The organism is Pedobacter sp. AC464 (assembly GCF_979253075.1).
Genome location: NZ_CEEDBV010000002.1, coordinates 576715 through 633254 on the forward strand (window position 1 = coordinate 576715; position 56540 = coordinate 633254).

The following is a 56540-nucleotide window of genomic DNA, read 5'->3' on the forward strand; positions in this document are numbered from 1 at the left end:
TCATTATGGCGCTTTCACTCCATACATCATTCTACCCAAAATATGGACTGGCTTGCCGGAAGCAGGACGCATTTTATTGATATTTTCTTTACCCGGGCAATGACATTTGTACCGCTGTACATTTTGGGTTTTTCTGCAACCGTTTTTAATGTTTATATCATTTTCATTGCCATTCATGCTGTACTTATCCACGCCAATACCAGGATAAATTTTGGCCCGCTAAAATACATTTTCACAACGCCACAATATCATCATTGGCACCACTGCGAAGACCCAAAGTATTATGGACACAACTTTGCATCGATATTCCCTTTTATTGATATGATGTTTGGCACCTATTATTTGCCTGGCAAGGAATGGCCTGCCGGAACGGGTGTACACGAGGCCGAATACCCTAAAGGTTTTGTTAAACAAACCATTTACCCTTTTACTAAAAGCCCTTTCGACACGGACTTGAAAATGGAGGAACGAAGTGACCGGTAGCGGATTTGCTTGTTTTTAATGGAATTACGGAGTTAGAAGCCTTTGGCAATGGGTGGTTAATCAATTTTTGATATGACTGGAGATCTCCGTTGAATCTTTTCAAATCTTCATTAATATTTCTCCAAAGAAAATTTTCTGAAAAGCAATGAGTTTCGTTACTAAACCCGATGGTAGCGAGCATGAAGCGCAGCGAAATAAAGCGGACAGCGGGGCGGCTGTAACCGATTAATCGATAACTTTCATTTTCAAATTATCAGACTGATTGTTCGCATTAATCATACTACGCTGATTTCCGTCGGTTTTCTGTCATGCTGTCAGTAACATCAGACACTCTTTTTTACATTTTATCAGGCTTTTAGCGATAATATCTGCCAAAACCTAATTGGCACACGCATTGTTTAATAGGATTAGAAATTATAATACTTTAAAAAGAGAAAAAGAAAAATACAATGGGAAAAATTATTGGAATAGACTTAGGAACAACAAACTCTTGCGTGAGCGTAATGGAGGGCAATGAGCCTGTAGTTATTGCGAACAGTGAGGGTAAACGTACTACACCGTCTATTGTTGCTTTTGCAGAAAACGGTGAGCGTAAAGTTGGCGAGCCTGCTAAACGTCAGGCTATAACCAACCCAACAAAAACGATATATTCGATTAAACGCTTTATGGGTAGCAGCTACGACGAAAGTGCGAAAGAAGCTGGACGTGTACCTTATAAAGTTGTTAAAGGCGATAACAACACACCTCGCGTAGAAATCGACGACAGAAAATATACTCCACAAGAGATTTCTGCGATGATTTTACAGAAAATGAAAAAAACTGCCGAAGATTTTCTTGGTCAGGAAGTTACTGAAGCGGTAATTACGGTACCTGCTTACTTTAATGATGCACAACGTCAGGCTACTAAAGAAGCTGGCGAAATTGCAGGTTTACAAGTTAAGCGTATCATCAACGAGCCAACTGCAGCTGCTTTAGCTTATGGTTTGGATAAAGCACACAAAGACATGAAAATTGTTGTTTTTGACTGTGGTGGTGGTACACATGACGTTTCTGTGTTGGAGTTGGGTGATGGCGTTTTCGAAGTAAAATCTACTGATGGTGATACACACTTAGGTGGTGATGACTTTGACCACATTATTATCGATTGGTTAACAAGCGAGTTTAAAGCTGAAAACAGCATGGATTTAGCTAAAGACCCAATGGCTTTACAACGTTTAAAAGAAGCTGCTGAGAAAGCTAAAATTGAGTTATCAAGCACAACTTCTACTGAAATTAACTTGCCTTACATTACTGCTGATGCTAGCGGCCCTAAACACTTGGTGCGTACATTATCTCGTGCTAAATTTGAGCAATTAGCGGATAGCTTAATTAAACGTACTATCGAGCCTTGTAAATCTGCATTAAAAAATGCTGGTTTAAGCACAAGCGATATCGACGAAATTATCTTGGTAGGTGGTTCAACCCGTATTCCTGCAATTCAGGATGCAGTTAAAGCTTTCTTCGGTAAAGAGCCAAGTAAAGGTGTTAACCCTGATGAAGTTGTAGCAATTGGTGCTGCTATTCAAGGTGGTGTTTTAACCGGTGATGTGAAAGATGTATTGTTATTAGACGTTACGCCTTTATCATTAGGTATTGAAACTATGGGTGGTGTAATGACGAAATTAATCGAGTCTAACACGACTATCCCAACTAAAAAATCAGAAACTTTCTCAACTGCAGCTGATAACCAGCCATCAGTAGAGATCCATATTTTACAAGGTGAACGCCCAATGGCTGGTCAAAACCGTACAATTGGTCGTTTCATTTTAGATGGTATTCCACCAGCACCTCGTGGTGTGCCTCAGGTAGAAGTATCTTTCGATATTGATGCTAACGGTATTTTACACGTAAGCGCTAAGGATAAAGCTACTGGTAAAGAGCAAAAAATCCGTATCGAAGCATCTTCAGGCTTAACCGATGCTGAGATTAAAAAAATGAAAGAAGAAGCAGAAGCTAATGCCGCTGATGATGCTAAAGCAAAAGAAGAAGCAGATAAAATTAACGGTGCTGATGCTTTAATTTTCTCTACAGAGAAACAGTTGAAAGAGTTTGGTGATAAATTATCTGCTGATAAGAAAGCACCAATCGAAGCTGGTTTAGAGAAATTGAAAGCAGCACACTTATCTCGCAACTTCGCAGATATCGATGCAGCACAAGCTGAATTGCAAAATGCATGGAATGCAGCATCTGAGGAAATGTACAAAGACGGCGGTCAGCCTCAAGGTGGTGAACAACCACAAGCTGATGGTCAGCCTCAAGGTGGCGGTGATAACGTTACCGATGTTGATTTTGAAGAAGTTAAAGAAGAAAAATAATTTTTAGTCGACAGACCGAAAGTTAAAATAAAAGCGTTTCTGATTAAGTTCAGAGACGCTTTTTTTTGTTTGTTGAATTTCAGCTGAAAAAATTCAATCGGAATGAGCCTTGATGCCACGCCGTGATGTATCAAACAATGAAAAGTTAGCGACAACAATTGAGTTCGGATAAGCTCAGCGTCTAAAATTATCTAAAGGTGATTGTTTGGTTTATCAGCCTGTTTTACTTCAGCCAGGATTTAGAGTAGAAAATTATTTACGATGCCTGGCTTTTACCGGCTTAGCATGATACTCCAAATCATGTACCTTGCCAAAAAACCTGTTTAATAATGTAATTGCAGGCCAAATTAACATCGGCGTAAACCTGCTTAACATATTCAGGCTGTTTTCTGAAGGCAGGATTGAATTGATAAGTATTCCAAGTACAAATATTGCAGGGACAATAAGCGTTCGCCACCTGGCAAGCCTGCGGGCTCTTATATCATCAAATCCGTCGGAAATTCTACCACGATGCTTAATGATGTAAGCAAGCATGATATAGTTTAACGAACCTGTAAAAGCAATATTTAGAGAATAAAACCAAAAAGGCAAATTGTAAAGCGTATTATCGCTGTAATACGCGGAACTAAAGGGCATTAAAATAATGGAAAAAAGAAAAAAGAAATTTAGCCAGATTAGTTTATCGTCGTAGTCTTTAATAAAAGAAAACATTCTGTGATGCGAGCGCCAGTAAATGGCAATTACGAAAAAGCTAATAATGAAACCAATAAACTTAGGGACTAAATTTAAGAGCTGATTAATCATTTCTGCATTTGTCATCCCATGATGGATTTCTGGCGCCTTGATTTCGATGATTAACAGCGTTATCGCAATAGCAAAAACGGCATCTGTAAAAAGAATCATCCGTTCAATCTGAAATTCCTTTTTTAGTTCGCTATGTTCTGGCATATCAAGTTTTAAACTAAATTCTCTTCGATTATATCTTGTAACTCTTTTTCATTCCGCGATAGCTCTTGCAGCAACTCAAACTGATTTTTTGTTCTATCCAAATTTTGAGCGGGATAACTAATTGAATAATAATTGTTTCCGTTTAAGAAATCGGTTAGAAATCTTAATGCCTGCATGTAAACAATATACTTACCCGAGAATAAAATCAGTTCTTTTTCGGTTTCGGTAAGAATAGTTTTCATTTCTGATAAATAGCCTTTAATCATGGCCTCAAAGTATGGCAGTCTGATTTTGATTTTATCTAGATCCGTTTCGTTTTCTGAAAATGCGCAGAGGTAGGTTCTCATCATATCGCCCAAATCAGAAATAAATTTTCCAGGCATAATCGTATCCAAATCAATAACACAAACACCTTCGAAGCTTTGCGCATTTAACAACACGTTGCTAATTTTTGTATCATGATGCATCACCCGATCCGGAAAATCCACTCTGTGCGAATAGGATTTAAAATAGTCCAGTATGTACTTATGCTCCAACGCGTCGTCAATTTGTGGCTTGGCCTGACTTTGCAAACTTTCTGTCGTTGTACTTAAAGCCAGGGTAAATTGTTCAAATCTTAAGGCTAAATCATGAAAACCTGGAATGGTTGGCTTAAGTATAGAGGCGTCAAAATTGTTAAGAAGTCTGCTTAATTTACCGAACTGTTTAGCTGCTTCGTAAGCCTGCTGCGGCTCAGTTAAAACATCTAAAGAGACAGTGTTAGCCACGTAAGGCAGCATTCTCCAATATTCGTTATTAACTATTGCCATTTCTTCACCGTTTTGGGTGGCAATAGGTTTTACAAAAAGATAATCAGGATAGTTTTCCTTGAGATAGTCGGCGATTGCCTTTAAATTATCGGCAATGGCTTCGGGGCTTTTAAATACCGAAGTATTTATATTTTGAAGAATATACTTTTTCTCTTCGGCTGGGGGCGAAAGCAAATAAGTACGGTTTATTAAACCCGTACCTATTTGTGTTATTACAATATTTTCTTTAGTGTATCCGTATGCTTTTAAAACTTCGGAGTCTAAATTTAGCTCCATAGTTTTTCAGGATACGTTCCGTTTTTAACCAGCTGGTTAATGCTATCCTGAACATAAGGTTTGTCTTCTTTATAAGTTACGCCAAACCATTTGTTCGAAGTAGGAACAACTTTAAAAGTAGCTTCACCAGTTTTAACAAGGTTTTCGCCAATTAGTGGTATAAAAAATTCTGCTTTTGGTTTATCTTTATTTGCTTCTGCAAACTCTACAAAAAGCTTTTCTGTGATGTTAAAAACTGCAGGTGTGAAACCCCAGAAATTCATCGAAACAGGTGTTGCAAAATCCAAAGGGAATTCTTCACCATCTTCTTCGTAAAAAATTTTACCATCCTTTGGATAAACTTTGGTACGCTCAATAATTTCTTCAAGATTTCCTGAAGCATCTACCTTACAAACCCCGCGTGATACTGCACCAAATTCGGAAAGTGTTTTACCAACCTCATAGCCAATAATTGAAAAATTGCTGTCGGAAGCTTCCTGATCTAAAAAAACAACCATTTTCTTAAATGCATCATAACCATAATAGTCATCAGCATTGATTACACAGAATGGCTCTTTAACAACCTTCCTGGCAGAAAGAATTGCATGCGCAGTTCCCCAAGGTTTTTCCCGGTAAATTTCTTCCTCAATACCAAACTGTTTCAAATCGAAATTTTGAAAAACATAATCCGTTTCGATTCTTCCGTTTAATTTTGGCTCGAAAATCGATTTAAAATTATCTACAAATTCTTCTTTAATAATGAATACAACTTTACCAAAACCGGCTTTAATTGCATCGTAAATTGAATAATCGATGATAGTTTCTCCATTCGGGCCGAATCCATCAATCTGTTTCATGCTTCCATAACGGCTTGCCATCCCGGCGGCCAGTATTAATAGGGTAGGTTTCATAATGCTAAAATAGTAATCCCTAATCATTTTTTCGATTAGGAAAGCGTTTAATTTTCGTTAACGATTTAAATATGTGAATAATTTATAAAGATCATCGTCTTTTTTGAAGTCAATTTTATTTTCTTTGAGAAAATTATCCAGTTGCATGTCATTAATACCATATAAAGCGGTAATAGTTTTTTTATTTGGTAATATTTTAACCAGCATCTCCTCTTTAAGTGCAAAATAGCTGGAAGTTGTATTGATCGACTTATTGGTTACTGCCGAGCCATACTGTTTGCTTTCCGTTATTTCCTTTCTAATTTTTTTGAGAAGGGTAACTTTTCCTTTGGCCAGAATTTGAAAATAAGCTTCTGAACTAAAGCCTTTTGTCGCTGGCAAACCGTTGATAAATCGAGCCGGATTTGAGCCTTTCACTGCTAATTCGAATCTTTTAACTGGTTCAGCAAAATGCATCAAAGCACCGTCTTCACTCTTAAATACCAGGTTATCCTCAATAACATTGTATTTCAAAGAGTCTACCAGATATTTTTTTCCATTTGTAAGTGTTACATTTCCTTTTACACAATAATCAAAAAGATAAGGGCTACCGGTTACGTCTGTATATTTAATTTCAGTTAAAGGCGTTCTCTTCACGTCTCCGAAAGGAAGCACTTCGTATTGAGCGATGGCGTAGAAAGGAAGGAGAGTTAATTGCAGTATAAAGAGTCTTGGTAGGAGCATGCTATTGGTTTATAACATCGAAAAGTTTTTGCAAATCCAAATCGTTTTTGAAGTCGATTTTTTGAACCTTTAAAAAATCTAAAATTTCCTTTTCCTTGCTCGGGAAGGTACTTGCAATGCTCTTCTTCGACAAATTAATTTTCTGCAGAACGCCATCCTTTAAAACATAATAGGTAATTGATGGATTGAATAACCTTTTAGTTGACTGAGCTCCGTATCCTTTGCTCTCAATTATAGCAACATTGTATTTTTTGTAGAGTGAAGACTTTCCAGTAGCAATGATTTGTAGGAAGGTATTCTCTTTTACGTTGTCTGCCTTAGGGAGGCTATTTACGAATTTCAAGGGAACGGCGCTTTTTTCCGAATTCAACTCGAAAGCAACGATTGGCTCGGCAAAGGTCATTGAATCGCCTTGTTTGTTTAGGTATAGAAGTCTTTCGCCTGCTATGTCGTATTTTAAATTCAGATCAGAGAATGTTTTCCCTGAACCTGTTTTAACAGAGCCCTTTTCCCATTTTTCCAATAGATAGGGACTTCCGGACACGTCATCGTAGGTTGTTGACTTAATTATTTTACCCCGGGAATCGGTAAAAAGTGGACTTGTAACTTGAGCGAATGCGCCAGAGGAGACGATTAAAAAAGCGAATAATAGTACTTTCATATTTAGATTATTTTGAGGTTAATTATTAAAATCCAAAAAAACCGCCACGGCTTTTTGAACGTGTTTTCTTTCCGGTTAGCATCCCAAACAGCCCGCGAACAATTTCTTTACCAATTTGACGGGTAATTGTTGCACCCATAACCCGTTCTACTAAACTCTTTTCGCCAGGTTTTGGCTTATTCTCTAATTCGACCTGTTTTTGGGCTTCAATTTCCTGCTTTTGTTGGTCGGCCGCCGCGGTCTGCTCATTAATTCGCTTAGTTAAAATGTCGTAAGCACTTTCGGGATCTATCGGGTCTTTGTATTTCGTATACACCTGGCTTCCGGTAACTAACCTTTCAAAGTCTGCTGCAGATAAGGGCCCCATAATTGCTCTCGGTGGTGTTAGCATGGTTGCAGAAACTTCGGTAGGAATACCTTTTTCGTTCAGCACCGTTACCAATGCTTGTCCTGTACCCAAAGATGTTAGCACTTTATCGATTTCGTAAAATTCGGATTTTGGATACGTATTTACCGTTTTCTTCAGAGCATCAACGTCGTTCGGCGTAAAAGCCCTTAACGCATGTTGCACCCGGTTACCCAACTGACCCAAAACACTTTCCGGAACATCGGTAGGCGATTGCGTGCAGAAGAAAACCCCTACCCCTTTAGAGCGGATTAGCCTTATAATCGTTTCAATTTGTTCTAAAAAAGTTTTTGAGGAATTGTTGAAAAGCAAATGTGCTTCATCGAAAAAGAAAACCAGTTTCGGCTTATCTAAATCACCAACTTCGGGCAGGGTATTAAAAAGTTCGGCAAGCAGGCTCAAGAGAAATGTAGAATACAAAACCGGCTGGTTTTGAACATCTGCAATGTTTAACAGGCTTATAACGCCCTTCCCATCTACACGTTCGAACAGATCCTCAGCATCGAAAGATTTTTCGCCAAACATCCCTGCTAAACCCTGCTGCTCAATAGCAACAATTTTCCTTAAAATAGTTCCTGATGTTGCAGTTGAAATGCTACCATAACTTTCCTTTATTTCCTTGGCTCCCGCACCTTCCGACAAATATGAAACTAATTTTTTGAGGTCATTTAAGTCAATAATTGGCATCTTGTTATCATCAGCATATTTAAATATAACTGCCATAACGCCAGATTGAGTGTCGTTTAAATCTAGAACTTTGGACAACAAAGTTGGACCAAACTCCAGAACAGTTGCCCGCATTTGGGCACCAAGTTTTCCCGAAAGTGAATAAATTTCTATAGGAAAACCTGTTGGGGTGAAGGGTTTGTTGAGTTGTGCAGCACGCTCTTCAATTTTTGGATTTATGCTTCCTGGTTGATTAAGCCCTGACAAGTCGCCTTTCACATCAAGCATAAAAACCGGAACGCCCGCATCTGACAGCTGCTCTGCCAATAACTGCAGGGTACGGGTTTTGCCTGTACCTGTTGCACCGGCAATTAAACCGTGCCGGTTCATCATTTTTAATGATAAATTTACTTCAGCATCACCGTATACCTGGCCATCCAATATGCCCGCTCCAAGGTAAATATATGAGCCAGACGGCGCATACGACGCTTTAATTTGTTCGACAAATTTTGATGAGGAATCGCTCATTGCTTTAGTTTTGATGCCCCAATGTAATAACTTAAAATCAAAAAAAGGATTTTTTTATCGAAGCTTTTAGAGGCTGCAAACGGCAAAACTAATGAAGTTGCTTGTAGTAACTGATTTCGTTATTTAGCGTGGCAATTTTATTTTGCAATAGTTCGAGCTGACCCAACAGATGTGACACCGCATGTAGGCCTTCCAGGTTTATCTCAAGCTCTTTGTAAAGGCGGATGTATCTTTCCAAACCAGTGAGATCATCAGCATGTATAAAAACTGCTTTATTAACCAGTTTTGTTTTTACTAACCCATATTCTTCCAGCGAAGTTACAAAGTCAGTTGCCACTTTGTAATGTCCACAAAAATCGTCAACTGAAATTAAATTGGTTTCCATATTTGCTAAAGTTTGGAAAGCTTTTCAAATAATTCTTTTTGCTGAGTATTTAATTTTGTAGGTAATTTAACCTGCCATTTAACATATAAATCACCAAAAAGGTTTTCTTTTTTATAAACAGGAAAACCCTTTCCTTTGAGCCTTAAGGTGGTATCGGGTTGGGTGCCCGGGGGAATTGTTAGCTTAACTTTTCCATTCAAAGTTTCGATAATTTTTTCTCCACCTAATATGGCGGTGTACAAATCTACCTCTTCCTGTATATGAATATCGTTCCCTTTTCGTTTAAACTTAGGATGTTCGGAAATATTAAATGAAATATACAAATCTCCTGCCGGACCATTATTGGGGCCTGGCGCTCCATACCCGGTAAGCTTTATTTTCTGTCCGTTTTCTACGCCCGCGGGTATAGTTATCCGCACCTGTTTGCCGTTTACGGTAAGTGTTTGTTTATGGGTAGTGTACGCATCGATCAAATTCAAACTTAGCTCAGAACTGTAATCCTGGCCTTTAAATGGCGAACGGCTACTGCTCCTACTTCCGCCTCCGCCAAACATCGATGAAAAGAAGTCGGAAAAATCATCGCCACCAAAACCCGAAAAACCACCCCCGCTTCTACCCCTGCCCTGCGATTGTCGTTGTTGTTGCGCATCGAACTGATCAGCATGTTGCCAGTCTTTCCCGTACCGATCATACTTTTTTCGCTTTTCGGGGTCACTTAGAACCTCATTCGCTTCATTTATTTGCTGGAATTTTTTATTAGCCTCTTCATTATTAGGATTTAAATCAGGATGGTATTTTCTAGCCAGTTTACGATAGGCCTTTTTAATATCATCAGTTGATGAATCTTTTTTAATTTCAAGAACTTTATAGTAATCTATGTATTCCATAAGGGTTTAACAAATATTTAATTTGAATGTTCGTGTTTGATTTTTGAAAGTGTAAAATTACTCAATATGGGCGAAGAACGCTAATTTAAACAAAAATGCCCCGGTTACCGGGGCATTTCAAGACAGAATAAAAAAATTATTTTTTATTTTTGACGTATTTCTCCAACCATTGGTCTTGCTCCCAAAGGGCGTGTAATATGTTTTCTTTTCCACGGTATCCGTGTGCTTCATACGGTAAAAAAACAAAACGAACAGTACCTCCGGCACCTTTAATAGCTGCAAACAAGCGTTCACTGTTTATTGGAAATGTACCTGTATTATCATCAGAATCGCCGTGGATTAACAATAAGGGTGTTTTAATTTTATCAGCATAACTAAACGGGCTCATTTCGTAATACAATTGGGGTGCCTGCCAGTAGGTACGGTCTTCGTTTTGAAAGCCGAAAGGTGTCAATGTACGGTTGTAAGCACCACTTCTGGCAATACCTGCGGCGAAAAGGTTTGTGTGCGCTAAAAGGTTTGCCGTCATAAATGCGCCGTAGCTATGGCCACCAACCGCCATGCGCTTTCTATCACCCACGCCTAAGTCTACCAGTTTATTAATTGCCGCTTCGGCATTTAAACTTAACTGATCCACAAAAGTATCATTCGGTTTCTTGCCATCTTTTGCTACAATTGGCATTTCTGCATTGTCCAAAACTGCATAGCCGCGGGTTACCCAGTAAATTGGCGAACCCCAGGCAATGGCTGTAAATTTATCTTTGGACCCGCGGATCTGCGCAGCGTCGGCAGCAGAATTAAATTCGCGTGGATAAGCCCAGATAATGGCCGGTAACGGCCCGTCTTTGTCTTTGTTGTAGCCTTTCGGCAAATATAGGTCGCCGGTTAAATCAACACCATCAGCACGCTTATAAGATATTTTCTCTTTTACCACACCATCCAGGGAAGGATAAGGATTTGCAAAATTAGTGATTGGCCTATCGGCAACACGGAGCACGAGGTTTTTGATATAATAATTTGGAACCAGTTTCTGACTTTCTTTTCGGGATAGCAAAATCAGTTTGTCAGGGTCTATTACGTCACTTACATATTCGAAGGTGCCTTCTGCGCTTCGCCAGATGATTTCACTTTTCTTTGTGGCCAAATCGAATTTGGCCAGAAAAGGCAAATCGCCTTTTTCTGATGAACCAACAGTATTATTCATTAACAACTTTGTGCCGTTATCTACCGTATGAATTACCGAACGGCCAAACTTGTTTTTGGTTGTAACGGGCGTACCCGGATTTCCGTAAGCATCTGTTTGATTGCGTGTGTATAACTCCTCCATTTTACCAGTAGTTGGGTTATACGTGCTTACTTTATTGGTTTGCTTACTTCTTAAACCCTCCATTACCAAGGCCAAACCAGCATTGCCCCATTGTGTGCCACGATAGCGGGTTTGGGTTTTGAAAAGTTCTTTTTCGGTGCCTGTAAATGGGGCGGTTAGTGAATAGACAGCATCGTGAAACGGCACATTTTTCTTAATTAAGCCGCTGTCTAACGGTTTAGACCAGGTTACCGTAGCCGCTTCATCGTCTCTCCAATCAAAACCGCGGGGAACATTTTGAGTATTGTCATATCCAGATGGCGTTCCTTCAGATGATGGCAGCTCTGCCAGAACCTTAACGGGTTTTCCAGTTAAATCGGTCACCGTAACAGTAGATGGAAAGCCATTCGCCGTTACTAAATATGAGAACGGTTTACGGATGGTTTCGGTTAACATATAATTTTTATCGGGCGAAAGACTAACCGATGAATAAATCGCCGGTTTGCCTATTGGGGTTTCTACGCCTCCTGTATTTTTCACCAATTGCGATGTACCGAAAAACTCGAACAACTGTTCATCGAACGGAGATTTTATTAAATCCTGATAAGTTGGGCTTGGTGCTGCCTTGCCTAAATTCTGTTGAACAGTTGGCCCCTTAGGCATTAATGGTTTAACCGGCGCAGCGCTTGCTGGTTTGGTAACTGCCCGGTAAATTATCGTGTTATCATTTAGCCAGATTAATCCGCTTCCCAAAACAACGTTCAAAAACGACTTATTTGTTTTGGTCGCCTTCTTGGTTGCGATATCAATCACATACAGATCAACACCTTTTTGAGTGGTATTTGTAAACGCAATTTTAGTTTGCGATGGGTTCCAGCTGATGTTACTGGCATATAATGGTGCCGGCAATCCCGTAACCGGAAAAGTTTTGTCGGCTTTTATACTTTTTAAACTAAAGTTGTTGATGTAAGTAATCCGGCTCGGTGAATAGTTATTGGGGTTTAACCTTAAGCCAGCAATTCGGTATTCGGGCATGGCCAGTTCTTCAACAGATGGGTAAGAATTTCTTTCGCTGAACAAAATCCACTCGGCTTTATCATCCAGGCTAACGCCTGGCGTTGGCTTGGCAAGTAACAAATCAGCAATCTCTTTTGGCGGTGTTTGATAGCTTACCGCATCCTGCGCAGCAGCGTTTATTGAAAAGCAAATGCCCGCTATTAAAAAATAGAGGTGTAGTTTTTTAAGCATAATCCAGGTTTATTTATTTGACATTCAAATATTGCAAAATAAACACCTAAACCTGCAGCGTAACTGGTAATTTACAAGTTACGCAAAGTGTGATTTTAGGGAAAACTAAATTTTAACCGTATTGGCTTTTAAGGCTTGCTATAGAATTTATAATCATCTGTTTTAAGATATCAATATTAATCTCGTCTAGTTTTTTAATGTAAACACAAGCTTTGCCGGTTTTATGTTTGCCCAAATTTGCTAAAAGCTGATCCTTATCTTCAAAATCGGATGAGAAATAGAGTGCAAAATTATCTTTTCGCGGCGAAAAACCTGCAAGTGGTGCATCGCCCGCTCTGCCGCTCTCGTATTTGTAATGATAACTTCCAAATCCAACTATCGCATTGCCCCACATTCTGGCTTTAAAAGACGAAACATTTTCAAACAACGCAACTAAATCGAAGCTGTTTTTGCGTTTAGTTTCATCCGTAATTGTATTTAAAAATGCAGTTACGCAACTGTCGTTTTCTGTTGTTTTGTTAGTTGTCATAGTTAGTTTTTAAAAACCTCCCATTTATCAACATACAATACTAAGCTGCCCGTTTGCTCTGGATCTGCATTAGAAATTGTCAATTTGCCTTGTTCGTCTCTTGAAATTTTTAGGATTGAGTTCGTGGCATCTCCGTTCTCATGTTTGATGTAGCCTTTATAAAGTGCAAAACCTTTGGTTAAATCAGCATTTAGGGTGCAATCAAACGAATCAATAATGATGTCGAATTTCGATCGTGGCTGATTTGAGATTTCTAAATCGACATTAATTAAATTAATCGGATTAACAATAATTTCAGCATTTACTTTGAACGCTTTGTTGTTCTCTTTTCCTGCTTTAATATAGTATTTGATAACGCTTTCGCAGGGTTCATCTATGTTTTTTTTCCTTGGTTCTACTTTGGCCGAAACTGACACAAATAGAACCGCCATCAGGGCAAGGAAGAGTTTCTTTTTACTGAGATATTGCATGTAGTTATTAAATTTTTCAGTTTTCAATAGTGAACAAAAATACGAAGATCAATTTGCTGATAATTAAAGCTAACGATAATGTTGAAAAAATCTGATTTAAACCTTAACATTTCAATCCAAATAGTAATGGCGAATCTTCTGTAAATTATCGTCTAACTCATAAACCAAGGGCGTACCCGTCGGAATTTCCAGGGCGGTTACTTCTTCAGTATCCAGGTTGTCGAGGTATTTAATTAATGCCCTTAAACTGTTACCATGTGCTGAAATAATTACTTTTTCATTTTTACTTATTGCCGGCACAATTTCTTCATTCCAAAATGGGAGCACCCTGGCAATTGTTTGGCTCAAGTTCTCGGTTAAAGGTAGTTGCGCAGCAGTAAGCGATTGGTAGCGCAAATCGTTACCGGGATACCGGGGGTCGGATGTAGTTATTGCGGGTGGTTCTTCATCCGGATCTCTCCGCCATTTATTTACCTGCTCTAAACCGTATTTTGCAGTCGTCTCATCTTTGTTTAGTCCCTGCAGAGCCCCATAAAAGCGTTCATTCAAATGCCATGTTTTATGTTCAGGAATCCAAATGTGGTCGAGTTGTTCCAAAATGATGTGGAGCGTTTTTATGGACCTTTTTAAAAGGGAAGTGAAAGCGATGTCGAAATTGTAATCGTGTTTTTTCAAAATTTCTCCAGCCTTTTTCGCTTCCAGATAACCCTGTTCAGACAAGTCTACATCTGTCCATCCTGTAAAACGATTCTCCAAATTCCAGATGCTTTGGCCGTGTCGTATCAATACAATTTTCTTCATTTTCAGCCATTTTTTTACGGGTTTTCCAAAAAAAAGGTCTAAGAAATTAACCTCAGACCTTTTTACAAAGAATAGTCCATCTCGTTGCTTCTCGCAATTAATGAGGAATGCTATTTGAATTCTCTAAAATCCTGTCCGTCTTTAATGTTTAGTAAGCTTTGGTATATTAAGCTAATAACATTATCAACGTCTTCTTTATGCACCATTTCTACAGTTGTATGCATGTAACGCAAAGGCAAAGAAATTAATGCCGATGGAACGCCACCATTTGAGTAAGCAAAGGCGTCGGTATCGGTTCCGGTAGAACGTGATGATGCCTGACGTTGGAATGGAATTTCATTTTTCTCTGCCGTTTTTATTAGCAACTTGTTCAGGTTAGTTTGAACCGCCGGCGCATATGAAAGTACCGGCCCCTTACCCGCAGCTAAATCGCCTTGAGTATTTTTGTTAATCATTGGCGTTGTGGTATCATGTGTAACATCGGTTACAATTGCAACGTTAGGCTTAATGCGCTGAGCAATCATTTCCGCCCCGCGTAAACCAATTTCTTCCTGAACCGAGTTGACGATGTATAAGCCGAAAGGCAGTTTTTTCTTGTTTTCTTTTAACAATCGTGCAACTTCGGCAATCATAAAACCACCCACCCGGTTATCGAGCGCCCTGCCTACATAGTAGCGGTCGTTCAAAACCATAAACTCATCCTCATATGTAATTACGCAGCCAACATGGATGCCTAAATTTTCCACTTCTTCTTTCGTAGTACAGCCACAATCTAAAAAGATGTTTTTTAGTTCCGGTGCCTGCTCCTTTTCACCATGGCGGGTGTGAATTGCCGGCCAGCCAAATACAGCTTTAACCAAACCTTTTTCTGTATGAATATTAACACGCTTCGATGGCGCAATTTGATGATCGGAACCACCGTTGCGGATTACATAAATCAGACCATCATTTGTGATGTAATTTACATACCATGAAATTTCATCAGCGTGTGCTTCTATAACAACTTTAAAGGCAGCTTTTGGGTTAATTACACCAACTGCTGTGCCGTAATTATCAACAAAATGCTCGTCTATATAAGGCTTTAGGTAGTTTAACCAAAGTTTCTGTCCTTCCCATTCATAACCTGTAGGGGCAGGATTATTTATGTATTCTTCAAGAAACTGTAACGATTTTTTAGTTACAACTGCAACGTGTTTTTTCTTGTCGTCTTCTTTTTTCTTAGCCATATTTATTTAAGGTTTCAGATTTACGATTGTGGATTACAGATAAAAAATCCTTTTCGCTAACCTAATTTTATTTGTGTTTACTATAATGATCTTTTTGGTTTTAAATTGCGGTTTGTAAACCTACAATCTAAAATTCTTTCTCCATGACTACAAAATCGTAACCATCTTTAAAAAAGGTATCTTCCGTTTCGGAGAAGCCAAATTTAAAATAAAAATCTTTTGCATTAACACGAGCATTGCACCAAAGCGCCGTTGCCCGCTGAATTTTACAAAAGTCTAAGATATATTCCATCAGTTTAGTGCCGTAGCCCAGGTTTTGAGCAGCTGGTAAAACCGCAAGTTTCCTGAATTGATAAACATCGCCCTGCGAAAACAGAGACACAACACCTGTTAATTTATGATCAGCATACAAACCAAAATGCACACCGTCAAAATCATCCTTTAGCTTTACAGAATCGAAAGGCATATCGGGATACATCGCTTCGTGCCTGATTCGCCAGGTTAACGAGGGGAAAATTTGCTCTATCTGAACTAGTGCTTCCAAATTAAGATTTCTTGTTTCCGTAGAATTTGTAAATTAAAATATTTAGGACAATGATTGCTGCCATACCGTAGCAAAATAAACTCCAGCCGCCTTTATCCCAAAGGAATAAGCCAAGCGCTGAGCCACAACTTGCGCCAATAAAACTTACCGACATAAATATGGTATTTAGCCTGTTTCTTGCTTCCGGAATTAAGGTGTAAATTCTTGTCTGGTTGGTTACGTGAATGGCCTGCTGGCCGATATCAATAAGAACGATACCAACTACAAAAAGGTATAAATGGCTGCCGGTAAAGTAAAACAGCGCAATGCTGACAATCTGTAAAATGAAACCAATCATCAGATTTTTGCGAGGATTGTTTCCATCGCTAAGTTTTCCAACCAAAGGTGCTGCCAAGGCGCCCGCTGCACCGGCAATGCCAAACAAACCAATTTGCAAAGTTTGAAAACTGAACGGAGGGTTTGCAAGAAACAATACCATGGTTGTCCAAAAGGCACTTATAATTGCGAAGGCAAGGAAATTGATGATGGAGGTTTCCCGTAATACTGGCTGTGTTTTAATGTAGCTAAACATGGAAGTCATTAACTCTTTATAACTCCCTTTAAAACCCGGGTAACTTTGTGGAAAACGTTTGGCCATTAAAGCAATTAGTAATGCACAAATGCCTGCAGCAATATAATACATTGCCCGCCAACCTAGCCAGAAGCCGATACTCCCGCTCACGGCCCTTGATGCCAGAATACCAACCAGTAAACCACTCATAATCATGCCGATATTTGCACCACGATTCTCATCAGAACTTAAATTTGCCGCCAGCGGTAAAATAAGTTGAGGAACAATGGAGCAAGCTCCGATTAAAACCGAAGCAATCTCGAGCAGGAAAAACGTTTTTGAAAGCGCCGCAACCAGGAGCGCCAGAATAGCAAAACCGGTTATTACTAAAATCTGTTTCTTACGCTCGAACATGTCGCCAAGAGGGACTAAAAGAAATAAACCAAAAGCATAACCAATTTGGGTTAAGTAGGTAATGCGACCGGCGTAGCTTTCTGTAAGGTTGAAATCTTTGGCAACCAAAATTACCAAAGGCTGGCAGTAATAAATATTTGCAACAATTAGGCCTGTGCAAAAGGCCATCAACAAAATATCGGCTCTTTTCAACATTTAAGTTCGAAGTAAAATTAGCGTGTGGCGGCGTAAGCAAGGCAATCCTAATCATTCATTTTCTCCTTGCTGCTTTAGCGCCATCGTTGTTACAAAGGTATATTTCCGTGTTTCTTGCGAGGACTGTTTACTACCTTATTTTCTAACATTTTAAAAGCTTTTATTAACTTTAAACGTGTTTGCGAGGGCTCTATAACTTCATCGATAAAGCCACGTTCGGCAGCACGATAAGGGTTTGCGAAGATATCGGAATAAAGCTTTTCCTTTTCGAGCCATTTTTCCTGCGGATTTATGGCAGAAGTAATTTCTTTTTTAAAGATGATTTCCGCTGCACCCTTTGCACCCATTACTGCAATTTCCGCACTTGGCCAGGCATAATTCATGTCGGCTCCAATGTGTTTACTGTTCATCACATCATATGCACCACCGTAAGCTTTGCGGGTGATAACTGTTATGCGTGGCACTGTGGCTTCGCTAAAAGCATATAGTAACTTTGCGCCATTAGTGATGATTCCGTTCCACTCCTGATCGGTTCCGGGAAGGAAACCCGGCACGTCTTCAAACACCAATAAGGGTATATTAAAGCAATCGCAAAAGCGAACAAAACGAGCCGCTTTCGTTGAGGAATTACTATCTAAAACGCCAGCCAGATAAGCTGGTTGATTAGCAATAATTCCAATACTCCTGCCTGCCAAACGAGCAAAACCGACAACAATATTTTCAGCAAAATCTTTGTGTACCTCCAAAAAAGAATCAGGGTCGGCCACCGCTGAAATTACATCTCTAATATCATAAGGTTGTGAAGCATTTTCGGGCATAAAAGTGTTAAGTTCGGGCCTGCTTTCATCACTGGGTTCGTAGGGTGAATGCCCGGCTGTTTCCTCGCAGTTTTGAGGCATGTAACTTAATAGCTTTTTCACATGTGTAATGGCTTCTATCTCATTGGCACAGGCGAAATGCGTTACACCCGATTTAGTTGCATGGGTGCTTGCGCCGCCAAGTTCTTCGGAAGTAACCTCCTCATGTGTAACGGTTTTAACCACATTCGGACCAGTTACAAACATATAAGAGGTATTTTCTACCATTAAAATAAAATCGGTAATTGCAGGCGAGTACACTGCACCACCCGCACACGGACCCATTATTGCCGACAACTGCGGGATGACGCCCGAAGCCTGAACATTTTTATAAAAAATATCTGCATAGCCACCCAGCGAAACAACACCTTCCTGAATTCGGGCGCCACCGCTATCATTAAGCCCAATTAACGGAGCGCCATTTTTCATAGCCATATCCATCAATTTGCAAATTTTTTCGGCATGCGTTTCTGATAGCGAACCCCCAAAAACCGTGAAATCCTGCGAGAAAACATAAGTAAGCCTCCCGTTTATCGTGCCGTATCCGGTTATTACACCATCTCCTAGATACTTTTCCCGTTCCATGCCAAAATCGGTACTGCGATGGGTAACGAGCATACCAATTTCCTCAAAAGAGCCTTCATCCATTAAGAAGTGAATCCGTTCTCTTGCTGTAAGTTTGCCTTTATTATGCTGACTATCTATTCTCGCCTGGCCACCGCCAAGTTGTGCCTGATTAATTTTATCTTGAAGTAAGGCTATTTTCTTATCCATATATTTGGTTGATAACAGATTTAAATTAAAATCCTGACCGGCAATTTACGGTTTGGCCAGGCTGTTGCTAAGCACTACAATCTTTGTTGTTAAGCCTGACAGAAGCGATATCCTTTTTGGTATTGAAGCCTTCGCTACCGGTTACGAACCCAAAAAGATTTAGCAAATGGCAGGCCCACTTTAACCGACAACGAACTGAACAAGTGCTTTCGAAAAAACAATTGCAAGGTATTAAAAAAAGAGATTAGCGAACGCAACAAAGTTTATATTGCAATTTTTTTACACCTTAAAGTATTGAAAAACCAATTATCCGTTTACTTTTGTATCCGACTTTAAAACACAACTAAAGAAAAAACGAATGTTTTTAAGGAAATACAAGTATTTAATCGTTGCCGCATTTATGCTCATCTTCAGTGCGAAGATGGTAATTTCTGGCGCTCCGGTTTTTTGTACCTGTATTGATAAGGAAATTATGAACGCCGTAATCATGCAAATTGAGTTAGAGCATGATGGCGGAAAGGATGCCGCCAAAGACACATCCAAGTTCACCGATTTTAAACTTGTTGAGTTAAACCATCCAATTTTTTCTTACGAGTTCTCCTCCAGTCATTTTATTTTGAAAAGCAGTTTTATTGAGCATTTCAAAAGATATGTTGAGCCCTACCACCCTACGGTTCCAACACCTCCGCCTAACATTATCTAATTTTTTCAGTTTAACAGCACTTTCTCGATTATTTTAGGATAGCACAGAATATACGCTAATTGGGTATAGCTATCCATTATTTTTTCGCTGTTAAACCACGATTTATTCGTTAAATTTATTAGATAATTATATCGTTATGCAAAAGTTTAACCCGGCCTTTTCAGGTTCGGATGTAAAAAAATATATTCTTAAAAAGAATTTAAAGAAAGATTTACCATCAAGTATTGTGGTATTTTTAGTGGCCCTGCCATTATGTTTGGGAATTGCGCTGGCTTCGGGCGCACCATTATTTGCCGGTTTAATTACCGGGATTATTGGCGGCATCGTTGTTGCCTCCTTTAGCGGCTCGCAGCTGAGCGTAAGTGGGCCTGCTGCAGGTTTAACGGTTATTGTTTTGGGTGCAATAACCTCATTAGGCACTTATCCTACATTTCTGCTAGCCGTTGTTTTGGCAGGTGTTTTTCAATTATTTTTGGGTTTAGTAAAAGCCGGAACAATTGGCAATTACTTCCCTTCGAGCGTAATTGAAGGCATGCTGGCCGCAATTGGTTTAATCTTGATTTTAAAACAGCTTCCTCATGCTTTAGGCGTTGATACTGATTTTAGTGGTGATGAAGGATTTTTTCAGCAAGACCATGAAAATACGTTTTCGGCAATTACCGCAGCGTTAAGCCATTTTAGTTTGGCAGCAGTTGTTATAAGCCTTTTGTCCATAGCGATATTACTTATCTGGCCAAAGTTTCCTAAACTGGCAGTTGTGCCTGCACCATTGCTGGTGGTGGTTTTGGGCATAATCGGCACCATCATTTTTGCGGGTACTGCGTATCCACTGCGTGCCGACCAAATGGTTAAAATACCTGTTGTAAATGGTTTCGGCGAATTTATGGGCTTATTTACCATGCCCGATTTCTCTCAGCTGGCTAATAAGAACGTTTACATTGTTGCCGCAACAATTGCTGTTGTAGCGAGTTTAGAAACATTGTTAAGCATCGAAGCCGTTGACAAAATTGACCCGATTAAACGCGTTACGCCTACAAACAGAGAGCTAATGGCGCAGGGCATTGGTAACATTGCCAGCGGGATGGTTGGTGGTTTGCCAATGACGTCGGTAATTGTTCGAAGCTCGGCCAATGTAAATGCCGGAGGCAGAACAAAAATGTCGGCAATATTTCATGGCGTGTGGTTATTGCTTTCCTTGCTTTTTATTCCACAGGTAATTAATTTAATTCCATTGTCTTGTTTAGCGGCAATTTTGCTTGTTACCGGGTATAGGTTAACCAGGGTGAGCTTGTTTAAACACATGTACCACAAAGGTTGGGATCAGTTTGTCCCTTTTGTGGTAACTGTTTTAGCGGTTCTGTTTACCGATTTACTGAAAGGGGTTGCGGTTGGTATGCTGGTGTCAATTTTCTATCTGCTGCGCACAAACATGCGTAATCCATTCTTTTACAGAATTACCAATGATGGCGATAAAAAGAATATCAGAATTAAACTGGCGGAAGAGGTTTCCTTTTTAAACAAGGCAGCAATACAAGTGGTTTTAACGAATATTCCTAGAGAAACAAATGTTATTATAGATGGAACAAATGCCCGATACATAGACCCTGATGTTTTGGAAACCATTTTTAATTACAAACACAATGCTTATACAAAAGGCATTATCGTAACCTTAGAAAACGTACAGAAACATTACACTGTACCAAAATTAACTAACAAAATAGTAGAAGACATTAATAAATAGAATTTATGTGCGCAAAAACAATTGAAACAAAAGATATAACATACGATAAATTATTGCAGGGAAATAAAGACTGGGTGAAAGATATGATCGATAAAGACCCTGCTTTCTTTGATAAACTTTCTGCCGGCCAGAGTCCACCGGTTTTATGGATTGGTTGCTCTGATAGCCGCGTTCCGGCGAATCAAATTACAAATACTAAACCAGGTGATATTTTTGTGCATCGCAATATTGCAAATGTTGTAGTACACACCGATATGAACATGCTTTCAGTGTTGGATTATTCTGTAAATGTGTTAAAAGTGAAACATGTTATTGTTTGTGGCCATTACGGCTGTGGAGGCGTTAAAGCCGCTTTAGGCAACAAACAAGTTGGCATTATCGACAACTGGTTGAGAAACATCCGTGATGTTTACCGCATGAATGAAGGCGAAATGGCGGCAATCGAAGATGCAGACCAGAGATTTGACAGGTTGGTAGAATTAAATGCCATCCAGGGAGCTTCAAATGTAATGAACACTTCGATTGTGCAAACCGCATGGTCTAAAGGCCAGGAACTGGCTGTACATGCATGGGTTTACAGTCTGCAAACAGGAATAATTAAAGATATGGAAGTTACCTGTACCTGCCTTGATGATGTTACACCTGCATTTAAAGTAGGATAAACACAGTTTAAGTACAGCTTTTTTCTTTAACGAAAAGCCCCGATTTTACTTCGGGGCTTTTTTTGTAACTGCATATTGACTGGCTGTATATTTCAATTATAGCTTGAACTAGGCCTTGCCGAAAATTATCTGTTTTTTCTAAATAAGTTACGGAGTAACAAACTAAAAGAACCCTGCATTCTATTGCCCGGATTATTGAAAATATACTGCGTTTTATTTGTTTTTAAGTAACTGAGCCGCTCTCCATTGTAACTTGGGCTTACTTTTTCTCCGGTGGCAATGTTAACCAAATTGTTTCTTAAATTTAACTCATCGGTAACCATATTGCTTAACATTGGCGTGTAATAGTAGCAATCTTTAAAAAAGTAGTGCGTAACCTGCGACCAACGACTGGAGCCTTCCTTTAGTACGGGTGAACCACCATGTAAAATATTACTCGACCAGATTAGGGCATCGCCTTTCTTTGCATGAAACACCTTTTTTTCTAAACCGTTTACTTTTACAATCTCCGCCATAAAATCTTCGTAATCCTTATAATCTTCATAAGAAGTACTTTTTGCGCCTTCCTTTATTTGGGAGAAATTATATTCAGGCAGGCGTTGCGACCCGGGATAATAAAATAGTGGACCATTTTCTTCAGTTACATCCTCCAAAGCAACCCAAACGCCGCACATAAACTTAGCAGGAAGCGAGCTGAAATGTATCGTATCTGAATGCGCTCTTTGCTGAGAACCAACACAGAAGTTTAAAGTCTGGAATGGAAAAGATTCCCTCCCATAAAGCATGGAGAGCAAATCCAACAGGGGTTGATAAGAGGCCAACTCTTTACTCGCCGCTGATGCCTTCCAGAAATCCTGAATCCGCTGCTCATCCCGGTAGGTTTTAATCGGAAAATCTTTGTTAAAGCCAATTTCTTCTGCATCTTTTCTAACGCGGTCTATTAAATCAATCGGCAAAAAATCAGATAAGACTACATAGCCATCTCTGTTGTAATCGGTTGCAAGTTTTTTTTGTTCCTCACTGAGATTTTTTGTCTTTATGATTTCGCTAAAAAATGGTGATTCCACCCAAGGAAAGTTTGATTGTATCATGGCTAAGTGCATTATGCTAACCTATTCACAAATCATGAACACAGATTAGTTTAAAAAATTTGTCGCTAAAATAATAAAACCCCTGCTTTTTGCAGGGGTTTTATAGGTAAAAATGTGTTTAATCTTCAGCTAAAAACGGATACCGGTAATCAGTTGGCGATTCAAAAACTTCTTTAATTGTGCGTGGAGAAACCCAACGCAACAAGTTTATCATCGAGCCTGCTTTATCGTTCGTACCCGAACCTCTGGCACCACCAAAAGGCTGTTGTCCAACAACTGCGCCTGTACACTTATCGTTGATGTAAAAGTTACCTGCCGAATTGCGCAAAGCATGGCTTGCTTTATCAATAGCATAACGGTCTTGCGCTATTAATGCCCCGGTTAAGGCATATGGCGAAGTGGTATCAATTACTTCCAATATTGAATCGAAATCTTTATCAGCATAAACATATACAGTTAAAACCGGCCCGAATAATTCTTCGCACATGGTCGTATATTTTGGGTCGTTAACTACTAAAACCGTCGGTTCTACAAAATAACCTTTGCTTTTGTCGTAATTACCACCGGCAATAATTTCTACCCCTGCATCTTTCTTTGCTTGGTCTATATATTTAGCCAGCTTGTCAAATGAACGCTCATCGATAACGGCATTGATGAAGTTTGTGAAATCTTCGGTACCACCCATTTTAAATGAAGCAATATCACGCAACATTTGTTCTTTAATTTCTGGCCAGAGGCTTTCTGCAATGTAAACACGGCTGGCCGCAGAACATTTTTGTCCTTGATATTCAAAAGCACCACGAACAATCGCTGTACTTGCAATATCTGTTTGTGCAGACGGGTGAACCAGAATAAAATCTTTCCCACCGGTTTCGCCAACAATACGAGGATAAGATTTGTATTTGTGGATGTTTGTGCCAATCGTTTTCCATATCTCCTGAAAAACTTTTGTAGAACCTGTAAAATGAATACCTGCGAAATCTGGGTGATTGAAGATAACTTCGCCAGTTTCCGGTCCGTCGGCATAAACCAAATTTACAACGCCATCAGGTAAACCTGCTTCGCGAAAAATCTCCATCAAAAGGTTAGCTGCATATACCTGGGTGTCCGCAGGTTTCCAAACCACAACATTACCCATCATTGCTGCAGATGCCGGTAAATTTGCGGCGATAGCCGTAAAATTAAAAGGTGTTAAAGCGAAAACAAAGCCTTCTAACGGGCGTTGTTCTACGCGATTCCAGCTTCCACGAGGCGAAACAGGAGGTTGTTGCTTGTAAATATCTGCCATATAACTTACGTTGAAACGCAAGAAATCAATCAGTTCACAAGCCGCATCAATTTCTGCCTGATAGGCATTCTTGCTCTGCCCCAACATTGTGGCAGCGTTTAATTTATAACGGTATTTGCCAGCTATTAAATCTGCAGCTTTTAAAAATATTGCTGCTCTATGTTCCCAGGAAAGGTTTTCCCAATCTTGCTTTGCAGCCAGGGCTGCATCAATAGCCTGTGATATATGGTTTTTATCGCCAATGCTAAACTGGGCTAAAATATGTTGATGATCATGCGGAGGAACAACTTTCCCCTTTTTTTCGGTATGAATTTGCTTCCCGCCAATATACATCGGAATATCTTGTTGGTGTGAGCGAGCCTCAGCAAGTGCCTCCTTCAAAAGCGCACGTTCCTTGCTGCCTGGACCATAATTTAATATAGGTTCGTTTACCGGAGCGGGTACGTTAAAAAATCCTTTAAGCATATGTTATTTTTTATGATTTGTACAAAGATAAGGCTTTTTGAGGGATGCTATTCTATTATTCTGTAAAGAAATACCAGGCATAAACTCAAATTTGCCTGCGAAAACCTAGTGCATTAAATAACCTGATTTTATTGTATCTTCAACCTAGCAAATCAAACAAAAATGCAACTAGCAGCACAAATTATTATCGGCATAATTGCCCTCATTCACATTTATATTCTCTGGCTGGAAATGTTTGCCTGGACTACTAAAGCCCCGAAAGTTTTTAAAACCATTCCAAAAGAATTATTTGCACCAACAAAGACACTGGCTGCCAACCAAGGCTTATATAATGGCTTTTTGGCTGCAGGATTAATATGGTCTTTATGTATTGAAAATGAGCAGTGGAAATTTTATGTCGCGATATTTTTTCTGTGCTGCGTTATTATTGCCGGCATTTACGGTGCTGCAACCGCAAGCAAAAAGATTCTTTATGTACAGTCGATTCCGGCTTTGGTTGCTTTAATTTTATTGCATTTAAAGTAGTATAAATTTAAAGCATGAGATTTTTTTCAGTCCTTGCGGTACTTGCGATCTTAAGTTTTAAACCGGCTTCCAGCTATAAACTGAGCGATTCAAAAATCAAAACCGCATTATGGTTTTGCCAAAAAAACAATATGGATACTTCGGTTTGCATCATGATCGATATGAGTATCCACTCTGGGAAGAACCGAATCTTTGTTTACAATTTTAAGCAAAAAGAAATCATCATAGCAGGACTTTGTGCCCATGGCGTGGGCGGTGGTAGTACGCCGGTAAAACCAATGTTTAGCAATAAAATTGAAAGTAACTGCACTTCTCTGGGAAAATATAAAGTAAAAGGTCGTTCTTACAGTAACTGGGGAATTAACATCCATTACAAAATGCATGGGTTAGAAGAAACCAACTATAATGCTTTTAAAAGAATTGTGGTTTTGCATTCCTACACGCCAGTTCCTGACCGGGAAATTTTTCCTCAAACCTTATTCGGCCAAAGTGCAGGGTGTCCGGTTTTATCTGACGGAACGATGAAAAAGATTGACAACCTTTTAAAAACAAAGAAAAAGCCCGTATTACTTTGGATTTATATCTAAAGGCAATCCGCTCATGATCTCATCATTTCGAAACCCTTAACATAAAGACTGCTTTGAATTCGGATTTTAGAAATTGAAAAACTTATAGGTTTAAAAGCCGCTCTAAATGATGATAACCAATGCCAAAGTATTCTTTACTTTCTTTAATCTTCTGGAGAATTTCCTCTTTGTTTTTCGTGTCCTTTTCTTTACCCTTAATTCCAACAACTAAAACATTTTTTGGTGTATGTGCATCAGAAATAAATTCGAATACTTTCGTTTTATAACCAAAATATTCTAAAATCAAAGCACGGATTCCATCGGTAACCATCTCCGCCTGGCGTTCTAAGAAAATACCGTACTTTGTTAAAAAGGAAACATCATTTTTTGTTTTGTTGCGCTCAATTTCTCTGCGGATTTGTTTATGGCAACAAGGGGCAACAACGATTAATTCGGCATTCGCTTTAATTCCCTTAAAAATTGCGTCGTCTGTTGCCGTATCGCAGGCGTGAAGTGCAATTAACAGGTTAAGGTGCTCCGCTTCGTAGTCTTCAATTGTTCCCTGTACGAAATTTAAGTGCCCAAAGCCCGACTTTTCAGCAACCGCATTGCATAAGTTTACCATATCCTGGCGGTACTCTACACCAACAACTTCAGTATTTAACTTTAAAACCGAATGTAGATAATCATACAAAGCAAAGGTTAAATAACCCTTGCCAGAGCCCATGTCTACAACATTTTTAATCGTTCCCTCTGGTAACTCTTTTATCAGAGAACTTAAAATTTCGATGTAGTGATTTATCTGGCGGAATTTGTCCTGCGCATTTTTGAAAACTTTCCCTTCCCCGTCGGTAATTTTCAATTCAGTTAAATAAGATTTCGAATCAGCTTTAATTAGCCTGCTTTTCTCTTTATCGTGGGTAGCCTTTGGAATCTCCCTGGTTGATGCCGATATTTCCCTTAATACAACCTTACCATTATTTAACTCTTCAAGAATCAAGTCCTTGTCGGCTGTCAAGAGTGTTCCTATTTTAAATCCGGCATGCAAATGTTCAGCAACGAGCTTAATGCCCTCATTTATAGAAAAGTTTTTCACCAAATCACGTGTTTTGTAGCGAAAGGTGAAAGCCAGCTTATCTTCTCGCTTAATAATGACTTTTCTAACCAGAATTTGCTTCAAGCCTTCTTCATCTCCTTTATAATTCCCTAAAGAGATTTTAGCAAACTTCTCTGAAGTTAAACTAGCTTGCAAAGCCGAGATAAATTGTTCAATCTGTTCTGAAAATACCATCGTAAAATTTAAGCAACAAAGATAAATCAATTTCTTCAGAGAACGCCCCATGACTAATAATGTAACACTCCGCCGACTTTTTTAAGGGCATAAACAACGTTTAGTAATGAATTGCTGCTTAAAGCGTTTCTAAGATGTAATTGCCAAGAAGCGGGCTAACCAATTAAAAAAAGTTATCAGTAATGATTCCAAAAAGGCAAATGGTTTTCGTTTAATGCAATTAAAGATTATTTTAGGATAAATTTAACAGCCAAACCAAATTAATGAGTGAATTTCAGATAAAAAAATCGCCAATTGTTTATGACGCCATTGTAGTTGGCTCTGGCGCAGGTGGCGGCATGGCAGCGTATGTACTTGCAAACGCTGGCCAAAAAGTTTTAATGCTCGAAGCGGGGCAATATTTCGACCCGAGGTTAGATTCTCATCAATTGAAATGGCCCTGGGAATCGCCCAGACGTGGTGCCGGCACCGTCCGCCCGTTTGGCGATTTTGACGCCTCTTATGGTGGATGGGAGTTGGAAGGCGAGCCTTATACCCAAAAAAACAAAACGGAATTCGAGTGGTTCAGGTCGCGGATGCTCGGTGGCAGAACGAACCATTGGGGAAGAATTTCGCTACGCATGGGACCGCAGGATTTTAAACCAACAGACGGTTTAACCGCCGATTGGCCAATTACCTATGATGACGTTAAACCATTTTACGATAAGGTAGACCGCATGATTGGGATATACGGCACCGTTGAAGGTATAGAAAGTGAGCCCGACGGTATCTTTATGAAACCACCAAAGCCTAGGTTAAATGAACTCTTTATTAAAAAAGGTGCTGAGAAAGCTGGCGTTAAAGTTATTACCGGCCGCGGAGCAGTAATGACGGAAGCTATTAAGGGAAATAACGACCGTGCACCTTGTTTTTACTGCGGCCAATGTGGCAGAAGCTGTAAGGTTTATGGTGATTTCTCTGCATCTTCTTGTTTGGTTATTCCGGCCGTAAAAACAGGCAACTTAACGGTAATTACCGACGCCATGGTTCGTGAAGTAATTACAGATAAAGATGGAACAGCGAAAGGCGTTTCTTATGTAAACAGAAAGGATTTACAGGAATATCAGGTAAATGGTAAGCTAGTTATTTTAGGCGCAAGTGCCTGCGAATCAGCTCGTATCCTGTTAAACTCAAAATCTTCGGCGCATCCAGGCGGACTGGCAAACAGTAGTGGTGTTGTAGGTAAATATCTTCACGATTCTACTGGTGCAGGCGTATATGGCTTTCTCCCTCAGTTAATGGATAGGAAACGATATAACGAAGATGGTTTGGGTAGTGTACACATCTATTCGCCATGGTGGCTGGATAATAAAAAATTGAATTTTCCACGCGGTTACCACATCGAGTACGGTGGCGGTATGGGCATGCCTTCTTACGGTTTCGGTGGTGGCGTTGCCTCAATTAACGGCATGGTTCCAGATAAGAATGGGAATAAGAAAGAGGCAGGCGGCTACGGGAAATCATTAAAAGAAGATTACCGACGTTTTTACGGAACGAGTGTTGGAATGGCTGGCCGCGGAACTGCGATTGCAAGAGAAGATAACTATTGCGAAATCGATCCAAATATGGTAGATAAGTACGGCATTCCGGTACTCAGATTTAATTACACCTGGGCAAAGGAAGAAATCCTTCAGGCTAAACACATGCAGGAAACTTTTCTTTCAATTATGAAGGAAATGGGTGCGGTGGTAACTTCTGAAATACATGGAGCAGATACCAATTATGGATTGTTGAACCCTGGAAAAATTATTCATGAAGTTGGAACTATCCGTATGGGAGATGATCCAAAAAAATCGGCGCTGAATAAATATTGCCAGGCACACGATTGTAAAAATTTATTTGTGGTTGATGCTGGCCCTTTTGTTCAGCAGGGCGACAAAAATGCAACCTGGACAATACTTGCTTTATCCATGAGGACTGCAGAATACATATTGGCACAAAAGAAAAAACAAAATATTTAACATGAACAGACGAGAATCCATAAAGGCGCTTGGTATAACCGCCCTAAGTACAACCGTACTGGTTGAAGCCTGTAAACAACCCCAAAATACAAGCGATAAACCAATTCCTGAAGAAGTGAAGGCTGAAACTGGCCGTGAGCAATGGGAAATTGACCGAGATAAACAGCTGAAAGCAGAAAAGTTCTTCAACGAGCATGAGATGGCAACCATTACCGTTTTGGCTGATATCATTATTCCAAAGGATGAGGTTTCTGGCAGTGCATCGGATGCGAAAGTGCCTGAATTTATAGAATTTATTGTAAAAGATATGCCGGAGCATAAAGTACCTATGCGTGGCGGCTTGAAGTGGCTTGATATTTACAGCTTCAATAGGTTTCAGAAACCTTTCGTAGATATTTCAAAAAGTGACCAGCTATCAATTGTTGATGAAATTGCTTATCCTAAAAAAGCACGACCAGAGATGCAGGCCGGCGTAGCCTTTTTTAACAGAATGAGAGACTTAACCGCTTCGGGATTTTACACCACTGAAATTGGTGTAAAAGACATTGGCTATGTTGGAAATTCGCCTAATCAATGGGCCGGCGTGCCTGATGATGTTCTGAAACAATATGGCATGCAAAATGTGAAAATATAAAAAAACCATTCTAAACCATTTTACTAACGAAGCCATCTTTTTTCGAAGAAAGATGGCTTCGTTGTTTCCCGCTACACCAAATTTTGCTTAAAGACTATTCCAAAATTAACAGCAAACCTTTCCCTTTTTCAACTAGAATCGATTTCCCATCTGGATAGCTTCCTGCAACCTGGAATTTTTCGATGGCTGGAGCAGCTATCTTGACGCTTTCGGCATTTAAACCCAATCTTTTCCAGTCGATGGTTAAGTTAACTTTAGTATTTTCCTCGTTCCAACTTGCAAGGGCAATCATTGTTTTGTTTTTCTGTTTATAAACCGTTGCCAAAATGTTCGGATTGTCCGTCCTTACCGGACAATTTTCACTCCAGTAACCAATCATTTCCGAACCTTTAATGCCAAAATCATCCCAGGCTTTCCATAACGGTTTTGGGTCACTTTTATCAGACCAGCCCAAACGGCTCGTCATTCCATATATCATACCACGCCATGGGTTTCCATCATCCTGAAGCATTTCGCCCATTAAACCAAATGGAATGCCACTCACTTCGGTTAAAAAGAAGTCAGGATTATTTTTTTGGTAATCGAAATATTCACCAAACCATAAACGGTTCAGGAATGGAAAATGTTCCATGTATAAAATGGCGCTGTTGTTAAATCCATCACTTTTGTTAAACTGATTTGCAGAATGTAAATCGATAATTCCAGGATGATTGTTTTGTGTTAAAACTCGCTTTATACGCTTCATCGTTACCCTGTCAAACGCAACATCATCCAGATAAACGCCATCAACACCAACATTATTAACCAACCAGTTCATGCCCTCCACATAGTAATTGTGCCAGCGGTTCATGCCGCTGTTTATAACTGCCGCATCTTTAATTTCGGGCACAAACCATGCTGCTATGTAGTTAGAATCTAAATGTTCTTGCAACCAGCTGAAACCGCCACCCTTTCCAGGCGAGTAAACTTCAGTACCCAAACTCCTAAGTGCCGGCAACTCATAAGCATGATTGGAAAGCTCGCGGACTGTATTATAAATTTTAACTTTTAACCCTTTTTCATGAGCCTCATCGATGTACTCCTTCATTTTTTTCGATTCAATAAAAGGATAATTTATCCAAGGATTTATAGGCGTAGCATGATGAATATTTACAACTGTTGCACCGGTAGCCTTGATGGAATCCAGGTCACCGTATTTATGATAAAAACGGTTGTTCCATTGAAAGTCAGTGTTCAACAAATGGAAAGGCGTAATCAGTAAATTAAAATTGTAATAGAGCACGTCGCCCTCTTTCATTGAATGGGGTCCTGTAAAGTTATCAGCCAACATCGAACTGCCTTTTACATTGATCTGAATTCCCCCTTTATTATCATTTCCCCACGATTTAGGGAGCAATAATGGTTTCTGCAGATAAAAATTGGTATTAAGCGGTCGAACATAATGCTCATCCCGCAAATTGTAATACAGGCCAGCATTTACGTTACCAATCCAAGCTGCATCCTGGTTTTTATTGGCTACGTCCCACTTCCATTTTACGGTATCGGGTCTTATCCCGCCTTTTTGGCCCAAGCCCATTAAGTATTTTGTAGAATTTTTTTCGAAAGGAATGTGAAAATCCACATTTGAAAAATCGACATCTTTTAATGCGGTAACTTTTACAACATAATGAACATAGCCATCAAATTCCAATGCACCATCAACATCCATTTTGATATTTTCAGACGTATTTGAGGCTGTCCATTGTACCGTTCCAGCCTCTATCTTAGTAAACTGGAAATTGCCGCTAACCAGTTTCTCCTGAGTTTTGGGCGTATTGTAAAAATGAAAGTGAATTGGCTCGTATAAAATGCGGTTTGGTTTTTCAGCATAACCCGTCATTTCTGTATTGAAGAAAGTTTGAATTTGCTTCGGGAAACCGTCGGTATTGATTTCAAACGTTCGGCCAAGCAACGAAATCGTGCTACTATCGACTTTCAGCGCCGTATATGGGGTAATAACTGTATTTGCCTGCGCCATGGTAGAATTAAGCCAGGTTAAGCGTGTTTGGTTAACTGGTGTTCCAACACCGGCATCTACCAACATTTCTTTTCCAACGGCCAGTTTCACCTCGATTACCTTAAATTTCCCGTTAGATTTTACGGTGAATTTGCCACTGTAAATCCCAGCAGAAGTTGTTTTGGGCACATCTACTGTAATCCACATGGCCTGTATTTTTCCTGCGGCAACATTTATTGTGTTCACCAGCGGCTTATTGTCGTAACTAGTACCATTTGTATTTAGGCAGTTAATGTATTTTGCAGAAATTGTCTTTCCTGCCGATGATTTTAAGTCGCCAAAAGTAACTTTCACATCATTCAATTCTTTTAAAGCATAAACGCCAAGTTGAAAAGCGTAATGCTCACCTTTTGCAGCTGAGCCAGCGAAAGAACTGGAAATTCCTTTTTCTATCCATCTGTATGGTAAATCATTCTGCATTTTTATCGGGAAACGTCTATCCTCCGGAAAAACGATAAAGTCATCAGTTTTATGCTTCGCCCTAAGCGAGCGGGTTTCTATGGCAGTCGCAATAACTTCCATTGGATAGAAAGAGTTGAAAGCATCGATAGATTGCATTTCTAAAGCACTCGCGTTTGGGGCGACCTTATTTGTCTTTTCTAACTGAGCACTATTGGCTTTTAAATACACGCCTTTGGGGTAATTGCTTCTCCCCTCATTTTTGTAAGGCAAATAATAAATAAAATATCGCCCTTTTGCGGGCGCCTCAAAATAAATATCTGCACTTTCGCGATTAAAATTTTCTACACCCAATAGCGCAGCAGACTTTCCATCAGCATTCTGGATGATTAACCTTTTCCGTTCCGGATGTTCATCCCTTCTGCGCCAGTTTACCTTAACATGCGCAACCTTACCTGGCCCATTAAACAGCACAACTACCCGATGGTTACCCAACGAGTCGGGATTCCAGCCGTTTTTGCCGTCGGTATACCTAAGAATTTGAGCATCTGCAGTTAAATGGAAACATACTGCGAAGAGCAGGAAAAGCTTAAATTTCATTACATTTTATTTTAAGCTAATTTATAGATACGTTGTCGTAAAACTGCTATGTAATGAAAATATGAGGCAAACGTTTGTTATCGTGTTTGCCTTATTAAATATTCTTGGTTAAGAATGGAAAAGGATATCGTGAAATTGCCCAATGCTAATCAAGATAGGTGCATAAAAAAAGTCTTGTTCTTTCGAACAAGACTTCTAGTTTTTTAATAAGCTTAATCCTCTTGCGAAGATTTGGTATCAACTTACTCTCCTTTTGGAGCTTCAGTAGCAGGAGCTTCTTCAGTAGCAACTTCCGGTGCAGTTTCTTCAGCAACTTCTGCTTTCGCTTCTGCAGCTTTTGGAGCAGCAGTAGCTTTACTTCTACCACGACGAGTTGTTTTCTTCTCTTCTTTAGCTTCTACGTCTTTACCGTAAACTGTATTGTAATCTACCAATTCAATTAAAGCCATTTCAGCGTTATCACCTAAACGGTTGTTTAATTTAATGATACGAGTATAACCACCCGGACGATTTGCAACTTTCTCAGCAATTTCGCGGAATAAGATTGTTACTACTTCTTTATCTTGCAAATAAGCAAATACAGTACGACGTGAGTGTGTTGTATCACTTTTAGATTTAGTGATAATTGGCTCAACATAAGTACGTAAAGCTTTTGCTTTAGCTAAAGTTGTTGTAATTCTTTTGTGCAAAATAAGTGATGAAGCCATGTTAGCTAACATCGCCTTTCTGTGGCTTGCGGTTCTACCTAAGTGGTTTACTTTTTTACCGTGTCTCATTGTTTTTTAATTGAGTGCATACCGTCTCGTTGCAGTTAAGCTGAGGGAATTATACACTATGAAAAATTAATTTATTTAAAGCATTAAGCTATAAGTTATACGCAATCCGCGCAACTTAAAACTTAAACCCTTATTCTTCGTCTAATTTAAATTTAGACAGGTTCATACCAAATGACAAACCTTTTGACTTTACAAGTTCTTGAATCTCCGTTAATGATTTTTTACCGAAGTTTCTGAACTTTAACATATCAGCAACATCATAAGAAACCAAATCAGCTAAAGTGCGGATATCTGCAGCTTTTAAGCAATTTAATGCTCTAACTGATAAATCCATATCTACTAATTCAGTTTTAAGGATTTTACGCATGTGTAAAATTTCCTCATCAACTTCTTTAGTTTCTTCTTTTGCCTGCGATTCTAATACTAAGTTCTCATCAGAGAAAAGCATAAAGTGTTGGATAAGAATTTTAGCCGCTTCTTTTAATGCTTCTTCTGGGTGAATTGAACCATCAGTAGAAATATCTAATACCAATTTCTCATAATCCGTTTTTTGTTCAACACGGAAATTTTCAATTGTGTATTTTACGTTTTTCATTGGCGTGTAGATCGAATCGATAGCGATAACACCTACAACAGCATCAGCAACTTTATTTTCTTCAGCAGGTACATAACCACGTCCTTTGTTGATGGTTAACTCCACCTCTAAAGTAACAGATTTATCCATGTTGCAAATAACATGCTCAGGATTTAAAACTGTAAAGTTGTTAGAGAATTTAGTAATATCACCAGCTTTGAACTGATCCTGACCGTTAACAATGATGAATACTTTTTCAGCATCACCAGAATCACCGGTTTTCTTAAAGCGAACTTGTTTTAAGTTTAAGATGATATCAGTTAAATCTTCTACAACACCTTTCATGGTAGAAAACTCATGCGAAACGCCTGAAAAACGAATAGTAGTAATAGCATAACCTTCTAATGAAGAAAGTAAAATTCTTCTTAAGGCATTACCAATTGTTACACCGAAACCGGGTTCTAAAGGACGAAATTCAAATATGCCATCGAAATCTGTTGATTTCTGCATGATCACTTTGTCTGGTTTCTGAAATGCTAAAATTGCCATTTATATTTTTTTAAATTCGTTATTGAATATATAGTAATATGAAAAAAGTTAATTACCCTTTCGAGGTAATTAACTGTATTATTTATTACTTAGAGTATAACTCGATGATTAAGTTTTCCTTAATGTTTTCAGGAATCTCGTCGCGTTGAGGATAAGTTAAAAACTTACCTGTTAACTCACCAGCATTCCACTCTAACCAGGCAAATTTGTTAATTGTTCTGCCTGCAACTGAGTTACTAATTGATTCTAAAGATTTTGATTTCTCACGAACCGCAACAACATCACCAGCCTTTAACTGATATGAAGGGATATTTACAACTTCACCATTCACGGTTACGTGTTTATGGCTAACTAACTGGCGTGCACCAGAACGGGTTGTTGCAATACCTAAACGGTAAACTGTATTATCTAAACGTGCTTCTAATAATTGAAGTAAGTTATCACCTGTGATACCTGCACGTGAAGATGCTTTTTTAAACAAGTTACTGAACTGCTTTTCTAATACACCATAAGTATATTTTACTTTTTGTTTCTCCATTAACTGGATAGCATACTCAGATTGTTTTCCTCTTCTTTTTGATGAGCCATGTTGCCCAGGAGGATAATTTTTTCTGTCTAACACCTTATCAGGACCGAAGATTGGTTCTCTGAATTTACGGGCGATTTTTGATTTTGGGCCTGTATATCTTGCCATTTTTTTTTCTGTTTTAAAGTATCATCCAACCTGTAGCTGGAGATTCTTAGCTTTAAAATTAATTAAACTCTTCTCTTTTTAGGAGGACGACATCCGTTGTGAGGAAGTGGTGTAATATCTTTAATAGATGTTACCTCGATACCTGCTACTTGCAAAGTTCTGATTGCAGATTCACGACCTGAACCCGGACCTTTTACAAATACTTCAACTTTACGTAAACCTAAATCAAACGCAACTTTACCGCAATCTGAAGCCGCTTGACCAGCTGCATAAGGCGTGTTCTTTTTAGAACCTTTAAAGCCCATTTTACCGGCAGAAGACCAAGAAATAGTCTGTCCGTTGTTGTTTGTTAAGGTAACGATGATGTTGTTGAAGGTAGCATTGATATGCGCCTGACCAACAGACTCAATTACAACGATACGTTTTTTTGTTACTTTTTTACTCTTAGCCATTTTCTTATTTATCGATTTTTGATTTACGATTTTAGATTTGGGAACTAACAATCGTAATTCGTAAATCTAACATCTGAAATCTACTTTCTATTTAGTAGCTTTTTTCTTGTTAGCAACTGTTTTTCTCTTACCCTTACGAGTACGTGAGTTGTTTTTTGTACGCTGACCACGAGAAGGTAAACCTTTTCTGTGACGTAAGCCGCGGTAACAACCAATATCCATTAAACGTTTAATGTTTAACTGAACCTCCGAGCGTAAAGCACCTTCTACTTTAATCTCATCATTAATCATTGTACGGATTGCTGATAACTCATCATCAGACCAGTCTTGTACTTTTTTGTTAAGATCGATACCTGCAGTAGTTAAAATACGTTGCGCAGTTGTTTTACCTATACCGTAGATATAAGTTAAACCAATCTCTCCTCTTTTGTTTCTTGGTAAATCAATACCTGAAATCCTTGCCATATTTATTTATGTTTTTGAGTAACTCCGAACGGCGGGCCACCGTTGTACGGTTCATTACAATATTCTTAATTACCCTTGACGTTGCTTGTATTTAGGATTTTTCTTGTTGATAACGTAAAGTTTACCTTTACGGCGAATAATCTTGCAATCAGCGCTACGCTTTTTAATTGATGATCTAACTTTCATTTTATTTGTATCTATAAGTGATGCGACCTTTTGTTAAATCATAGGGCGACATCTCCAGTTTTACTTTGTCACCAGGAAGGATTTTGATGTAGTGCATCCGCATCTTTCCCGAAATATGCGCAATAATCTCATGCCCGTTCTCGAGTTCTACTCTGAACATCGCATTTGATAATGCTTCTCTTATTACGCCGTCTTGTTCAATTGAGGCTTGTTTAGCCATATTTTGTTGATTGTTACTTAATTAGCTGCTTCTAAACAGGGTTGCAAAATTAAATAAAAAATTTTAATTATTTATTTTTTTTGTTGTAAAACTTTTTCTGTTAATGAAAAGGTTGATAAAACGTCTGCTTCACCCTTTTTTATCGCCACTGTATGTTCAAAATGTGCTGAAGGTTTATTATCCTTACTCGTCACCGTCCAACCATCACTATGGAAATTTACACCGGCAACGCCTGCATTTATCATTGGCTCAATTGCGATAACCATCCCTTCTTCAAGCTTTGGCCCGCTGCCGCGTTTGCCATAATTCGGAACTTCTGGTTTCTCATGAAGCTTTACACCCACACCATGTCCTACCAATTCTCTTACCACGCCAAACCCGTTTAATTCTGCATACTGTTGAATGGCAAAGCCGATATCACCAATACGCATTCCTGCAACTGCTTTCTCAATACCTAAGTCCAGGCATTTTCTGGTGACCTCAACCAACCTTTGCTTTTCGTCATCCACAACGCCTATTGAAAAGGTATATGCAGAATCTCCGAAAAAGTTGTTTTTAATTACGCCACAGTCAACAGATATTAAATCGCCTTCTTTAATAACATAATCACTTGGAAAACCATGAACAACCTGCTCGTTTGGCGATATGCATAAAGAGTTTGGAAAACCATTGTAGTTTAAGAATGCCGGGATCGCCCCATTATCACTTATAAACTCGTAAGCCAGTTTATCCAATTGATTTGTTGTAACCCCGGGGCCGATAATTTTAGCAACTTCAGCCAACGTTTCCGACACCAATAGAGAACTTGCTCTTATTAACTCAACCTCTTCGAGAGATTTGTAATAAATCTTAGACATTCGCTTTTAGCTTCGAACGGGTAAATTTAGATGAGTGACCACAATAAAGTAATCACTCATCCTATAATTTAAAATTCAGTAATCTAAAATTACAATGCTGCATTACTACTTGCAGCCGGTACGCCCGTTCTGCCAGTAACACGGCCGGTTTTCATTAATCCATCATAATGACGCATTAACAGATAACTTTCAATTTGCTGAAGTGTATCTAAAACAACACCCACCAAAATCAGTAAAGATGTACCTCCAAAGAAGTGTGCAAATTCTTGCTTAATACCGAACTTAACCGCTATCGATGGCAAAACAGCAATAATTGCTAAAAATACTGCACCTGGAAAAGTGATTTTTGAAATTACATCATCTATGAAAGTTGATGTAGCTAAACCAGGTTTAACGCCCGGGATGAAACCACCGTTTTTCTTCATATCGTCACTCATTTGAGTTGGATTTACAGTAATTGCTGTATAGAAGAAAGTAAATGCAATAATTAAAAAAGCAAAAGTTAAACTGTATGCTAACGATGTCGTATTACTGAACTGAATTAACCATGAACCTTGTAAAGAAGGCACAAATTGAATTAAAGCCCCTGGAATAAACATTAATGCCTGGGCAAAAATGATTGGCATTACGCCAGCCGCATTTACCTTCAAAGGAATGTATTGACGTACACCACCGAATTGGCGGTTACCAACAATCTTCTTTGCATATTGCACAGGTACTTTACGTACACCTTGTACAATTAAGATGGTAAACATTACAATCGCGAATAAAGCAACAACCTCAAGTACTAATGCAACCGGACCACCACCTGTACTGGCAGCACCAACTTTATCAGAAAACTCCTGACTGATAGCTTGTGGTAAACGAGCAATAATACCAGTCATGATAATTAAAGACGTACCGTTACCGATACCTTTGTCTGTAATTTTTTCACCAAGCCACATTACGAATAGTGTACCTGCAGTTAATACAAACGTAGATACAACATAAAACATCGTTTGACTCATTACTGGCAGAATTGCCTCCTGCGGAACTTGAGTTTTAACATAGCCAACCGACTGAACAATCGTTATGGCCACCGTTAAATATCTGGTAATCTGGTTCAGTTTTTTTCTACCACTTTCACCTTCTTTCTGCATTTTTTGGAAAGTCGGAACAGCAATACCCAATAATTGCACCACAATTGATGCAGAGATATAAGGCATTACCCCTAAAGCCAAAATGGAAACACGAGAGAAAGAACCTCCGGCAAACATATCAAGCAAGCCTAAGATACCTGACTTTTCGTTAGCCCCCAAAGCGGATGGATCTACACCTGGTAAAACCACGTGAGATACGAAACGGTATACCAAAAGAATCATGACCGTAAATAATATACGCTCTTTTAATTCCTGAATTTTCCAGATATTACTTAAAGTAGTAAATAGCTTCTTCATTTAATAATTACAATTTTACAATTGAACCACCTGCTGCTTCAATAGCTTTTTGTGCGGTTGCAGAAAACGCATGTGCTGTAACTTCTAATTTTGCTTTTACTTCACCACGACCTAAAACTTTTACTAAGTCGTTTTTAGAAGCTAAACCATGCTCTTGTAAAGCAGCGAAATCAATCGTTGTTAAATTGAATTTTTCTGCTAAACCTTGTAAAACATCCAGGTTTACACCAACATATTCTGTACGGTTAATTGGTTTGAAACCAACTTTAGGCACACGACGTTGTAAAGGCATTTGACCACCTTCGAAACCGATTTTAGTAGAGTGACCAGAACGTGAACCAGCACCTTTGTGACCACGTGTTGACGTACCACCACGGCCTGAACCTGTACCACGACCAATTCTCTTACTGTTTTTTGTAGAACCTTTTGCAGGTTTTAATGTATTTAAATTCATTTTTTTGAATTTGTGCTGCCCTTCGCTTTCACTAAACAGGTACAGCGATAAATAAATAACAATTGAATTTTGAATGTTCGAATGTTAGCAATATGCGCATCCGTTCACTCAAAACTCATTTGTTCAATAATTCTCTTAAATTGCTTCGATAGCTACCAAGTGGTTCACTTTGCGAACCATACCGATAATTTGTGGTGTAGCTTCTACCTCAACACTTTGGTTCATTTTCGATAAACCTAAAGCCTGAACGGTTCTTTTTTGGCGCTCGCTTCTGTCGATAACGCTTTTTACTTGTGTTATTTTGATCTTAGCCATGATATTATCCGTTAAAAACTTTGTTTAAATCGATACCACGAGTTTGAGCTACTGTATAAGCATCACGCATTTTTGTTAATGCATCAACAGTTGCTTTTACCACGTTGTGAGGATTTGATGAACCTTTAGATTTTGCTAATACGTTATGAACGCCAGCACTCTCTAATACAGCACGCATTGCACCACCTGCAATTACACCTGTACCTACTGCAGCTGGTTTAATTAAAACAAAACCACCTGAGAATTTACCGATTTGCTCGTGAGGAACAGTACCGTTTAAAATTGGAACTTTAACTAAGTTCTTTTTAGCATCATCCACACCTTTTGCAATTGCTTCAGTTACCTCTTTCGCTTTACCTAAACCGAAACCAACAACACCGTTTTCATCTCCAACAACAACAATTGCTGAGAAGCTGAAAGTACGACCACCTTTGGTTACTTTGGCAACACGTTGTATACTAACCAAACGATCCTTTAATTCGATATCGGTGGTTTTTACTCTTTTTATATTGATAGTTGACATCTTACTTTTTCTTCAGATTAAAATACTAAACCAGCCTCGCGAGCACCTTCTGCTAACGATTTCACACGACCGTGATATAAGTAGCCATTTCTATCGAAAACAACTTCTTTAACACCAGCAGCAATTGCTTTTTCAGCAACTAGTTTACCTACTGCAACTGATTGGTCACTTTTGTTACCTGTTCCAGAAAAATCTTTTGATAAAGATGATGCTGAAGCTATTGTTGTACCGGTTACATCGTTAATTACCTGCGCATAAATCCCTTTATTGCTTCTATATACAGATAACCTTGGACGTTCTTCTGAACCGGTAAGTCTTTTTCTGATCCCTTTTTTAATACGATCTCTTCTTGATAATTTTTTACCTGCCATGATTACTATTTTTTAGATGCTGATTTACCTGCTTTTCTTCTTAACACTTCACCTACAAACTTGATACCTTTACCTTTATATGGCTCTGGTGCACGTAACGAACGGATTTTCGCTGCTACCTGTCCAATCAATTGCTTGTCAATACTTTCTAAAATAATTTTAGGTGTTTGACCTTTTTCTGATGAAGTGGTTACTTTAATCTCTTCTGGTAATTGAAATACGTAATGGTGAGAGTAACCCAAAACTAAATCTAATGTATTACCTGTGTTTGTAGCACGGTAACCAACACCTACTAATTCTTGAGTTAATTTGTAACCTTCTGTTACGCCAATAACCATATTGTTAAGCAATGAACGGTATAAACCATGTAATGCTTTGTGTTTCTTTTGCTCTGAAGGACGTTGAACTGTTAAAGTTCCGTCTTCCTGGCTTACAGTGATATCTGAATCTACTGTTTGTGTTAATTCACCTTTAGGGCCTTTTACAGTTACCACGTTATCTTTCGATACGGTAATTGTAACACCTGCAGGGATTGTAATTGGGGCTTTTCCTATTCTTGACATTGTGCTGTTCTCCTAATAATTAATAAACGTGACACAATACCTCACCACCAATATTTAATTTGGCTGCTTCTTTATCAGTCATTACACCTTTAGAAGTAGATAAGATTGCGATACCTAAACCGTTTAATACCCTTGGCATATTTTCAACACCAGCATAGTTTCTCAAACCTGGTTTACTAATTCGCATCAAAGTACGAATAGCAGGAACTTTAGTAATCGGATTGTATTTCAAAGCAATTTTAATAGTGCCTTGAACTGTAGTATCTTCAAACTTATAGTTCGCGATGTAACCTTTGTCGAAAAGAACTTTAGTAATTTCTTTTTTAAGGTTTGATGCAGGAATTTCTACAACACGGTGGTTGGCCTTAATGGCATTCCTTACTCTTGTTAAATAATCTGCTATTGGATCTGTATTCATTTTTTATTGTTTTTGATAGTGGTTTCCTTCTGCTACCCAGCTGTGGGACCTGCTACCGGTTAAAATTCTTTTAAAGCAAAAAGACTAAAGCACAAAGACCAAAGCGACATATATCCGCTTTAGACTTTGAGCTTTACGCTTTAAACTATATTACCAAGATGCTTTTTTAACACCTGGTATTTTACCGTCTAGTGCCATTTGGCGGAACGTAACCCTTGAGATACCAAAGGTACGCATGTAACCACGTGGACGACCAGTTAACTTACAACGGTTGTGTAAACGTACTGGAGATGAGTTTTTAGGTAATTTATCTAAACCTTCGAAATCTCCTGCAGCTTTTAAAGCTGCACGTTTTTCAGCGTATCTAGCCACCAATTTTTGGCGCTTAACTTCGCGTGCTTTTACACCTTCTTTTGCCATTATTCTGCTGTTTTTTGATTTTTAAATGGTAATCCGAATTGCTTCAATAACTCTAAAGCTTCAACGTCAGATTTTGCCGAAGTTACGAAAGTTATATCCATACCTAAAATTTTATTGATTTTATCGATATTAATCTCAGGAAAGATGATTTGCTCAGTTACACCTAAAGTGTAGTTTCCTTTACCATCAAAACCTTTATCATTGATACCTTTGAAATCACGAATACGTGGTAACGCAACAGAAATCAAACGATCTAAGAACTCATACATGTTATTATCACGTAAAGTAACACGTACACCAACCGGCATACCTTTACGTAATTTAAAGTTTGAGATATCTTTTTTAGATTGTGCCGGAACCGCCTGCTGACCAGTAATGGTAGTCAACTCAACGATTGTGGTATCCATAATCTTTTTGTCTGTTACAGAAAAACGACCAACACCCTGATTGATACAGATTTTTTCCAATTTAGGAACCTGCATTACAGTTTTGTACTGAAATTTTTCTTTAAGTGCACTTACAACTTCTTCTTTGTACTTGCTTTTTAATCTTGGTGTAGTAGCCATTATTTAATCTCCTCTCCTGATATTTTAGCAACTCTAACCAATTTACCATCTGCGTTAAGTTTACGACCTACGCGGCTAGCTTTACCAGATTTTGGATCAACCAACATCAGGTTAGAAATGTGAAGAGCAGCTTCTTTTTTAATAATACCACCGTTAGGATTTGCAGCATTTGGTTTAGTATGTTTCGATACTAAGTTAATGCCTTCTACAATGGCTCTGTTTTTATCTATTTGTACTGAAAGTACTTTTCCTTGCTGGCCTTTTGAATCGCCTGCAATTACTTTAACTAAATCTCCAGTGCGGATTTTAAGTTTTGATGGTGTATTTATTACTTTGTTTCCCATTTTACAATACCTCCGGTGCTAATGACACAATTTTCATGAATTGTTTTTCACGTAGTTCTCTCGCAACCGGGCCAAAGATACGTGTACCTCTTGGCTCATCCTGTGCGTTCAATAATACAGCTGCATTATCGTCGAAACGGATATAAGAACCATCTTTACGACGGATTTCTTTTTTAGTTCTTACAACAACTGCTTTAGAAACTGTACCTTTTTTAATATTACCTGACGGTAAAGCGCTTTTTACAGTAACAACCACTTTATCACCAATTGAAGCATAACGTTTGCCGGTTCCACCTAGCACACGAATTACTAATACTTCTTTAGCGCCGCTGTTATCAGCAACGTTTAATCTCGATTCCTGTTGTACCATCTTATTTAGCTCTTTCTAAAATTTGTACCAATCTCCAGTTCTTGTTTTTACTCAACGGACGAGTTTCCATAATCAATACTGTATCTCCGATACCGCATTCGTTTTTCTCGTCGTGAGCCATAAATTTGGTAGTTTTCTTTACGAACTTACCATAAATCGGGTGTTTTACTTTACGTTCCACGCTCACCACAACAGATTTATCCATCTTGTTGCTTACCACTAACCCGGTTCTTGTTTTTCTTAATTGTCTTTCCATTTCGACTCTCAAATTAATTAGTTTCAGTAGCTGACTCAGCGTTTTTCACTTTAGTCAGTTCAGTGTTTAAACGGGCTATGTCTTTCCTTACTTTTGCAATGCGTGAAGGATTTTCGATAGCTGAAATAGTATGAGCGAACTTTAATTTTGACAAGTTCTCTTTTTCTTCCGCAATCTTAGCTACTAATTCTTCTTTTGAAAGCCCTGTGATTTCTGAATTTTTCATTTTTATTTTTCTTTACGGTTGAGTGTAGCGGTTATAATAAACAAGTATTTACAACATTCATCTCAACAACTTTACTATGCTTCTACGTAATCTCTACGTACTACAAATTTTGTTTGGATTGGTAATTTCTGTGCGGCTAAACGTAATGCTTCTTTAGCTACTTCTAAAGGCACACCTTCAGCTTCGAAAATTACACGTCCTGGTCTTACTACTGCAACCCAGTATTCAGGAGCACCCTTACCTTTACCCATACGTACTTCAGCAGGTTTTTTAGTTACCGGTTTATCCGGGAAAATCCTAATCCATACTTGGCCTTCACGTTTCATGAAACGAGTTACGGCGATACGGGCAGCCTCTATCTGGCGACTTGTAATCCAAGTTGCTTCTAAAGATTTGATACCGAAAGATCCGAATGCTAATTCAGCTCCACGTGAAGCTAAACCCTTCATTCTGCCTTTTTGCATCTTCCTGAACTTCGTTCTTTTTGGCTGTAACATTTTATTTTGTTCTAATCGTTAAACGATGTTAATAAATCAATTATTTACGAGGACCTCTGTTAGCGCCTGCGCCACCACCTCTATTTGCACCAGGGCCGCCTTGACCAGGGCCACGACCACCACCTTGGTTTCCACCACGTCTGTCGTTACCACCACGTCTGTCGTTTCCGCCACGGTTATCTCTTCCACCGAAAGCTGGTTTATCTGACTGGCCTTTTGGACCGTTGTTTGTTGCACCAATGTTTGGAGACAAATCACGTTTTCCATAAACCTCACCTTTACAAATCCAAACTTTAACACCTATTTTACCATAAGTTGTTAATGCTTCTGCTAGGGCATAATCAATATCAGCACGGAATGTATGCAAAGGCACTCTTCCTTCTTTGTACTGCTCAGAACGTGCCATCTCAGCACCACCTAAACGACCAGAAGTCATGATTTTAATACCTTCAGCACCCATACGCATTGTTGATGCGATAGAAGATTTCATTGCTCTACGGAATGAGATCCTTGCTTCTAATTGTTTTGCAACACCTTCTGCAACTAATTGTGCATCAAGTTCCGGGCGTTTAATTTCGAAGATGTTAATTTGAATTTCCTTTTTAGTCAATTTCTTTAACTCTTCTTTAATTTTATCAACCTCAGCACCTGCTTTACCGATTACAATACCTGGGCGGGCTGTGTGGATGGTTACCGTGATGCGTTTTAAAGTACGCTCGATAACAACTTTAGCAACACCACCTTTAGCGATACGAGCAGAAAGGTATTTTCTTATTTTCTCATCTTCAACTAATTTATCGGAGTAGTTGTTGCCACCGAACCAGTTAGAATCCCATCCTTTGATGATACCTAACCTGTTTCCTATTGGATTTGCTTTTTGTCCCATTTCCTAAAATTAGTTTTGAGTTGTTTCTGTATTTTTACTATCTACAATCAGCGTTACGTGGTTAGAACGTTTACGAATTCTATATCCACGGCCTTGAGGAGCTGGACGTAAGCGTTTAAGCTGACGGCCACCATCTACCATAATTGTTTTTACAAACAGTTGGTTTTCTTCAGGGCGAGCACCTTCATTTTTAGATTCCCAGTTTTTGATAGCAGATAATAATAATTTCTCAACTCTTATTGCTGCTTCTTTATTGGTAAACTTTAAAATGCTTAATGCTTTCTCTACACGTTCACCTCTGATAAGATCTACAACCAAACGCATCTTACGCGGTGAGGTTGGACAATTGTTTAATTTTGCTATTGCTTCCATTGTCTAATTATTTTTTCTTTTCAGCGTGTCCTCTGAATGTTCTGGTTGGAGCAAATTCTCCCAACTTGTGACCAACCATGTTTTCTGTTACGTACACAGGAATAAATTTATTACCGTTGTGTACTGCAAATGTATGATTAACGAAATCTGGTGAAATCATTGATCTACGAGACCAAGTTTTGATTACAGACTTTTTGCCTGAATCATTCATAGAGTTTACTTTTTTCTCTACGTTATGGTCAATATAAGGTCCTTTTTTTATCGAACGAGCCATTATTTCTTCCTTCTCTCTATGATGTAACGATTAGAATATTTTTTAAGTTCTCTGGTTTTGTAGCCTTTAGCTAAAACGCCATTTCTTGAACGAGGGTGACCACCTGATGATCTACCTTCACCACCACCCATTGGGTGATCGACAGGGTTCATCGCTACCGGTCTAGTTCTCGGACGACGGCCCAACCAACGTTTACGACCTGCTTTACCTAATACTTCGTTTGCGTGATCTGAGTTAGATACAGCACCGATAGTAGCAAGACAAGTAGTCAGAATTAAACGGGTTTCGCCAGAAGGCATTTTTAAAGTAGCATATTTACCATCGCGGGCAGCTAATTGTGCGTAAGCACCTGCACTACGAGCTAATTGTGCTCCTTTTCCAGGGTGAATCTCCACGTTGTGGATAATAGAACCTAATGGAATGTTCGATAATTTTAAAGTGTTACCTACTTCTGGAGCTGCAGTATCGCCCGATAATAATACCGAACCTACTTGCAATCCTTCAGGAGCAATAATGTAACGCTTCTCGCCATCTGCATAGTTTAATAATGCAATGCGGGCAGTACGGTTTGGATCGTATTCTACAGAAGCTACTGTAGCAGGAATATCGAATTTATCGCGTTTGAAGTCGATTAAACGATATGATTTTTTATGACCACCACCCATGTAGCGCATAGTCATTTTACCTGTGTTGTTACGTCCACCAGACTTTTTTGATGATACAACCAATGATTTTTCGGGCTTGGTTGCTGTAATCTCCGTAAAGCTGGCACCAACTCTAAAGCGGGTTCCCGGAGTAACTGGTTTAAATTTTCTTAAGCCCATAGTTATAATTAATAATTAAATTAAAGATTTGCGTAATAATCTATTGTTTCACCGTCTTTTAACGTTACAATTGCTTTTTTGTATTTCGGGCTACGGCCTGAAACAAAACCTGCTTTTGTGTAACGGGATTTAGCTTTACCATCTACAACCATAGTGTTGATTGAAGTAATGGTTACACCATAAAGTTTTTCGATTGCAGATTTGATTTGCAATTTATTTGCTTTGTGGTTTACGCTGAACGTAAAAACGTTTAATTTTTCAGTTAAAGCTGAAGCTTTTTCGGTTAATATTGGTTTTTTTAAAATTTCCATATTACTTGGCAAATGCCTCCTCCAAAGTTTTAACAGAATCTGCAGTTAACACAAGTACACCAGCGTTTAATACATCGTAAGTATTTAAATCTGCCGCAGTAATTACTTTAGTTTTCTCAACGTTTCTGCTTGATAAATAGATATTATTATTTTGTGAAGGTAAAACCAACAAAGTTTTTTGAGTACCTACGTTTAACGCAGCTAATAAACTTGTATAGTTTTTAGTTTTAATTGTATCGAAGTTGAAATCTTCTAAAACGACTACGCTGTTATCTTTCGCTTTATAAGCTAAAGCAGATTTACGTGCCAATGATTTTAATTTCTTGTTCAGTTTAAAACTGTAATCACGTGGTTGAGGACCGAAAACACGACCACCACCGTTAAATAACGGAGATTTAATGCTACCAGCACGTGCACCACCTGTACCTTTTTGTTTGTATAGTTTACGGGTTGAACCTGCAATCTCATTACGTTGTTTAGATTTGTGAGTACCTTGACGTTGGTTAGCCAAATACTGTTTAACATCTAAATAAATCGCGTGGTCGTTAGGCTCGATACCGAATACCGATTCAGGAAGTTGCACCTTGGCACCTGTTTCTTTACCTGAAATGTTTAATACTTTAACTTCCATCTGATTACTTGTCTAAGATTACGTAAGAACCTTTAGCTCCTGGAATGGAACCACTAACTACTAATAGGTTTTGCTCAGCATAAACTTTCAAAACCTGTAAGTTCTGAACTTTTACCCTGTCTCCACCTGTTCTTCCAGCCATGCGCATTCCTTTGAATACACGTGAAGGAAATGATGACGCTCCCAATGAACCCGGGGCACGTAAACGGTTATGCTGACCGTGAGTCTGCATACCAACACCGGCAAATCCGTGGCGTTTTACAACACCTTGAAAACCTTTACCTTTTGAGGTACCTACAACATCAACAAAATCGCCTTCTGCGAAAGAATCAACAGTTACAACATCACCTAAATTAAGTGCAGTTGTAAACGAATCAAATTCTACCAGCTTGCGTTTTGGAGTTGTGTTTGCTTTCGCGAAATGGCCTTTTAACGGTTGAGTTGTGTTTTTCTCTTTTTTCTCATCGTATCCTAACTGAATAGATGAATACCCGTCTTTTTCTTCGGTCTTCACTTGTGTAACTACACAAGGCCCAGCCTCGATTACAGTACATGGAATGTTTTTTCCGTCTGCATCGAAGATACTGGTCATTCCTACTTTTTTTCCAATAATTCCTGACATTTTATCTTTTAATTTAACACCCATCGAAGCAGTAGGGCTTCGTTCAAGGTGGTTGTTCATCCCCCGAAAGGGACGGCAAAGATAGGCAAGAATTATTAATTTTCAAATAGTTAGCTAAATATTTTTTCAAATAATTTGCTGATAGATGGGCAGTTAGCTAAAAAAGATAAACTAATGTGCTAAACCACCATTTAAACTGATGGTTATGATGGCCAATATGATAAAACCAACGAGCACATAGAGGTAATCACGCTCAATTAAAAAGCTGAAAATGGCAAAAACGATTCGGGCAATAGGTGTAAAAATCAGCATTAAAATTCCAAACTGTACAATTGAATCTCCGTGGAAAGTTAAAACACCTTTAAAAATTTCGGCGATTGATGAAAACTTTGCCAGTTCTGGTTTGAAAACTTTGTAATCTGTTGTACCGCCTTTATTGTGGATTAGAAATAGGGCACCGCCAATGAGTACAATGCTCATCGAGATAATTACACCGGCACGGAGCAAAGTTCCAAGTATAACCTGAATGTCTTTGTCGTTTAAATTTTCCTGTTTATTGGTATCCATTATAATCCACTTATACCTTTATAAATCATTTGCAAAGCCAAAAATGTTACCACTATAGCAAATACTATTTTAAGCTTGTCGGTTTTGGTTCTTAATAAAACTTTAGATCCTAGTGATGCGCCTGTTAAAACGCCTATACAAACCGGCATTGCAATACCCGGGTCTATTTGTCCGCGGTGCAAATAAACAACAGCGCTTGCGGCCGCGGTAACCCCCATCATAAAGTTACTGGTGGTTGTAGAAACCTTAAAAGGTAAACGCATTATATTATCCATCGCAATAACTTTCAAAGCGCCGCTGCCAATGCCTAGTAAGCCCGACAAGGTCCCGGCGAAAAGCATCATTAGAAAACCCCCGGGAACATTTCGAACTGCGTATTTGTGCTCTACGCCCTTATCGGGGTATGAACCGTTTAACTTAAAAAATTTCGCCCATCTATCCGAATCGTCTAAAGTGGTATGGTCTACCTTTTTCTTTAATGTCATAATCGCAGAAAAGATAAGTATGCAACCAAAAATTATGGCGATGTAATTTGCGTTTAAGTAAACGGCGACTATCGCACCGCAAACTGCGCCGATGGTTGTTGCTATTTCCAGAAACATGCCAATTCGGATGTTGGTAATGCCTTCCTTAACGTACGCTGCAGCAGAGCCTGAAGAAGTTGCAATAACTGAAACGATAGAAGCGCCGATTGCGTAATGGATATCGACACCCAATGCCAGGGTTAATAGTGGGATAATAATTACGCCGCCACCCAAACCTGTTAGTGAACCCAGTAAGCCTGCTAAAAAAGCGCCCAGCAAAACAATAATGGTAAATAATAATACCGACATGCGGCAAATATAAGGCACACGTTTTGGCTAAACGAAGATTAAAAGAATAAAATAAAGTCTATATATTATATGGATGATGTAAATACAGAATGCCATTGATAGCATTTATCTCATCACTTCTTTCTAATGACTTGGTGGGGCTATGCTTTTTTAACGATGAGATCGTAAAGCCATATTGCACTAGTTAAAAACGAGCCCAAGCTAAGCTTTAAATTTACGCTCAGTAAGCTCGCTAACACTCGTTTCTAACGAGCGGGCAAAAGGAAATCGTTTTTAACGATGAAATCGTAAAGCTACATTGCACTCGTTAAAAACGAGCGCAAGCTAAAAACTATATTTCGCACAAGCGAAGGTTTATAATTACGCTCAGTATCCACTACTTCCCTAGCCTTTTAATCATTTCCGCACTTAAATCTCTGCCATCATTCAAGCGGTTTGCAAAAAACGATTTTGCTTCCTCAAAATGTGCTTTATATCCCTTTAAATCTCCATAACCAATTATCGATGCCCACTCGTGAACGGCGGTATGAAATTCCAGGTCATCGCCCCGAATTGATTTATCATACAAAGCAGTATGAATAGATTCCTCGAGCATCGCTTCATTTTTGAAAAGGTATTCGGCAATGCCTAATCGCAATTTAAAAGGTGGCGTTTGACAAATTAAATTATCGTAAGGATTAACACCCATTTTATACCAGGCGTAAACCATGCTTAATAAGCTCAGGTGAGAATTCGGCTTCTGTTTGTGTTCAGCATCCGATAAACTGAACTCTTTCATTATATTATCATCGAGCAATAGAAGATTTCTGCTTTCATGGAAAACAAAATCGCGGGCAGCATAAATTTTGGACCTAAATTCAGTTTCGTTTTCACAGATCATCAGCTTATACAATTCAGATTCTGCCTGAGCATAATACTTAACTTGTTTCTGTGCGTATGGATTCAAAATTGCCAAACCTGCGTATATGTGCGATTTGTAGCTGAAAATCCGGAGTGTGGTTAAAATTTTAACGTTGTCAATCCCCCCTGCATAGGCCGGATTATCCCAAGGAAAAAAGCCTGCATTTTTCCAGGCAGAACCCATGCTTTCGAAACCCATATGCGTTACGGCTTGCGTATCGGCAACTATTCTATCATGTTCCTGGTAATCATCCAACTCGATGATGTTTGATTTGAGCGACTTATACACTTCAAGAGCCTGTTTGTAAACCGCATCAGTTGCACGGTGTCTTACAACAACTAAGGTTTGTCCTTCAGGGCTAAAAGCCGGGCCATGCAAAGAGTGGCAGGTAACAATCTGGGTTTCTTTCGGAAGGTATTTTTCAAAGGCAGCAATTTCAGGATGTTTAACAGAGGTTTGGCCGCCAACAATAGCACCGTATTTTGTGGATAATGCAAAAGCAGCAACCACTTCGTCAATCTTCTCGGCTTCAACACAATAAATAATGAAATCTGATTTTCGGGAAACTTCATGACCATCACCTAAAACCTCAATTCCCTTCGGACCGAGTTCATTTTTTAAATCATCGAAACGTAATGGCATATCTGCACCGCACACCGCATAACCTGCATTTGCAAATGATGTGGCGTACAATTTTCCCATATCACCCAAACCAATAATTCCTATTTGCATGAAACAAATGTAATCTATCAGAAATTAATTTATAATAAATTGTATAAAAATGTAGTTTTACATTTTAACATTACATTTAAACTATGCAGAAATTTAAACACATTCTTTTTTGTTTCGTGGCGTTGATACTTTTGAACGTCACATTTGCTTATGCACAGCAAGACACTTCGAAAAATACTGATCCCTCGTTAAACGGCCAGTATCAGTTCATGTTAAAAAAATCGAAAAGCCTCTATGGTGCCCGCTTAATCAACCCTTCCAGGTTATCTGCAGTTTGGAAAAGTGTAAATGATACTTTACGCAAAGAGCGCAAACAATTGCAGGAAGCAAAACAGCAGATTAAATCTCAGGCAGAGAATATTGCAGGTTTAAAAGGGGAAGTTACCGGTAAAGAAAGTTCTTTGGCCAGCGCTACCGCTTCTGTAAATGAAATAAATTTCCTTGGCATTTCTTTTAACAAAGGCACATATAATACAATTGTTTGGGCGATTATCATTATCCTGGCCATTGCTTTAGCCATTGTGATATTACAAACTGGCAAGTTCCGGAAGGAAGCTACCTACCGTACACAACTTTATCAGGAAGTTGCAGACGAATTCCAGGCGCATAAAGTGAAAGCAAAGGATAAAGAGATGAAACTTGCGAGAGAATTACAAGACGAAAGAAATAAATGGGATGATGCCGGAAGGCGTTAACCAGCAAACGAAAAAGCCAGGCAGCAATTCGCTGCCTGGCTTTTTGATATATCAGTTAAATTATTTTTTGTAGAAACTGTAACGAAGCCCTAACTCAAATTCGCCATTGCTATAGTTTTGTAAATCGGAAGTGTTGGAGGTGTACTGCAATAGCAAACCAACTTTACGCTTATAATTTACTCCAAACCCGAGTGTAACGCTATTTGTTGAATGATAAATACCGCTAACCATTAGCTTCTCTTGTAGAAAACCAAGGTTTGCGCCAACGTCCAGTATACCTTTATAGTTTTCTACCCCTCTAAAAACAACTTTAGGTTCAATAAAATTAAGTGTTTCTCTTTTGATTGCGATTCTATAAGCTGCAGCGGCGAAATAAATTGAGCGATCTACTACATTTCTAATCTGATCCCGTTTGAACAATCTTTTCAAATTCGGAAGAGCACCTTGTATGGTCAGCTTCTGGTTTCTGTAAGCAATGCCGAAATCTCCATCGAGATATAATTTTCTATCACTGAAATTACCTAAAACTTCGTCTCCCAAATCGCCAACGGCTTTCCCCAAATCTATCCACTCGTTCATAACCCCTGCGGCAAGCCCGAAATCCACAAAGCTCGAGTCGCTATTTAGTTTTAAGTGATAAGCATAACTAAAAGTTGCACGTGTTCTGTTAATTAAGCCCGCACTTTCATTGTAAACCAATAGGCCCAGGCCAACCTTTCTACTTTTTACCGGTAAATCGGCTGTTATATATTGAATTCTTGGAGAACCTTTAATGCTTGTCCACTGTGCCTTAAATGCACCGTTTATATTTACAACGGAGTCAATTCCCGCTAAGGCCGGATTAGCTAAATACTGATTTTGGTAGTAAATACTTCCCATTGGATTAAGCTGACTGTATGCCGATGGCCCGGCAAACACTAACAACAGCCAGATGATGTATATTTTTATCTTTTTCAAAGCTGCTATTTTTTATAAAGTACCGAGATAAAACCTTTTACCGTGCCTGCAGAATCTACATCAATTACAAAATAATAGGTATCCTCAGCAAGTGGTCGTCCGTTGTAATAGCCGTCCCAGTTGTTTTGATAATTTGATGCGCTGTACACAACCCTTCCTGCCCTGTCGAAAATGGTTACTTTATTACTAAGGTATTTTTCCAAACCTTTCACCACAAAAAAATCATTCTTCCCGTCGCCATTTGGTGTTAAAAAATTATTTGCGATAACCAAATCGGCAGCATTTTGCGATATAATGATGGGTTGAAGGAAACCCTGTGTTAAACTGAGGCTATTGGTCTGGAAGGTTTGCACAAGTACCATTTCACCAATAGCAAAATCATAAAATTCATTATTAATTTTACCATATGCACTGGCTGTATTTATCACGGATGGCAAGTTGGTTGCAGGCGTTGTTTGAGCCATGGATTTCGAACCCAGGCTAATCATCATAACGCAACTACAAATCGAGTAAATCTTATTCATAATTACGATTATTGAGAAATTTTTACCCAATCCGTTCCATCGCTTTGAACGGTAATTACCTGGTTTAATACAGGTGCAGCAATTGCGGTACCATCGGGGTTTACCACAGCAGTTGCAAAGATTAATCCGCTGCCATTCATAATTACGTAAACCCTTCCCTTTACAGTAGATGCTAAGGGCAGTGTCACCGTTGCTGGCGCGGTTGTAATCCGAATAGTATGATGGCTTTCATTAAGCGTTAAACTTCCGCCAGCGGCATACCGTAAAATATTGGTACCTAAAGAACCATTGATGTTAAGTGTGCTTGCAGCTGGCGCTGATGATACAGAACCAGCCGCCAAAGCGTTATTTACAGTTAGCGTACCACCATTTGTTGCCATTGAGCCTGAAATTAGTGGCAAGGTTGTAGCAGAATTGGCAATTATCAGCGTGTTATCTGAGCTACCTAAAGCACCTGCCGCATCTGAACCGATGAAAATATTCCCTGCGCCGCTGGTGTTATTTCTGCCCGCATTCTGCCCTATCGCAACATTACCGTTTCCGGTATTTGCCGCTAAGGCGTAGCTTCCAACAGCTGTATTGCCGGTACCTGTAATATTTGCCGACAGTACGCGGGTACCGAAAGCCGTATTATCATTACCAACCGTATTCACAGCCATTGCCATAGAACCGTAGGCGCTGTTATTGTAACCGCTGAAATTCCGGCTTAAAACCATGTGGCCAAATGCACTGTTTTCAAAACCGGAAATGTTTAACGATAATGCTTCCTTTCCAAAAACGCTGTTGAAAAATCCGGAAACGTTAGATAAAAAAGTTCTGTAGCCAAACGACAGGTTGGTATCATTCGAGTTTCCTAAGCGGCCGGCTTTTTGCCCGTTAATCAGAAAGTTAATCGCAACATCGTCTGTATTACCCAGATAGTTATTACTTAAATCGATGTTGCCAGTATTTCCTTGCAAAGCCCACGAATTTGCATTTGCAAAAAGATTTCTGCTGATAAGCTCAGGCACACCAGTTGTAGCGTTGGTAATGTAAACTTTTCCTGCATCGGAAGCACCAGCGGTTGTCAATTTGGCGACACTAACTGAAGCATTTGCAATTTGGAGTGTTCCAACAGCAGAGTCGTCTATATTTACCGTTTTAACTTCTTTATTACCAATTTTTACTGAAGTTACAGCTGCATCGGCAAGCTTCGCGGTGGTAACAGAACCGTCTGCCAGTTTTGGCGTAGTCACTGCACCATCTGCAATCTTAATAGTCGTTACTGCTCCATTATTGATGTTTACAACAACATCTTTCAGTAAAGCCGTTGTACCGTTCGGCGTAATACTCAAGTCGGTTGATGATAATGCTCTTCCGCCGCCAAGGCTGTTTACATCAAGCGTAACGGGTTTCCATTGTGTGCCATCAAACAACAGCACTTGGTTGTTTGCCGGTGCCGCTGCATTTAAAGCTTTTCCCTGTAGATTTGCAATGGTAGGATTAGGATAGTTTCCGGTGAGGTCTCCTCCTGCTACGCCTGTAGATGGACCCACTGGTCCCTGAATACCTTGAATCCCCGGGTCTCCTTTTGGTCCGGCAGCACCTGCCGGGCCGGTTAAACCCTGCGGACCCTGCGCTCCTGTTAAACCGGTAGGTCCGATTGGGCCAGCAGGACCAGTGGCACCAACTGCACCCGGCGCACCCGTGGCGCCTGTAGCTCCCGTAGCACCTGTTAACCCAGTTGGGCCTATCGCCCCAGCAGGACCAGTAGCACCTTGAAGGCCTTGTGCACCCGTTGCGCCGGTTGCACCAGTAGCTCCGCTTGCGCCTGTTGCACCCGTAGGGCCGGCAGGACCTATAGCGCCTTGTGGGCCAGCGGGCCCGGTTGCACCTGTATCGCCTTTGGCGCCAGTTGGCCCATTGGCGGAGTATAAAGCATAAGGTACGCTCAGCAGTTGGGCAGTTCCGGCCAGACTAAAATTAGAGCCGTTATCCGGATCAACTTCAACTTTTATAAATTTTAATCCGGTTCCCCATGTAACACCGGCAATTGTTCCCGAAACGGAAGTTGCACCTGCGCTACCTATTACAACACTATATAAGCCAAATGGGTTGGTTATAACATTTCGCACTTCGGTATATTGTGCTGTTCCGGTAGCGGAAGCATCGAGAATACTAATTTTTAAAGAGATGCTTTTATTTGCAAGGGGCGTTCCATTTGTGTTACGGGCTGCACCTTGATAGTTAAACTGTTGAGGCACTTGAGCCTTTACAGCACAGGCCATGCAAACCAGAAGCATGGCAACGAGTAACATTTTTTTCATTTATCGGGATATGATCGTGTTTGGCTTAAACCAGGCTAGTTATTGCGAGGCTTAACTGTCAAATCTAATAAATAGTATAAGTACAGATCTGCCGTTTACACGAAATCCAGGCCTAAAAATGAAAAAGTGACTTCATTGATAAAAAATCGAACTACTTGAAACTGGTTTTTTACACAAACAGCAGTTTTGGAGCATTTACGCTCCCTTTAATTGATGCTATCCGCTGTTTTAGGTTTCTGACGGAAAAGATATTCCTTTAATATTTCGATATAGATCGACAGCGTATAAGTCGGTCATCCCAGACACAAAATCCAGTACACTTTGGGTTCTCGAGTAAATATCAGATAAGTCTGTATGGTATTGTTTAGCAATTAACTTCACCAATTTTTTGTAGTAATGTGTGTCATTATGAATTAGTGCCGGAACAAACTCTTCCAGCAATCCCGCCATGATTTTATAGCCTGCAACTTCCTTCTGTATAACTGAAGAGAAGTTGTAAATTCTTTCTACCGAAACTTTTTCTATTGTTCTCCAGGCAGTCAGGTACGGCTCCCGAATTAAGTCTGTAAGGCTCTTATTCAAGTTGCCCTTTAATAAAGCATCTTGCTCGGCATAGAAAATA

66 protein-coding genes (2 of these 66 only partly in view) are annotated in these 56540 nt (G+C 39.2%); 10 read left to right on the forward strand and 56 right to left on the reverse strand.

The features are described 5' to 3' along the window. A protein-coding gene (locus AC0IWT_RS13195; RefSeq protein ID WP_471797518.1) for a sterol desaturase family protein crosses the window boundary here: on the forward strand, positions 1-483 show its final stretch. It extends 657 nt beyond the left edge of the window; only the last 483 of its 1140 coding nucleotides appear in the window; the start codon falls outside the window, past its left edge; its stop codon occupies positions 481-483. A 449-nt stretch (positions 484-932) separates the two neighbouring features. Next, on the forward strand, positions 933-2837 hold the full coding sequence (dnaK, locus tag AC0IWT_RS13200; protein WP_056869786.1) for a molecular chaperone DnaK: 1905 nt from the start codon (positions 933-935) through the stop codon (positions 2835-2837). 252 nt (positions 2838-3089) lie between these two features. Here the strand turns inward: dnaK and AC0IWT_RS13205 are convergent, their stop codons facing one another. The 16 genes from AC0IWT_RS13205 to AC0IWT_RS13280 form a co-directional block, all read right to left on the reverse strand. Beyond that, entirely contained in the window at positions 3090-3785 is a 696-nt protein-coding gene (locus tag AC0IWT_RS13205; RefSeq protein WP_471797519.1) for a TMEM175 family protein, read from the reverse strand. Positions 3786-3793: 8 nt separating this feature from the next. Continuing rightward, entirely contained in the window at positions 3794-4870 is a 1077-nt protein-coding gene (locus AC0IWT_RS13210; protein ID WP_471797520.1) for a phosphotransferase enzyme family protein, read from the reverse strand. Further along, entirely contained in the window at positions 4861-5760 is a 900-nt protein-coding gene (locus tag AC0IWT_RS13215) for a nucleotidyltransferase family protein (protein ID WP_471797521.1), read from the reverse strand. The genes AC0IWT_RS13210 and AC0IWT_RS13215 overlap by 10 nt, the downstream gene beginning before the upstream one ends. Before the next feature lie 57 nt (positions 5761-5817). Next, positions 5818-6483: a hypothetical protein gene (locus AC0IWT_RS13220; protein WP_471797522.1), complete on the reverse strand. Its 666-nt coding sequence runs from the start codon at positions 6481-6483 to the stop codon at positions 5818-5820. A 1-nt stretch (position 6484) separates the two neighbouring features. After that, on the reverse strand, positions 6485-7144 hold the full coding sequence (locus tag AC0IWT_RS13225; RefSeq protein WP_471797523.1) for a hypothetical protein: 660 nt from the start codon (positions 7142-7144) through the stop codon (positions 6485-6487). 25 nt (positions 7145-7169) lie between these two features. Continuing rightward, on the reverse strand, positions 7170-8744 hold the full coding sequence (locus AC0IWT_RS13230; RefSeq protein WP_471797524.1) for a helicase HerA-like domain-containing protein: 1575 nt from the start codon (positions 8742-8744) through the stop codon (positions 7170-7172). Positions 8745-8832: 88 nt separating this feature from the next. Continuing rightward, positions 8833-9129, reverse strand: a complete 297-nt coding sequence (locus AC0IWT_RS13235; protein ID WP_471797525.1) for a chaperone modulator CbpM — start codon at positions 9127-9129, stop codon at positions 8833-8835. A gap of 5 nt (positions 9130-9134) precedes the next feature. Next, entirely contained in the window at positions 9135-10016 is an 882-nt protein-coding gene (locus tag AC0IWT_RS13240) for a DnaJ C-terminal domain-containing protein (RefSeq protein WP_471797526.1), read from the reverse strand. Between the two features lie 136 nt (positions 10017-10152). After that, entirely contained in the window at positions 10153-12570 is a 2418-nt protein-coding gene (locus AC0IWT_RS13245; protein ID WP_471797527.1) for an alpha/beta hydrolase family protein, read from the reverse strand. A 112-nt stretch (positions 12571-12682) separates the two neighbouring features. Then, entirely contained in the window at positions 12683-13099 is a 417-nt protein-coding gene (locus AC0IWT_RS13250; RefSeq protein WP_471797528.1) for a DUF1801 domain-containing protein, read from the reverse strand. Positions 13100-13101: 2 nt separating this feature from the next. Next, positions 13102-13569 carry a hypothetical protein gene (locus tag AC0IWT_RS13255; protein WP_471797529.1) on the reverse strand — a complete coding sequence of 156 codons (468 nt, stop codon included), beginning with the start codon at positions 13567-13569 and terminating at the stop codon, positions 13102-13104. Between the two features lie 111 nt (positions 13570-13680). Next, on the reverse strand, positions 13681-14370 hold the full coding sequence (gene gpmA, locus AC0IWT_RS13260; protein ID WP_471797530.1) for a 2,3-diphosphoglycerate-dependent phosphoglycerate mutase: 690 nt from the start codon (positions 14368-14370) through the stop codon (positions 13681-13683). 110 nt (positions 14371-14480) lie between these two features. Next, positions 14481-15596: a M42 family metallopeptidase gene (locus AC0IWT_RS13265; protein ID WP_471797531.1), complete on the reverse strand. Its 1116-nt coding sequence runs from the start codon at positions 15594-15596 to the stop codon at positions 14481-14483. Positions 15597-15723: 127 nt separating this feature from the next. Next, a complete protein-coding gene (locus tag AC0IWT_RS13270; RefSeq protein ID WP_471797532.1) occupies positions 15724-16140 on the reverse strand; it encodes a GNAT family N-acetyltransferase in 417 nt (138 codons plus the stop codon). 1 nt (position 16141) lies between these two features. Further along, positions 16142-17299: an MFS transporter gene (locus AC0IWT_RS13275; RefSeq protein ID WP_056869773.1), complete on the reverse strand. Its 1158-nt coding sequence runs from the start codon at positions 17297-17299 to the stop codon at positions 16142-16144. A gap of 89 nt (positions 17300-17388) precedes the next feature. Beyond that, a complete protein-coding gene (locus AC0IWT_RS13280; protein WP_471797533.1) occupies positions 17389-18930 on the reverse strand; it encodes an acyl-CoA carboxylase subunit beta in 1542 nt (513 codons plus the stop codon). Positions 18931-19288: 358 nt separating this feature from the next. Between AC0IWT_RS13280 and AC0IWT_RS13285 the strand changes: the two genes are divergently transcribed. The 3 genes from AC0IWT_RS13285 (at position 19289) to AC0IWT_RS13295 (ending at position 22036) form a co-directional block, all read left to right on the forward strand. Further along, on the forward strand, positions 19289-19633 hold the full coding sequence (locus AC0IWT_RS13285) for a hypothetical protein (protein WP_471797534.1): 345 nt from the start codon (positions 19289-19291) through the stop codon (positions 19631-19633). Positions 19634-19769: 136 nt separating this feature from the next. Then, positions 19770-21374, forward strand: coding sequence for a SulP family inorganic anion transporter (locus AC0IWT_RS13290; protein WP_471797535.1), 1605 nt, complete (start codon positions 19770-19772; stop codon positions 21372-21374). A gap of 5 nt (positions 21375-21379) precedes the next feature. Further along, positions 21380-22036, forward strand: a complete 657-nt coding sequence (locus tag AC0IWT_RS13295; RefSeq protein ID WP_056869769.1) for a carbonic anhydrase — start codon at positions 21380-21382, stop codon at positions 22034-22036. Between the two features lie 125 nt (positions 22037-22161). Here AC0IWT_RS13295 and AC0IWT_RS13300 read toward each other — a convergent pair whose 3' ends face one another. Together AC0IWT_RS13300 and pruA are read right to left on the reverse strand one after the other, a co-directional pair. After that, positions 22162-23127 carry a phytanoyl-CoA dioxygenase family protein gene (locus AC0IWT_RS13300; protein ID WP_471797536.1) on the reverse strand — a complete coding sequence of 322 codons (966 nt, stop codon included), beginning with the start codon at positions 23125-23127 and terminating at the stop codon, positions 22162-22164. A gap of 118 nt (positions 23128-23245) precedes the next feature. Next, positions 23246-24880 carry an L-glutamate gamma-semialdehyde dehydrogenase gene (pruA, locus tag AC0IWT_RS13305; RefSeq protein ID WP_471797537.1) on the reverse strand — a complete coding sequence of 545 codons (1635 nt, stop codon included), beginning with the start codon at positions 24878-24880 and terminating at the stop codon, positions 23246-23248. A 162-nt stretch (positions 24881-25042) separates the two neighbouring features. On the opposite strand from pruA, the gene AC0IWT_RS13310 reads away from it, so the two are divergent. Beyond that, positions 25043-25405: a DUF1304 domain-containing protein gene (locus AC0IWT_RS13310; RefSeq protein ID WP_056869766.1), complete on the forward strand. Its 363-nt coding sequence runs from the start codon at positions 25043-25045 to the stop codon at positions 25403-25405. A gap of 14 nt (positions 25406-25419) precedes the next feature. Further along, positions 25420-25992: a murein L,D-transpeptidase catalytic domain-containing protein gene (locus tag AC0IWT_RS13315; RefSeq protein ID WP_471797538.1), complete on the forward strand. Its 573-nt coding sequence runs from the start codon at positions 25420-25422 to the stop codon at positions 25990-25992. A gap of 82 nt (positions 25993-26074) precedes the next feature. On the opposite strand, the gene AC0IWT_RS13320 is transcribed toward AC0IWT_RS13315, so the two are convergent. Continuing rightward, a complete protein-coding gene (locus tag AC0IWT_RS13320; RefSeq protein ID WP_471797539.1) occupies positions 26075-27262 on the reverse strand; it encodes a class I SAM-dependent methyltransferase in 1188 nt (395 codons plus the stop codon). Positions 27263-27525: 263 nt separating this feature from the next. Here AC0IWT_RS13320 and AC0IWT_RS13325 point away from each other — a divergent pair, with 263 nt between their 5' ends. Then, complete coding sequence (locus AC0IWT_RS13325; RefSeq protein WP_471797540.1) at positions 27526-29262, forward strand: GMC family oxidoreductase; 1737 nt, start codon at positions 27526-27528, stop codon at positions 29260-29262. A 1-nt stretch (position 29263) separates the two neighbouring features. Next, positions 29264-29896: a gluconate 2-dehydrogenase subunit 3 family protein gene (locus AC0IWT_RS13330; RefSeq protein WP_471797541.1), complete on the forward strand. Its 633-nt coding sequence runs from the start codon at positions 29264-29266 to the stop codon at positions 29894-29896. A 94-nt stretch (positions 29897-29990) separates the two neighbouring features. Here AC0IWT_RS13330 and AC0IWT_RS13335 read toward each other — a convergent pair whose 3' ends face one another. From AC0IWT_RS13335 to AC0IWT_RS13495, 33 genes are all read right to left on the reverse strand, one after another. Continuing rightward, positions 29991-32951: a glycoside hydrolase domain-containing protein gene (locus tag AC0IWT_RS13335; RefSeq protein WP_471797542.1), complete on the reverse strand. Its 2961-nt coding sequence runs from the start codon at positions 32949-32951 to the stop codon at positions 29991-29993. A 242-nt stretch (positions 32952-33193) separates the two neighbouring features. Next, on the reverse strand, positions 33194-33727 hold the full coding sequence (gene rplQ, locus AC0IWT_RS13340; protein ID WP_056869761.1) for a 50S ribosomal protein L17: 534 nt from the start codon (positions 33725-33727) through the stop codon (positions 33194-33196). Positions 33728-33857: 130 nt separating this feature from the next. After that, positions 33858-34850, reverse strand: a complete 993-nt coding sequence (locus AC0IWT_RS13345) for a DNA-directed RNA polymerase subunit alpha (RefSeq protein ID WP_056097531.1) — start codon at positions 34848-34850, stop codon at positions 33858-33860. Between the two features lie 85 nt (positions 34851-34935). Then, positions 34936-35544 (reverse strand): 30S ribosomal protein S4, encoded by a 609-nt coding sequence (rpsD, locus tag AC0IWT_RS13350; RefSeq protein ID WP_025145206.1) that lies wholly within the window; start codon positions 35542-35544, stop codon positions 34936-34938. A gap of 62 nt (positions 35545-35606) precedes the next feature. Beyond that, a complete protein-coding gene (gene rpsK / locus AC0IWT_RS13355; RefSeq protein ID WP_025145207.1) occupies positions 35607-35996 on the reverse strand; it encodes a 30S ribosomal protein S11 in 390 nt (129 codons plus the stop codon). A gap of 87 nt (positions 35997-36083) precedes the next feature. Then, positions 36084-36461 carry a 30S ribosomal protein S13 gene (gene rpsM / locus AC0IWT_RS13360; RefSeq protein ID WP_056869760.1) on the reverse strand — a complete coding sequence of 126 codons (378 nt, stop codon included), beginning with the start codon at positions 36459-36461 and terminating at the stop codon, positions 36084-36086. A gap of 69 nt (positions 36462-36530) precedes the next feature. After that, a complete protein-coding gene (gene rpmJ / locus AC0IWT_RS13365) occupies positions 36531-36647 on the reverse strand; it encodes a 50S ribosomal protein L36 (RefSeq protein ID WP_010599887.1) in 117 nt (38 codons plus the stop codon). A gap of 1 nt (position 36648) precedes the next feature. Beyond that, the gene (infA, locus tag AC0IWT_RS13370) at positions 36649-36867 is read right to left on the reverse strand and encodes a translation initiation factor IF-1 (protein ID WP_010599888.1); all 219 of its coding nucleotides are present in this window, start codon (positions 36865-36867) and stop codon (positions 36649-36651) included. Between the two features lie 71 nt (positions 36868-36938). Next, positions 36939-37724, reverse strand: a complete 786-nt coding sequence (gene map / locus AC0IWT_RS13375; RefSeq protein ID WP_471797543.1) for a type I methionyl aminopeptidase — start codon at positions 37722-37724, stop codon at positions 36939-36941. A gap of 89 nt (positions 37725-37813) precedes the next feature. Next, positions 37814-39160, reverse strand: coding sequence for a preprotein translocase subunit SecY (secY, locus tag AC0IWT_RS13380; RefSeq protein ID WP_056869758.1), 1347 nt, complete (start codon positions 39158-39160; stop codon positions 37814-37816). A gap of 7 nt (positions 39161-39167) precedes the next feature. Further along, complete coding sequence (gene rplO / locus AC0IWT_RS13385; RefSeq protein WP_056097665.1) at positions 39168-39614, reverse strand: 50S ribosomal protein L15; 447 nt, start codon at positions 39612-39614, stop codon at positions 39168-39170. A 135-nt stretch (positions 39615-39749) separates the two neighbouring features. Then, complete coding sequence (rpmD, locus tag AC0IWT_RS13390) at positions 39750-39929, reverse strand: 50S ribosomal protein L30 (protein ID WP_010599892.1); 180 nt, start codon at positions 39927-39929, stop codon at positions 39750-39752. A gap of 4 nt (positions 39930-39933) precedes the next feature. Further along, positions 39934-40452 carry a 30S ribosomal protein S5 gene (rpsE, locus tag AC0IWT_RS13395; protein ID WP_010599893.1) on the reverse strand — a complete coding sequence of 173 codons (519 nt, stop codon included), beginning with the start codon at positions 40450-40452 and terminating at the stop codon, positions 39934-39936. Between the two features lie 17 nt (positions 40453-40469). Then, positions 40470-40823 carry a 50S ribosomal protein L18 gene (rplR, locus tag AC0IWT_RS13400; RefSeq protein WP_025145211.1) on the reverse strand — a complete coding sequence of 118 codons (354 nt, stop codon included), beginning with the start codon at positions 40821-40823 and terminating at the stop codon, positions 40470-40472. Between the two features lie 5 nt (positions 40824-40828). Next, positions 40829-41386 carry a 50S ribosomal protein L6 gene (gene rplF / locus AC0IWT_RS13405; protein WP_471797544.1) on the reverse strand — a complete coding sequence of 186 codons (558 nt, stop codon included), beginning with the start codon at positions 41384-41386 and terminating at the stop codon, positions 40829-40831. A 19-nt stretch (positions 41387-41405) separates the two neighbouring features. Then, positions 41406-41804: a 30S ribosomal protein S8 gene (gene rpsH / locus AC0IWT_RS13410; protein WP_056869756.1), complete on the reverse strand. Its 399-nt coding sequence runs from the start codon at positions 41802-41804 to the stop codon at positions 41406-41408. 150 nt (positions 41805-41954) lie between these two features. Then, positions 41955-42224, reverse strand: coding sequence for a 30S ribosomal protein S14 (rpsN, locus tag AC0IWT_RS13415; protein WP_010599897.1), 270 nt, complete (start codon positions 42222-42224; stop codon positions 41955-41957). After that, positions 42224-42790: a 50S ribosomal protein L5 gene (rplE, locus tag AC0IWT_RS13420; RefSeq protein WP_056097523.1), complete on the reverse strand. Its 567-nt coding sequence runs from the start codon at positions 42788-42790 to the stop codon at positions 42224-42226. The genes rpsN and rplE overlap by 1 nt, the downstream gene beginning before the upstream one ends. Further along, positions 42790-43134, reverse strand: coding sequence for a 50S ribosomal protein L24 (rplX, locus tag AC0IWT_RS13425; RefSeq protein WP_056869754.1), 345 nt, complete (start codon positions 43132-43134; stop codon positions 42790-42792). The genes rplE and rplX overlap by 1 nt, the downstream gene beginning before the upstream one ends. A gap of 1 nt (position 43135) precedes the next feature. Beyond that, positions 43136-43504 carry a 50S ribosomal protein L14 gene (gene rplN / locus AC0IWT_RS13430; protein ID WP_010599900.1) on the reverse strand — a complete coding sequence of 123 codons (369 nt, stop codon included), beginning with the start codon at positions 43502-43504 and terminating at the stop codon, positions 43136-43138. Between the two features lies 1 nt (position 43505). Continuing rightward, entirely contained in the window at positions 43506-43760 is a 255-nt protein-coding gene (rpsQ, locus tag AC0IWT_RS13435) for a 30S ribosomal protein S17 (protein WP_010599901.1), read from the reverse strand. 13 nt (positions 43761-43773) lie between these two features. Continuing rightward, the gene (rpmC, locus tag AC0IWT_RS13440; protein ID WP_056097521.1) at positions 43774-43986 is read right to left on the reverse strand and encodes a 50S ribosomal protein L29; all 213 of its coding nucleotides are present in this window, start codon (positions 43984-43986) and stop codon (positions 43774-43776) included. Between the two features lie 74 nt (positions 43987-44060). Further along, positions 44061-44483, reverse strand: a complete 423-nt coding sequence (rplP, locus tag AC0IWT_RS13445; RefSeq protein WP_010599903.1) for a 50S ribosomal protein L16 — start codon at positions 44481-44483, stop codon at positions 44061-44063. 40 nt (positions 44484-44523) lie between these two features. Then, entirely contained in the window at positions 44524-45369 is an 846-nt protein-coding gene (gene rpsC / locus AC0IWT_RS13450) for a 30S ribosomal protein S3 (protein WP_056869753.1), read from the reverse strand. A 9-nt stretch (positions 45370-45378) separates the two neighbouring features. Next, positions 45379-45741, reverse strand: a complete 363-nt coding sequence (gene rplV / locus AC0IWT_RS13455) for a 50S ribosomal protein L22 (RefSeq protein ID WP_056097519.1) — start codon at positions 45739-45741, stop codon at positions 45379-45381. Between the two features lie 7 nt (positions 45742-45748). After that, positions 45749-46015, reverse strand: coding sequence for a 30S ribosomal protein S19 (gene rpsS / locus AC0IWT_RS13460; RefSeq protein WP_010599906.1), 267 nt, complete (start codon positions 46013-46015; stop codon positions 45749-45751). Then, complete coding sequence (gene rplB, locus AC0IWT_RS13465) at positions 46015-46839, reverse strand: 50S ribosomal protein L2 (RefSeq protein ID WP_056869752.1); 825 nt, start codon at positions 46837-46839, stop codon at positions 46015-46017. Before rplB ends, rpsS begins: the two co-directional genes overlap by 1 nt. A gap of 20 nt (positions 46840-46859) precedes the next feature. Continuing rightward, positions 46860-47150: a 50S ribosomal protein L23 gene (rplW, locus tag AC0IWT_RS13470; protein ID WP_056097517.1), complete on the reverse strand. Its 291-nt coding sequence runs from the start codon at positions 47148-47150 to the stop codon at positions 46860-46862. A 1-nt stretch (position 47151) separates the two neighbouring features. Then, positions 47152-47781 carry a 50S ribosomal protein L4 gene (gene rplD, locus AC0IWT_RS13475; protein ID WP_056869751.1) on the reverse strand — a complete coding sequence of 210 codons (630 nt, stop codon included), beginning with the start codon at positions 47779-47781 and terminating at the stop codon, positions 47152-47154. A 4-nt stretch (positions 47782-47785) separates the two neighbouring features. Next, positions 47786-48403: a 50S ribosomal protein L3 gene (gene rplC / locus AC0IWT_RS13480; protein ID WP_056870236.1), complete on the reverse strand. Its 618-nt coding sequence runs from the start codon at positions 48401-48403 to the stop codon at positions 47786-47788. A gap of 171 nt (positions 48404-48574) precedes the next feature. Further along, positions 48575-48970, reverse strand: a complete 396-nt coding sequence (locus AC0IWT_RS13485) for a DUF1634 domain-containing protein (protein ID WP_471797545.1) — start codon at positions 48968-48970, stop codon at positions 48575-48577. After that, entirely contained in the window at positions 48970-49803 is an 834-nt protein-coding gene (locus tag AC0IWT_RS13490) for a sulfite exporter TauE/SafE family protein (protein WP_471797546.1), read from the reverse strand. The genes AC0IWT_RS13485 and AC0IWT_RS13490 overlap by 1 nt, the downstream gene beginning before the upstream one ends. Before the next feature lie 376 nt (positions 49804-50179). Continuing rightward, positions 50180-51436: an NAD(P)-binding domain-containing protein gene (locus AC0IWT_RS13495; RefSeq protein WP_471797547.1), complete on the reverse strand. Its 1257-nt coding sequence runs from the start codon at positions 51434-51436 to the stop codon at positions 50180-50182. A gap of 83 nt (positions 51437-51519) precedes the next feature. Here AC0IWT_RS13495 and AC0IWT_RS13500 point away from each other — a divergent pair, with 83 nt between their 5' ends. After that, a complete protein-coding gene (locus tag AC0IWT_RS13500; protein WP_471797548.1) occupies positions 51520-52131 on the forward strand; it encodes a hypothetical protein in 612 nt (203 codons plus the stop codon). Between the two features lie 60 nt (positions 52132-52191). Here AC0IWT_RS13500 and AC0IWT_RS13505 read toward each other — a convergent pair whose 3' ends face one another. From AC0IWT_RS13505 to AC0IWT_RS13520, 4 genes are all read right to left on the reverse strand, one after another. Further along, complete coding sequence (locus tag AC0IWT_RS13505) at positions 52192-53088, reverse strand: PorP/SprF family type IX secretion system membrane protein (protein WP_471797549.1); 897 nt, start codon at positions 53086-53088, stop codon at positions 52192-52194. Positions 53089-53093: 5 nt separating this feature from the next. Beyond that, the gene (locus AC0IWT_RS13510) at positions 53094-53612 is read right to left on the reverse strand and encodes a gliding motility-associated C-terminal domain-containing protein (protein WP_471797550.1); all 519 of its coding nucleotides are present in this window, start codon (positions 53610-53612) and stop codon (positions 53094-53096) included. A gap of 8 nt (positions 53613-53620) precedes the next feature. After that, a complete protein-coding gene (locus AC0IWT_RS13515; RefSeq protein WP_471797551.1) occupies positions 53621-55918 on the reverse strand; it encodes a beta strand repeat-containing protein in 2298 nt (765 codons plus the stop codon). Between the two features lie 228 nt (positions 55919-56146). Continuing rightward, positions 56147-56540, reverse strand: partial view of a deoxyguanosinetriphosphate triphosphohydrolase gene (locus tag AC0IWT_RS13520; protein ID WP_471797552.1) — the final stretch only. The gene runs 950 nt beyond the window's last position; 394 of the gene's 1344 nt are visible here — the last part of the coding sequence; its start codon lies off the right edge, out of view; it ends in the stop codon at positions 56147-56149.

Coding starts and splice junctions, on each gene's coding strand:
- dnaK (WP_056869786.1), top strand. CDS start 933: ATGGGAAAAATTATTGGAATAGACTTAGGAACAACAAACTCTTGCGTG.
- AC0IWT_RS13205 (WP_471797519.1), bottom strand. CDS start 3,785: ATGCCAGAACATAGCGAACTAAAAAAGGAATTTCAGATTGAACGGATG.
- AC0IWT_RS13210 (WP_471797520.1), bottom strand. CDS start 4,870: ATGGAGCTAAATTTAGACTCCGAAGTTTTAAAAGCATACGGATACACT.
- AC0IWT_RS13215 (WP_471797521.1), bottom strand. CDS start 5,760: ATGAAACCTACCCTATTAATACTGGCCGCCGGGATGGCAAGCCGTTAT.
- AC0IWT_RS13220 (WP_471797522.1), bottom strand. CDS start 6,483: ATGCTCCTACCAAGACTCTTTATACTGCAATTAACTCTCCTTCCTTTC.
- AC0IWT_RS13225 (WP_471797523.1), bottom strand. CDS start 7,144: ATGAAAGTACTATTATTCGCTTTTTTAATCGTCTCCTCTGGCGCATTC.
- AC0IWT_RS13230 (WP_471797524.1), bottom strand. CDS start 8,744: ATGAGCGATTCCTCATCAAAATTTGTCGAACAAATTAAAGCGTCGTAT.
- AC0IWT_RS13235 (WP_471797525.1), bottom strand. CDS start 9,129: ATGGAAACCAATTTAATTTCAGTTGACGATTTTTGTGGACATTACAAA.
- AC0IWT_RS13240 (WP_471797526.1), bottom strand. CDS start 10,016: ATGGAATACATAGATTACTATAAAGTTCTTGAAATTAAAAAAGATTCA.
- AC0IWT_RS13245 (WP_471797527.1), bottom strand. CDS start 12,570: ATGCTTAAAAAACTACACCTCTATTTTTTAATAGCGGGCATTTGCTTT.
- AC0IWT_RS13250 (WP_471797528.1), bottom strand. CDS start 13,099: ATGACAACTAACAAAACAACAGAAAACGACAGTTGCGTAACTGCATTT.
- AC0IWT_RS13255 (WP_471797529.1), bottom strand. CDS start 13,569: ATGCAATATCTCAGTAAAAAGAAACTCTTCCTTGCCCTGATGGCGGTT.
- gpmA (WP_471797530.1), bottom strand. CDS start 14,370: ATGAAGAAAATTGTATTGATACGACACGGCCAAAGCATCTGGAATTTG.
- AC0IWT_RS13265 (WP_471797531.1), bottom strand. CDS start 15,596: ATGGCTAAGAAAAAAGAAGACGACAAGAAAAAACACGTTGCAGTTGTA.
- AC0IWT_RS13275 (WP_056869773.1), bottom strand. CDS start 17,299: ATGTTGAAAAGAGCCGATATTTTGTTGATGGCCTTTTGCACAGGCCTA.
- AC0IWT_RS13280 (WP_471797533.1), bottom strand. CDS start 18,930: ATGGATAAGAAAATAGCCTTACTTCAAGATAAAATTAATCAGGCACAA.
- AC0IWT_RS13285 (WP_471797534.1), top strand. CDS start 19,289: ATGTTTTTAAGGAAATACAAGTATTTAATCGTTGCCGCATTTATGCTC.
- AC0IWT_RS13290 (WP_471797535.1), top strand. CDS start 19,770: ATGCAAAAGTTTAACCCGGCCTTTTCAGGTTCGGATGTAAAAAAATAT.
- AC0IWT_RS13295 (WP_056869769.1), top strand. CDS start 21,380: ATGTGCGCAAAAACAATTGAAACAAAAGATATAACATACGATAAATTA.
- AC0IWT_RS13300 (WP_471797536.1), bottom strand. CDS start 23,127: ATGATACAATCAAACTTTCCTTGGGTGGAATCACCATTTTTTAGCGAA.
- pruA (WP_471797537.1), bottom strand. CDS start 24,880: ATGCTTAAAGGATTTTTTAACGTACCCGCTCCGGTAAACGAACCTATA.
- AC0IWT_RS13310 (WP_056869766.1), top strand. CDS start 25,043: ATGCAACTAGCAGCACAAATTATTATCGGCATAATTGCCCTCATTCAC.
- AC0IWT_RS13315 (WP_471797538.1), top strand. CDS start 25,420: ATGAGATTTTTTTCAGTCCTTGCGGTACTTGCGATCTTAAGTTTTAAA.
- AC0IWT_RS13320 (WP_471797539.1), bottom strand. CDS start 27,262: ATGGTATTTTCAGAACAGATTGAACAATTTATCTCGGCTTTGCAAGCT.
- AC0IWT_RS13325 (WP_471797540.1), top strand. CDS start 27,526: ATGAGTGAATTTCAGATAAAAAAATCGCCAATTGTTTATGACGCCATT.
- AC0IWT_RS13330 (WP_471797541.1), top strand. CDS start 29,264: ATGAACAGACGAGAATCCATAAAGGCGCTTGGTATAACCGCCCTAAGT.
- AC0IWT_RS13335 (WP_471797542.1), bottom strand. CDS start 32,951: ATGAAATTTAAGCTTTTCCTGCTCTTCGCAGTATGTTTCCATTTAACT.
- rplQ (WP_056869761.1), bottom strand. CDS start 33,727: ATGAGACACGGTAAAAAAGTAAACCACTTAGGTAGAACCGCAAGCCAC.
- AC0IWT_RS13345 (WP_056097531.1), bottom strand. CDS start 34,850: ATGGCAATTTTAGCATTTCAGAAACCAGACAAAGTGATCATGCAGAAA.
- rpsD (WP_025145206.1), bottom strand. CDS start 35,544: ATGGCAAGATATACAGGCCCAAAATCAAAAATCGCCCGTAAATTCAGA.
- rpsK (WP_025145207.1), bottom strand. CDS start 35,996: ATGGCTAAGAGTAAAAAAGTAACAAAAAAACGTATCGTTGTAATTGAG.
- rpsM (WP_056869760.1), bottom strand. CDS start 36,461: ATGGCAAGGATTTCAGGTATTGATTTACCAAGAAACAAAAGAGGAGAG.
- rpmJ (WP_010599887.1), bottom strand. CDS start 36,647: ATGAAAGTTAGATCATCAATTAAAAAGCGTAGCGCTGATTGCAAGATT.
- infA (WP_010599888.1), bottom strand. CDS start 36,867: ATGGCTAAACAAGCCTCAATTGAACAAGACGGCGTAATAAGAGAAGCA.
- map (WP_471797543.1), bottom strand. CDS start 37,724: ATGTCTAAGATTTATTACAAATCTCTCGAAGAGGTTGAGTTAATAAGA.
- secY (WP_056869758.1), bottom strand. CDS start 39,160: ATGAAGAAGCTATTTACTACTTTAAGTAATATCTGGAAAATTCAGGAA.
- rplO (WP_056097665.1), bottom strand. CDS start 39,614: ATGAATTTAAATACATTAAAACCTGCAAAAGGTTCTACAAAAAACAGT.
- rpmD (WP_010599892.1), bottom strand. CDS start 39,929: ATGGCTAAGATCAAAATAACACAAGTAAAAAGCGTTATCGACAGAAGC.
- rpsE (WP_010599893.1), bottom strand. CDS start 40,452: ATGTCAACTATCAATATAAAAAGAGTAAAAACCACCGATATCGAATTA.
- rplR (WP_025145211.1), bottom strand. CDS start 40,823: ATGGCAGGTAAAAAATTATCAAGAAGAGATCGTATTAAAAAAGGGATC.
- rplF (WP_471797544.1), bottom strand. CDS start 41,386: ATGTCAAGAATAGGAAAAGCCCCAATTACAATCCCTGCAGGTGTTACA.
- rpsH (WP_056869756.1), bottom strand. CDS start 41,804: ATGAATACAGATCCAATAGCAGATTATTTAACAAGAGTAAGGAATGCC.
- rpsN (WP_010599897.1), bottom strand. CDS start 42,224: ATGGCAAAAGAAGGTGTAAAAGCACGCGAAGTTAAGCGCCAAAAATTG.
- rplE (WP_056097523.1), bottom strand. CDS start 42,790: ATGGCTACTACACCAAGATTAAAAAGCAAGTACAAAGAAGAAGTTGTA.
- rplX (WP_056869754.1), bottom strand. CDS start 43,134: ATGGGAAACAAAGTAATAAATACACCATCAAAACTTAAAATCCGCACT.
- rplN (WP_010599900.1), bottom strand. CDS start 43,504: ATGGTACAACAGGAATCGAGATTAAACGTTGCTGATAACAGCGGCGCT.
- rpsQ (WP_010599901.1), bottom strand. CDS start 43,760: ATGGAAAGACAATTAAGAAAAACAAGAACCGGGTTAGTGGTAAGCAAC.
- rpmC (WP_056097521.1), bottom strand. CDS start 43,986: ATGAAAAATTCAGAAATCACAGGGCTTTCAAAAGAAGAATTAGTAGCT.
- rplP (WP_010599903.1), bottom strand. CDS start 44,483: ATGTTACAGCCAAAAAGAACGAAGTTCAGGAAGATGCAAAAAGGCAGA.
- rpsC (WP_056869753.1), bottom strand. CDS start 45,369: ATGGGACAAAAAGCAAATCCAATAGGAAACAGGTTAGGTATCATCAAA.
- rplV (WP_056097519.1), bottom strand. CDS start 45,741: ATGGAAGCAATAGCAAAATTAAACAATTGTCCAACCTCACCGCGTAAG.
- rpsS (WP_010599906.1), bottom strand. CDS start 46,015: ATGGCTCGTTCGATAAAAAAAGGACCTTATATTGACCATAACGTAGAG.
- rplB (WP_056869752.1), bottom strand. CDS start 46,839: ATGGGCTTAAGAAAATTTAAACCAGTTACTCCGGGAACCCGCTTTAGA.
- rplW (WP_056097517.1), bottom strand. CDS start 47,150: ATGGAAATTTTAAAAAAACCAATATTAACCGAAAAAGCTTCAGCTTTA.
- rplD (WP_056869751.1), bottom strand. CDS start 47,781: ATGGAAGTTAAAGTATTAAACATTTCAGGTAAAGAAACAGGTGCCAAG.
- rplC (WP_056870236.1), bottom strand. CDS start 48,403: ATGTCAGGAATTATTGGAAAAAAAGTAGGAATGACCAGTATCTTCGAT.
- AC0IWT_RS13485 (WP_471797545.1), bottom strand. CDS start 48,970: ATGGATACCAATAAACAGGAAAATTTAAACGACAAAGACATTCAGGTT.
- AC0IWT_RS13490 (WP_471797546.1), bottom strand. CDS start 49,803: ATGTCGGTATTATTATTTACCATTATTGTTTTGCTGGGCGCTTTTTTA.
- AC0IWT_RS13495 (WP_471797547.1), bottom strand. CDS start 51,436: ATGCAAATAGGAATTATTGGTTTGGGTGATATGGGAAAATTGTACGCC.
- AC0IWT_RS13500 (WP_471797548.1), top strand. CDS start 51,520: ATGCAGAAATTTAAACACATTCTTTTTTGTTTCGTGGCGTTGATACTT.
- AC0IWT_RS13510 (WP_471797550.1), bottom strand. CDS start 53,612: ATGAATAAGATTTACTCGATTTGTAGTTGCGTTATGATGATTAGCCTG.
- AC0IWT_RS13515 (WP_471797551.1), bottom strand. CDS start 55,918: ATGAAAAAAATGTTACTCGTTGCCATGCTTCTGGTTTGCATGGCCTGT.